Source organism: Edwardsiella piscicida (assembly GCF_001896205.1).
GTDB classification, from domain to species: domain Bacteria; phylum Pseudomonadota; class Gammaproteobacteria; order Enterobacterales; family Enterobacteriaceae; genus Edwardsiella; species Edwardsiella piscicida.
The window spans coordinates 3183992-3241662 of sequence record NZ_MPNU01000001.1 but is presented as its reverse complement, the minus strand read 5'-3'; the positions used below and the strand labels follow the sequence as shown (position 1 = coordinate 3241662).

Here is a 57671-nt window from a genome sequence, read left to right as displayed (position 1 = left end):
CGTCATCGGAAGAAGCTGCGTATCGGTACGCTGCGCGGCAACCAGTTCCGCCTGGTACTGCGCCATATCAGCGATAGCGCCGAGGTCGAAGAGCGCCTGCGCCGGGTGGCGGCACAGGGCGTGCCCAACTATTTCGGCGAGCAGCGCTTTGGCCGCGGCGGCAACAACCTGCAGCAGGCGCGTCGCTGGGCCGCCGATCAGATTCGAGTTAACGAGCGTGCCAAGCGCGGCTTCTATCTCTCCGCGGCGCGCAGCGCGCTGTTTAATCGGCTGGTGAGCGAGCGGCTGGCGGCGGGCTGTTTTTCTCGGGCCCTGGCTGGCGACGCGCTGCAGCTGACCGGGCGCGGCAGTTGGTTTGTCGCCCAAGAGGCGGAGCTGGCGACGCTGCAGCAGCGGCTGGACGCCGGCGAACTGCGCATTACGGCGGCGCTGCCGGGCGACGGTGACGGCGGCGTCGGCGGCGATGCGGCGGAGTTTGAACGTCGAGTGTTGTCTGAGTATGCTGATCTGCAGGCCCTGCTGACGCGTGAGCGGGTAGAGCCGGCGCGCCGGGCGGTGCTGCTGCAGCCGCAGGCGATGGCCTGGAACTGGTGGGATGACGCCACCGTCGAGCTGACCTTCGATCTGCCCGCCGGTAGTTTCGCCACCAGCGTGGTGCGTGAACTGTTCTGTCAGGAAAACCCCGATGCGGATCTTGCTGAGTAATGATGATGGCGTAACGGCTCCCGGTATTCAGACGCTGGCGGAGGCGCTGCGTGAGTTTGCCCAGGTGCAGGTCGTCGCCCCGAACCGCAACCGCAGCGGGGCCTCCAATGCCCTGACGCTGGAGTCGCCGCTGCGCAGCGAAACCTTGGCCAACGGCGACATCAGCGTGATCGACGGCACGCCGACCGACTGCGTCTATCTGGGGGTCAATGCGCTGATGCGCCCGCGCCCGGATATCGTGATCGCCGGCATCAACGCCGGTCCTAACCTGGGCGACGACGTGATCTACTCCGGCACGGTGGCGGCGGCGATGGAGGGGCGTCATCTGGGCTTTCCGGCGCTGGCGGTGTCGCTGGACGGCGAGCGCCACTATGACACGGCGGCGGCGGTGACCTGCCGACTGCTGCGTATGCTCTCCGATGCGCCGCTGCGCAGCGGGCGCATCCTGAACGTGAACGTGCCGGACGTTCCGCTGGCGGCGATCCGCGGCTGGCGCGTGACCCGCTGCGGCAGTCGTCATCCAGCGCAGACGGTGATCCATCAGCAGGATCCGCGCGGTAAGCCGCTGATGTGGATCGGCCCGCCGGGGGCCAAACAGGACGCCGGCGAAGAGACCGATTTCGCCGCCGTGGCGGCGGGCTATATCTCCGTGACGCCGCTGCAGGTGGATCTGACCGCCCACGGCGCGCGTGAGCGGTTGGCGGAGTGGCTGGGCCGGGTGGATAAGGGCGGTGCGGCATGGTAGACGTCGATCGCCGGGTTCTGCTGCTGATCCAGCAGCTGATGCGTCAGGGAATCCGCGATGAGGCGGTGCTGAAGGCTATCGCCTCGGTGCCGCGCGAACGCTTTATCGATGAGGCCATGTCCCATAAGGCCTATGACAACACGGCGCTGCCGATAGGGTTAGGACAGACCATCTCCCAGCCCTATATGGTGGCGCGGATGACCGAGCTGCTGGCGCTGCAGGCAGCCTCGCGGGTGCTGGAGATCGGCACCGGCTCCGGCTATCAGACGGCGGTGCTGGCGCACCTGGTGCCTCATGTCTATTCGGTCGAGCGGATCAAGAGCCTGCAATGGCAGGCTAAACGGCGTCTTAAGCAGCTGGATTTACACAATGTATCGACCCGCCACGGCGATGGTTGGCAGGGCTGGGCGTCGCGCGGCCCCTTCGATGCCATTATCGTGACCGCCGCCGCCCCGGAGATCCCGCCGGCGCTGCTGGCGCAATTGGCCGAGGGGGGACGCCTGGTGCTGCCGGTCGGTGAGCAGTCCCAGCCCCAGTTTTTACGGCGTATCCAGCGGCGCGGCGACGAATACCTGGTCGAATCGATCGAACCGGTGCGCTTTGTCCCGCTGGTGAGCGGCGAGCTGGCTTGACGGGGTAATGGCACGCCTCGCCGTGCAGGGCGGCGCAATTGCCGTTATGCTGAGATACGGATGATCGGCGGCGGAGCGCGCCGTAGACTTTCCCCGCGCGTCCTGCCGAGGCGAATAGGGATAATTCTTACTTAATCCGTATTTGACCTGCGGGCGCTTTTTAGTGTCCAATCCCTGCCTTAGGGTATGAATAAAATAATTGGCTGAGCGATATCAATGCCTTTCGGCCAGCGCAGGCCGATGCTAATCCGGCGTTTTCCGGGTATATCGAATGACTTATTTAAGAGAAGAATGCTGTCATGGGGGAGTCATGAGCATGGGAAGCCCAATGATTAAATGGCGCCGGGTGGCGATGTGTACGCTGGTTACAATGTGGCTGGCGGGGTGTAGCAGTAGTGATAATTCCGCACCGATAAGCTCTGTAAATGGCTCGGGCGGCGGCCGCATGCTCTCTTCCGGCGGTCATGTGCAAACGGATGCCAGCGGGCATATTGTGTATAACCGCAGCTACCAGTCGATTCCCAAGGGGAGCTATAACGGCGAAGCCTATACCGTTAAGCGCGGCGATACGCTGTTTTATATCGCCTGGATCACCGGCAGCGATTTCCGCGATCTGGCCGCACGCAATAATATTCAGGCGCCTTATAGCCTGAATGTCGGGCAGGTTATTCGCATCGGTGGAAACGGTGGCAGCGGCGGCGGTATGTTGGCCTCCAATAATATTGTTCCCGCTCAGCCAAGCAGTGCACAAATTCAGACGACGAATGTTGATTCTACATCAGCCAGCGCGTATTCTGACCCTTCGGGTAAACAGAATGTAGGCAGAATGTTGCCTGCAGCCGGGGCGGCAAGCGCTGCGCCCGCCGTTTCCGCATCGTCATCCAGCTCGGCGCCGGTAGGGACTTGGCGCTGGCCGACTGACGGTAAGATTATCGAAAACTTCTCGTCGGCCGAAGGGGGCAACAAGGGGATCGATATCGCAGGCTCGCGTGGGCAGCCGGTGCTGGCCACCGCCGATGGGCGGGTGGTCTATGCCGGTAATGCGCTGCGCGGCTATGGAAACCTGATCATCATTAAGCATAATGATGATTACCTGAGCGCCTACGCCCATAACGACACCATGCTGGTCCGGGAGCAACAAGAGGTGAAGGCGGGTCAAAAAATTGCCACCATGGGCAGTACCGGTGCCAGCTCAGTTAGATTGCACTTTGAAATTCGTTACAAGGGAAAATCCGTAAACCCGCTGCAATATCTGCCGCAGCGATAGTTTGAGCAGGATCGCTGTATCCTGCTCGCAAATCACGGGTAGGGTACAGCTATGAGTCATACTACGCTGAAAGTTAACGAATTACATGATGAAGTCGAGTTGGAGGATGGCGTTGAGGACGGTTTTGACGAGAAGGCCCTCGTTGAAGAGTCCATGGAAAATGACATTACCGATGATGAATTGCTGTCTCAGTCTGTTTCACAGCGCGTTTTGGACGCCACGCAGCTCTATCTTGGCGAAATCGGCTATGCGCCGCTGCTGACGGCAGAGGAAGAGGTTTTCTTCGCTCGCCGCGCTCTGCGCGGGGATGAGGCATCGCGTAAGCGGATGATCGAAAGCAACCTGCGGCTGGTGGTGAAGATCTCCCGTCGCTACAGCAACCGCGGCCTGGCGCTGCTGGATCTGATCGAAGAGGGTAACCTGGGTCTGATCCGCGCGGTCGAGAAGTTTGACCCGGAGCGCGGCTTCCGCTTTTCGACCTACGCCACCTGGTGGATCCGTCAGACCATTGAACGGGCCATCATGAACCAGACTCGCACCATTCGCCTGCCTATCCATATCGTTAAAGAGCTTAACGTCTATCTGCGTACCGCCCGCGAACTCTCTCATAAGCTGGACCATGAGCCGAGCGCGGAGGAGATCGCCGAGCGGCTGGAGAAGCCGGTGCATGACGTCAGCCGCATGCTGCGCCTTAACGAGCGGATCACCTCGGTGGATACCCCGCTGGGCGGTGATTCGGAGAAGGCGCTGCTGGATATTCTGACCGATGAGAACGAAAGCGGGCCGGAGGATTGCACCCAGAACGACGACATGAAGCAGAGCATCGTCAAGTGGCTGTTTGAGCTGAACGCCAAGCAGCGCGAGGTGCTGGCGCGCCGCTTTGGCCTGCTGGGCTATGAGGCCGCCACGCTGGAGGACGTCGGGCGAGAGATTGGCCTGACCCGTGAGCGGGTGCGTCAAATTCAGGTTGAAGGGCTGCGGCGCCTGCGTGAGATCCTGCAGATGCAGGGGCTGAGTATCGAAGCCCTGTTCCGCTGAGCGATGCGGTCAAAAAAAACGGTGAAGCCTTGCTTCACCGTTTTTTTTATCGCTACAGCATCCCCTTGAGGCGATAGAGCCAGTCCAGCGCCTGGCGCGGCGTCAGCGCATCGGGATCGATCGCCGTCAGCGCCTCCAGCGCCGCCGACGGCTCCGCCTCGACCAGTAGCGGCAGCTGAGCGCTGTCTGCCTGGCTCTGACTGCCGTGCTGCGACAGGGTTTCCAGCTCGCGCAGCTTCTGGCGCGCGCGCTTGATCACCTCGCGCGGCACCCCGGCCAACGCGGCCACCGCCAGCCCGTAGCTCTTACTGGCCGCGCCGTCCTGTACGCTGTGCATAAAGGCGATGGTCTCGCCGTGCTCCAGCGCGTCCAGATGCACGTTGTAGACCCCCTCCAGCTTCTCCGGCAGGGTGGTCAGCTCAAAGTAGTGGGTGGCGAACAGCGTCATCGCCTTGATGCGGCTGGCCAGGCTTTCGGCGCAGGACCAGGCCAGCGACAGGCCGTCGTAGGTGGAGGTGCCGCGGCCAATCTCATCCATCAGCACCAGGCTGTGCTCGGTCGCGTTGTGTAGGATATTGGCCGTTTCGGTCATCTCCACCATAAATGTAGAGCGGCCGGAGGCCAGATCGTCGGCGGCGCCGACGCGGGTAAAGATGCGATCGACCGGGCCGATAACGGCGCGCTGCGCCGGGACAAAGCTGCCGATGTGCGCCATCAGCACGATCAGCGCCGCCTGGCGCATATAGGTACTCTTGCCGCCCATGTTGGGGCCGGTGATCACCAGCATGCGCCGTGCGCTGGACAGGGTCAGCGGGTTGGCGATAAAGGGCTCTTTGAGCACCTGCTCCACTACCGGGTGGCGCCCCTCTTCGATATTGATCCCGGCGCGTTCGCTCAGCTGTGGGCGGACGTAGCCGTAGCGGTCGGCCCGCTCGGCCAGGCCGCTCAGGACGTCCAGCTCGGCCAGCGCCGTCGCGCTCTGCTGCAGCTCCGCCAGGTGCGGCAGCAGCAGGTCGAACAGCTCGTCATACAGCTGCTTCTCCAGCGCCAGCGCCTTGCCCTTCGAGGTCAGTACCTTATCCTCATACTCTTTCAGTTCGGGGATAATGTAGCGCTCGGCGTTTTTCAGCGTCTGGCGGCGAACGTAGTGGATAGGCACCAGGTGACTCTGTCCGCGGCTGACCTGAATATAGTAGCCGTGCACCGCGTTAAAGCCGACCTTCAGGGTATCCAGCCCCAGCTTCTCACGTTCGCGGATCTCCAGCCGATCGAGGTAGTCGCTGGCGCCGTCCGCCAGCGCACGCCATTCGTCGAGCTCGGCGTGATAGCCGCTGGCGATCACGCCGCCGTCGCGCACCAGCACCGGCGGCGTGTCAACCAGCGCCCGCTCCAGCAGTTCGCACAGGGCATCGAAGCGGCCCGCCTGACGCGCCAGCGGCGCCAGCGCCTCACCGCCGCGCTCGCCGAGCAGGGTTTGTAGGGTTGGCAGCTGTTGGAAGGCGACGCGCATGCGCGCCAGATCGCGCGGACGGGCGCTGCGCAGCGCCAGCCGGGCCAGAATGCGCTCCAGATCGCCGACCTGGCGCAGCAGGGGCTGCAGCTCATCAATCAGCGGCAGCAGCGCCTCGATAGCGTCCTGACGCCGCTGCAGCGCCTGGCGATCGCGGATAGGCATATGCAGCCAGCGTTTGAGCATTCGGCTGCCCATCGCGGTGACGCTGGCGTCCAGCACCGCCGCCAGGGTGTTCTCTTGGCCACCGGCCAGATTCTGGGTCAGCTCCAGATTGCGGCGGGTGGCGGCGTCCATAATGATGCCGTCCTGCTGGCGCTCCATGGTGATGGCACGGATATGGGGCAGCATGGTGCGCTGGGTGTCTTTGGCATACTGCAGCAGGCAGCCGGCGGCGCGCAGCGCCAGGGGAGCCTGTTCGACGCCAAAGCCGCTCAGATCGCGGGTGCCGAACTGCAGGTTGAGCTGCTGGCGGGCGGTCTCTAGCTCGAACTCCCACATCGGGCGGCGGCGTAGTCCACGGCGCTGCTCGATCAGCGCCATGGCGGCAAACTCTTCTGGATACAGCAGCTCCGCCGGATTGGTGCGCTGCAGCTCCGCGGCCATGCTATCGGCGTCCTGCGGCTCAGCGGCGCGGAAGCGTCCAGAGCTGATATCCAGCGTGGCGTAGCCAAAGCCGTTGGGCGACTGCCAGATCGCCGCCAGCAGGTTGTCCTGCCGCTCGCTGAGCAGCGCCTCATCGCTGACGGTGCCCGGCGTCACGATCCGCACCACCTTACGCTCTACCGGCCCCTTGCTGGTGGCGGGATCGCCAATCTGTTCGCAGATGGCCACCGACTCCCCCAGCTGCACCAGCTTGGCCAGGTAGTTCTCTACCGCGTGATAAGGCACGCCGGCCATCGGGATCGGCTCCCCGGCGGAGGCACCGCGTTTGGTCAGGGAGATATCCAGCAGCTGTGACGCACGGCGGGCATCGTCATAAAACAGTTCGTAAAAGTCTCCCATCCGGTAAAACAGCAGGATGTCGGGGTGCTGCGCCTTGAGGCGCAGATACTGCTGCATCATCGGGGTGTGAGCGTCAAGATTGTCCGTGGTGGTCATAGGTCTGCGTATCCGTGTGATAGAACCGGCCTGACGGGAGAGCGGCGGACAGGTGTGCCCGCGACCGGGCATGCCCAGGCCAGAAAACCGTTAACTGAGCATGATAACCAACTCTTTCGGGCAGGGGAACCGCGAGCGCGTTTTGCGGGGCGCCCGCGGCGATCAGGCCGGCGGCGTGCGGCGGCGTTTGATGGCAAAGGGCGGCGTACGCAGCAGGGAGGCGGAGAGCTGTAGCCACTCGCGGGTGCGGGTCAGCCCTAGCTTATGCAGCGCGGAGCGGCGCTGACTGTAGAGGCTTTTCACGCTGACGCCGTGCTGTTGGGCCATAGTCGGCAGCGAGGCGCCCTCGGCGCTCCATTTCAGCACCCGCAGCTCCCGTTCGGTGAGATAGGGGCGCACGGCGATCCGCTCCGCCGTGGGGCGGATGTCGAGCCAGTGGGCCAGGTGCAGCAGCCACTGGGTCAGGTTAAGACGGTCATACCAGACGGCGTCGAATCCCATCGCCAGCAGCAGACGCTCCAGGCCGGGATGACGGGCATCCAGTACGGCCAGCAGCTGCAGCCCCGCGGGATGGCGTCGTCGTAGACGGGCGACCAGCTGACTCAGTTCGCTAAGGCGCTGGCTGTTCAGCGCGCCGGTACAGACGATGGCCCTCGTCGGTCCGGCGTCCAGCCGATCGTGGCTTAGCGCCTGTAGGGAGGGGAGCAGGTGCGTTTCCAGATACGGAGCCAGCAGGGCCGCCAGTCCCTGGGCAAAAAAGGGGCAGGGGGCGACGATGTAGACGCGGTGGGGCCGCTCGGGTAACGCCTGTGGGGATATCGTTGGCCGCATGGCGCCTCCGCGCTAGGCTGACTGGGAGCCCATTAAGTGTAGGCACTGCGGGTGGGCTGTCCATTCGGCGTGGGGAGGCGAGGGAGAAACGCGCCCGACTCAGCGGAGCCGGGCGACGGTGGATTAGTGCGCCGCGTTGCCGGCAGGTTTAATCTGACCTTTGATATCCATAACTTTCTTCTGCGGGTGCTGCTTGCAGACTTCCATCACCTGAGGCACGGCGACGGTTTCGACCTCATTCCAGTCGACGTAGTCACCGCCTTTATAATCGGTATCTTTATTGAGCATCCAGAATGCGACCGGCGTCATCGCCTTAGGATTCAGGTTCACAAACTCTTTGCAGGTCATGTTCTGCGGCGTGGTTTCCGTGGCGGCTTGGGCCAGGCTGGCGCAGCCCAGCGTCAGGGTGCCCAGAACCGCGGCGAGTAGCGTCATTTTCATTACTGTCACTGCCTCACTTAATTGATCGATAAATAGAATATGCATTTTGTATTACATATTTTACGCCATCTTGCCAGCAACGCGGGGCCTTTTCAAGGGGAGCCCGAGGCGCGCGCCGAGCTGCCGGAAAACGCGCTATTAGCACTATAGTCGCGAATGGCGTACGGCGGCGCAAAATCTGCCGGGGTATCGGCTCTAGGTCGATCGGGGTATCCATCGCTGTTTACTGCGTCGCGCTCTGAGCAAGAAAACGCCGTTATTTCGCTAGCGCCGGATTGATTCGTCATTGCTATCTCATCGATAGGTAAATAAAGCGGCGAGATGACTGAATTGTTGCTGCATCTGGCCGATATAGCGTAGTTACGGATAACTATTCCAGAGCGATGTCGGTATTGATGCGGTTGGCTACCGGGGTGGCGCTGGGGTTACCCCACGACAGGATAACGATAAAACCTATTTAGCCGATGCGTGGTCGGCATTTTATTTGAGGGAAAGTCATGTTGGCGGCAGTACGCAGTTATTTTCAGCGAGTGACAATTGGGGGGCGGATCGTCATCTGCTTTGGCGTGGTGCTGGTACTGGTGCTGCTGCTGGCGTCGGTCAGCGTGTGGCAGGTCGGTAAGATTAAAAGCTCGCTGGAGCAGATTAACGATGTGAATAACGTGAAGCAGCAGCTGGCGGTGGATCTGCGCGGCAGCGTACACGATCGCGCCATTGCGCTGCGCGACGTCGTGCTGGTCGAGCCGGGCGCACTGGCGCCCATCGTGCGAGATATTAGCCGCCTGGGGGGCGACTATCAGCGGGCCTGGCAGCATCTGGAGCAGCTGCGCAGCGGCAGCGCCGGGTTCAGCGCAGAGGAACAGCGGGTCTATAGCGAACTGGCGGCGACGGAGTCTCAGACCCTGCCGCTGATCGCACAGGTGATCGCCCTGCGCGAGGCGGGGCAGCGCGAGCAGGCGTCTCAGCTACTGCTGCAGCAGGCCGGCCCCCGCTTTGTGACCTGGCTGAAACAGATCAATGCCTTTATCACCATCGAGGATGGCTATAGCAACGCGCAGACCCAGGTTGCGCGCGGGGTCTCCGAACACTTTCGCTTTCTGATGCTGGCGCTGGCCGCGCTGGCGGTCATCACGGTGGTGCTGATCGCTATGTCGATCCGGCGCACCATCAGCGGTACGCTGGGCGCCGAGCCGGTTGCCCTGCGTCGCCTGATTAACGCCATTGCCGCGGGCGATCTGCAGTATCGATTGGCGATAGCGCCGGTGCCGGCGGGCAGTATTCTGGCGGCGACCCAGGAGATGCAGCGGGCGCTGACCGATCTGCTGGGGCAGGTGAAAACGTCGGTACAGCAGGTTTCCGGCGTCAGCCAAGGCTTGACCGGCGGCAGCGGCGATCTGGCCGCCCGCAGCGACAGTCAGTCCTCGTCCATTCAGCAGACGGCGGCGGCGATCGCGCAGTTTGCGGCGGCGGTAAAGCGTAACTCCGAGAACGCCGGTCAGGCGGACAGTCTGGTGGCCGATGCCGGCGAGCAGGTGGCCGAGGGCAGCCGGGTGATCCATGCCGTGGTGGCGGATATGGAGCACATCATCAAGGATTCGGCGGAGATCTCCGATATTACTCGCATCATCGAGTCCATCGCGTTTCAGACCAACATCCTGGCGCTGAACGCGGCGGTTGAAGCGGCGCGGGCCGGCAGTCAGGGGCGTGGCTTTGCCGTGGTGGCCGCAGAGGTTCGCTCTCTGGCCCAGCGTTCGTCGGTCGCCGCCCGCGATATCGGCCAGCTGTTGGCCCGCTCGGTACAGCGGGTGCGCAGCAACGCCCACTCCGTTGACAGCGCCGAGCGCTGTATGACCCAAATTGATGCGTCGATGCAGCAGGTGAAACGCGCGGTGAATCTGATCAGCGCAGACTCCGCCGAGCAGGCCGGAACGGTGGATGGGGTCGTCAGCGCGGTGGCCTTCATGGACAGCGGTATCCGCCAGAACGCGGCCCTTTCAGAGCAGTTGGCGGGCGATGCCCGCGCGCTGGAGGAGCACGCGCGGTCACTGCACGGCACCATCGCTCAGTTCCGTATCTGATTCCTGAACGCCCGTTCGGGTACGATGTCGCCGTCCCGCGTTGCGGGCGGCGAATAATTTTATTCTTCGCTATTGTTTCCTTTCTTATCTATTAGTTAGCGTTATTTTTCTCATCATTATCTTAATCATTCTATAAATAATTAATGTTAATAATTTGCCTGTTTACCTATTTTGGCGATCACTTAAGGAGGAATAGGGAACGGGCGGCGCATAACGACGGCGGCCCTTTTCTCCTGAGTCTGTCTTTTGGTCATCAGCGATTTACCATTTGGGAGAGAGATAATGAAAAAAGGTACTGATACCCGTGGGGGATATTTGGATTCCCGCTTTGGTTCAGAGGCTATTCGCACGGCGGCAGAGGCACACCATTTTCCTCAGGGAGAAATGCGCGAAGACATTGCTTTCCAGGTTATTAACGATGAGCTGTTTTTAGACGGCAATGCCCGGCAAAACCTGGCGACGTTTTGTCAGACCTGGGATGACGACTATGTACACCGCCTGATGGATATTTCGATCAATAAAAACTGGATCGATAAAGAGGAGTATCCGCAGTCGGCGGCGATCGATCTGCGCTGCGTCAATATGGTGGCCGATCTGTGGCATGCGCCGCGCCCGGCGGATGGACAGGCCGTCGGTACCAATACTATCGGCTCCTCCGAGGCCTGCATGCTGGGCGGCATGGCGATGAAGTGGCGCTGGCGCGCCAAGCGTCTGGCGCAGGGAAAATCGGTGGATAAGCCCAACATGGTGTGCGGGCCGGTACAGGTCTGCTGGCATAAGTTTGCCCGCTACTGGGATGTCGAACTGCGCGAGATCCCGATGGCGCCCGGCAAGCTGTTTATGGATCCGGAGCGGATGATCGCCGCCTGCGATGAGAACACCATCGGCGTCGTGCCGACCTTTGGCGTCACCTACACCGGTAACTATGAGATGCCTGACGTGCTGCACAAGGCGCTGGACGATCTGCAGGCGCGTACCGGGCTGGATATCGACATGCACGTCGACGCCGCCAGCGGCGGCTTCCTGGCACCGTTCTGCGCCCCGGATATCGTCTGGGACTTCCGTCTGCCGCGGGTGAAATCCATCAGCGCATCCGGCCATAAGTTCGGCCTGGCGCCGCTCGGCTGCGGCTGGGTGGTGTGGCGTGACGCCGCCTCTTTACCGGACGATCTGATCTTTAAGGTGGACTATCTGGGCGGACAGGTTGGCACCTTTGCCATTAACTTCTCCCGTCCCGCGGGTCAGGTGATCGCGCAGTACTATGAATTCCTGCGTCTGGGACGCGAGGGCTACACCAAGGTGCATACCGCCAGCTATCAGGTGGCGCAGTTCCTGGCGGCGGAGATCGCTAAGCTGGGACCCTATGAGTTTATCTGCAGCGGCGATCCGCAGCAGGGTATTCCGGCGGTGTGCTTCCGCATTCCGGCTGGCAAGGCGCTGGGCTATAGCCTGTACGATCTCTCCGAGCGCCTGCGCCTGCGCGGCTGGCAGGTTCCGGCCTTTGCGTTGAACGGTGAAATGTCCGACGTGGTGGTGATGCGCATCATGTGCCGCCGCGGCTTTGAGATGGATTTTGCCCAGCTGCTGATGGAGGACTTCCGCGCGGCGCTGGCCTATCTTAAGGCCCATCCGGCAGTGGCCAATGTGGCGCATCAGAACAGCTTCAAACATTCCTGAGGCGCCTGTCCACCCTTGACGTAAGGAGTGACTATCATGGCTACAAAATCGACCGCCGCCTCACCCGTGTCGGTGAAGAAACTGAGTATCATGACTCTGGCGATCATGAATATCGTCGCGGTGGTCAGCCTGCGCGGGCTGCCGGCAGAGGCGGAATATGGGCTGAGCTCCATTTTCTACTATCTGTTTGCGGCGATCTTCTTCCTGATCCCGGTCTCGCTGGTCGCGGCCGAGCTGGCGACCGGCTGGCCGGAGAAGGGGGGGATATTCCGCTGGGTTGGCGAGGCTTTCGGACCGCACTGGGCTTTCCTGGCGATGTGCATGCTGTGGATTGAGGTGACGGTATGGTTCCCAACGGCGCTGACCTTTGGCGCCGTCTCCCTGGCGTTTATCGGCCCCGATCAGCGCTGGGATGAGGCCCTCTCCGCCAATCGCTTCTTTATCTTGCCCATTGTGCTGTTCATCTACTGGCTGGCGACCTTTATTGCCTTTAAGGGGGTGAATACCTTTGCCAAGGTCTCCAAATGGGGGGGGATGATAGGCACCATCATTCCGGCGATTATCCTGATCGTGCTGGGATTCTCCTACTTGATAGGCGGCGGTACGCCGCAAATCACCCTCAGCTGGGATCAGGTGGTACCCGACTTCACCAACTTTGACAACGTGGTGCTGGCGGCCAGTATCTTCCTGTTTTACGCCGGGATGGAGATGAACGCCATTCACGTGAAGGATGTGGACAACCCGCAGCGCAATTACCCCATCGCCATCATGCTGGCGGCGCTGGGGACCGTGGTGATCTTCGTCTTCGGGACCCTGGCCATCGCCTTTATCATTCCCCAGTCCGATATCAACCTGACCCAGAGTCTGCTGGTGGCCTTTGACGACATGTTCAAATGGGCGCACGTGGAGTGGCTCGGGCCCGTGATGGCCTGCGCGCTGGCGATTGGCGTACTGGCGGGGGTGGTGACCTGGGTCGGTGGCCCCAGCACCGGTCTGCTGGTCGTGGCGAAGGCGGGTTACCTGCCGCGCTGGTGGCAGCACACCAACCAGAATGGCATGGCGACCCACATCCTGCTGCTGCAGGCGGTGATCGTCACTATCCTGTCGATTCTGTTTGTGATCCTGCCGTCGGTGCAGGCGACGTATCAGATCCTCAGCCAGCTGACGGTGATCCTGTATCTGATCATGTACATCCTGATGTTCTGTGCGGCGATTTATCTGCGCTACAGCCAGCCTAACCGCCCGCGGCCCTATCGGATCCCCGGGGGCGCCATCGGCATGTGGATTATCGGCGGCGCCGGGCTGGTCGGCTCGATCCTCGCCTTTATCCTCAGCTTCGTGCCGCCGAGCCAGATCGCGGTGGGAAGCCCGATGGAGTATGTCGGCATCCTGATCGCCCTGTCGCTGTTCTTCTGCCTGGTGCCGTTCGTTATCTATGCCATCCGTAAACCGCACTGGCGTGATGACAACAGCGACTTTGCGCCGTTCACCTGGCAGGTCGAGGGAGGGCATCCGGGCATTCCGACGGACTCCTCCGCCCACCCCAGCGTGCTGGCGGCCCAGGCACAGCAGACTGCCGCGGCGCCCGGCAATAAACCGCCGACGTCACCGGTCTGATCCCGTCCGTAAGACATTGGGCAGGGCATAGGCCCTGCCTACACTTTAACCCGGAGTGGTATCAGGAGTTATATCATGACGTTAGATGCACAGAGATTGCAGCAGGCCGTCGATGCGGCCCATGCACAGTATGCGACGCAGGCCGGGGGAAAAAACGCGGACTACATCCCCTATCTGGCCAGCGTGCCGAGCCAGCTGGCGGCGGTGGCGGTGGTCACGCGCGACGGCGCGGTGTACTGCGCCGGCGACAGCGACTACCGTTTCGCCCTGGAGTCGATCTCCAAGGTGTGTACCCTGGCGCTGGCGCTGGAGGACGTGGGGCCCGAGGCGGTGCAGGAAAAGATCGGCGCCGACCCGACTGGTCTGCCGTTCAACTCGGTGATGGCGCTGGAGCTACACGGTGGCAAGCCGTTGTCACCGCTGGTCAATGCGGGGGCCATGGCCTCGGCTAGCCTGATTAAGGCCGACAACCGTGAGCAGCGCTGGCAGCGTATTTTGGCCATTCAGCAGCAGCTGGCCGGCGAGACGGTGGCGCTGTCGGACGAGGTGAACCAGTCGGAGCAGACCACCAACTTTCACAACCGCGCCATCGCCTGGCTACTCTATTCGGCCGGCACCATGTACTGCGATCCGATGGAGGCCTGCGACGTGTATACCCGCCAGTGCTCCACGCTCATTGATACCGTTGAGCTGGCGACGCTGGGCGCCACGCTGGCGGCGGGCGGGGTCAATCCGCGCAGCGGGCGGCGGGTGCTGCAGGCCGACAACGTGCCCTACATTCTGGCGGAAATGACCATGGAGGGGCTGTACGGACGATCCGGCGACTGGGCCTACCGCGTCGGTCTGCCGGGCAAGAGCGGGGTCGGCGGTGGGATCCTGGCCGTGGTGCCGGGGGTGATGGGCATCGCGGCCTTTTCTCCGCCGCTGGATGAGGCGGGTAACAGCGTCCGCGGGCAAAAAATGGTGGCGGACGTCGCCGCACGGCTGGGCTATAACCTGTATAAGGCCTAAATACGATGAATGCGGGCGATGGCGACAACGAGAAACCCCTGGGGCTGTGGCATGTGGTCGCCATCGGCATCGGGGCGATGGTCGGTGCGGGGATCTTCGCGCTGCTGGGGCAGGCGGCGCTGCTGATGCGCTCGTCGACCTGGCTGGCCTTTGTCTTTGGCGGCGTGGTGGCGATGTTTTCGGGCTACGCCTACGCCCGCCTGGGGGCCAGCTACCCCAGCAACGGCGGCATTATCGATTTCTTCCGCCGCGGGCTAGGCGACGGGCTGCTGACGCTGTCGCTGTCGCTGCTGTATCTGGTGACGCTGGTGCTGACCATCGCCATGGTGGCGCGAGCGTTTGGCGCCTATGCCGCCGATCTGCTGCATGACGGCAGCCAGGATCAGCGGGTGATCCTGAGCTATGCGTTGGGGGTGATCGCGCTGATGGCGCTGTTCAACGCCCTGAGCAGCCATGCCGTCGGGCGGCTGGAGGTGGTGCTGGTGGCCATTAAGCTGGGGATCCTGCTGGTGCTGATCGCCGCCGGAGTATGGGCACTGCACCCGGCCTCGCTGACGTTGACGTCGTCGCCCGGCGGTGGCGCCTTCTTTTCCGCCATCGGCATTACCTTTCTCGCCTACGCGGGCTTTGGCATGATGGCCAACGCGGCCGATAAGGTGCGCAGCCCGGCCACCACCATGCCGCGGGCTTTCACGCTGGCCATCGGCGTGACGGCGCTGCTGTATGTGACGCTGGCGCTGGTGCTGGTCAGCGATGTGCCGGCGGCGCAGCTGGAGCGCTACGCCGATACGGCGGTGGCGCAGGCCGCCTATCCGCTGCTGGGGCGGGTGGGCTATACCATCGTGGCGATCGGCGCGCTGCTGGCGACGGCCTCGGCGATCAACGCGACGCTGTTTGCAGCCTTTAACATCATGGCCAGCATGGGCAGCGAGGGCGACCTGCCGGGGGCATTCCGCCGCCCGCTGTGGCGCCAGAGCACGCCCGGCAACCTGACGGTGGTGGCGTTGATTATGCTGATAACGCTGCTGCTGGATCTCGGCGCGCTGGCCAACGTCGCCAGCGCAACCTTTCTGTTCTGCTATCTGGCGGTCTTTGTGGTGGCCTGGCGCCTGCGCCGGGAGATCGGCGCCGCCGCGCCGCTGCTGCTGTGCGGGGCGCTGGTGATGCTGCTGGTGATCGTCGGCTTTCTCTTTAGTCTGTGGCAGCAGGGCGGGCCGGCGCTGCTGTGGGTACTGGGCGCGCTGTTGCTGAGCCTGGCGCTGGCGCTGCTTTTCCGACGGGGACGGACGGTATGGAAACATGGCTGATTCATTTTCTGCTCACCTATGTCACCTTCCTGTCGATGTTTTGTCCCCCGGCCACCATCACGGCGGCGACGATCCTGCTGGGCCAGACGCCGCCCCATACGCTGCGCCAGCTGGCCTGGAAGGTGGCGCTCGAATATGTGGCGGTGATGCTGGTCGCTATCTGGATCGGGAACTACCTGCTGATGGCGCTGGGGCTGAACGCCCACGCGCTGACCGCGACCGGTGGCGCGGCGCTGCTGTTTCAGGGCTGGCCGCTGATGACCAAGGGGACCAAGGCGGAGCCGGCGCGGATGGTCGTCACGCCCGATGCCCGCCCCAACGTGCAGGATATGGTGCTGGTGCCGCTGCTGTTTCCGCTGACCATTGGCGGGGGAACCATCGCCGTCGGCATTTCGTTGGCCAGCCATGACGGCTCTCTGGCGGGCCTGCTGCAGCTGTCGGCGGTGATTCTGCTGATGGCGCCGACCATTGCCCTGACGTTTCTGGCGGTCGGCCCGCTGCACGGGCGCCTCTCGAGCGGGGCGATCGATGCCATGGCGCGCATCGCCGGCATCGTTTTGGTGACGCTGTCGCTGCAGCTGCTGGCCTCTGGACTGACGCAGCTGGTGCTGCAGTATGGTCTCGCGAAGTAGCCGATGGCGCTGCACATGGACGGGAGAGGGGGGAGTGCGGGGCGATGGTGGCGAGCGGCCGCGATCCTCAACGCTTGACTGAATACCGGCACGCGCGTGGGGCGCGCGCCGGTGGGATGGGCCGTTAGAAGCGGGCGCCTACGAGAAGGGCCGCGTTGCCGCCGCCGCGCTTATCGCCGACGGTGCCGTCGGCGCGCAGCGCCAGCGACCAGGCGCCGTAGCCGACGCCGAGCTCTGCGCCGCCGCGCAGCTGGTTATCGCCGCGGACGTGGACGATCGGATCCAGCGTCGCGCTGCCCAGCCGCAGATCCGCCCGGCTATTTTTATCGCCCAGACCATAGCGGTATTCGGCGAACAGCCGCGGCGCTATCTGCCAGTCGCCGAGGCTGATGCGATAATCGCTGTCCAGGCGCAGGGCGATATCGTTACGGCTATCGCTGAATTGGGCGACGTCGAGAGCCAGCGTATCGTGTCCCGACTCGCGGAGCGCGTCCTGACGCAGATAGCTGCCCTGCAGCGCCAGCGACGGCGTCAGACGCCATGCCGAGCTCAGATTGGCTTCATAGCCGACCGTCAGCGCATAGCTGTAAAGCCACCCGTCACTGTCTGCCCGCGCCTGTCCCAGGCTTCCCATCTGCCGGCGAGGCTCATACTGACTCCAGCCCAGCCCAGCGCTCAGAGAGACAAAGGGGGTATCGCTCTCCGCCGTCGTCTGCGGGCGGTAGGTGAGGGCGAGCGTCAGACTGTTGACATCCACATCGGCCTCGCTGGCGCCGCTGCTCAGCGTGCCGTAGGTTTTCGCCAGCTGACCGTACAGCGTCAGAGCATCGGCTACGCCGGCGCCCAACCCCAGTGCGATGCCGGAGGTCTGCCCCTTACTGCCCGCGCCGCCGTTGCCGCCGTCATAGGTGCGGTTGTCGGCCAGGTAGTTCAGGTAGACATCCAGGTCGCCCTCCTGCAGACGCACGCTGCGTTCGCGAGCCTGCAGCGTGTCGTTGAGCATCCCCGGGACCTCCAGCAGATAGTTAAAGGCATCGATATGCAGCGCGCTGCCGGGGATATGGCTGACCCGGGTGGCGCTCAGCGCGTTGATGTCGACGCTGGCCTGGATGCCGGCGGGGGTTTTGACCTGCATCTGCGCCCCGTCAATCGCGACCAGCAGCGTATTCTCCGGCGCGGCGCGGTTGGCGATATCCCGTACCAGCAGGGCATCCTGGGTCAGGGTTATCGGTTTGCCGGGATCGAGAATGCGCGGCTCCGTGAAGCGCTCCAGACGGGGAGCGCCGCTGGCGTCAGGGAGCAGGAGATAGGTGGGATCGCTGGGCACCTCGACCCTGCCGGTGACCAGCGCGGGCAGTGGGGTACCGGCGCTGACCAGCAGGCCGTCGCCGCGCAGTCGGTAGCCCTGCGGGGTGACGACGGCGTTTGGCGTCAGGCGCCAGTCGCCGACCTGCATCTCGGCCCCGCGCAGGGTAACGCTATCCCTATTCTGCACCGGCAGGGCGAAGTCTGCCTGATAGCCGTTGGCGAAGGTATAGCGGTAGGCTTGGATCAGCGGGCGCAGCGGCGGCGGAACATCGCGACTCAGCAGCGCGACGTCGGAGACGCTGCCGTCCGCCATGACCTGATAGACATTGAACGGGTTCACCGCGCCGTAGTGGACGTTCGCGATGGTGTGTGGGGTCCCGTTGGTGGGGGCGGCGCTGACAACCTTGAAGCTGCCTTCATCCTGGATGAGCTGCAGACAGTGGCTGTCGCGACAGGAGGGGGTGTAGATGTATAGGCTGTCGGTAAACCGATAGTCTGGCGTTATCTGCCCGCGCAGGGTGACGTCGCGGCTGTTTTCGTCCAGCACGAAGATATCGTTGCCGTTGCTCAGGGCGATGTCGCCGTACAGCGCGCTATTGAAGCTGAGCAGGAAGTCGTCTCCCGCGGTCTGGGTGATATTACCCCCCACCAGGCTGTTGTTGAGGATCAGCGTCGGCACGTTGGTAAAGGCGCTGGTCAGGGTGGAGAAGACCCCGTCGCTGAGACGGGCGGCCAGGTTAGCCGCATGGTCCAGGATCACCGCGCTTTGGCTAAACGCCTGACGCTGCCCGCTGTCGTAGCCCGCGTCGGTCAGCAGGTTATAGGCATTATTGTTGCCATGGTAGATCCCGTGGGCGCTGACGCCGTCGCCGAGCGCGAGGTTCAGCGAATTCTGCAGCAGTAGCAGGTTGTCCTGACTGCTGGCGTTTTGGAATACCCCATAGGCGGCCAGGGCGTCGCTGTAGGCCAGATTGATGCTGTTGTTTAGGCGCAGCGAGTTATGGTCGGCGGAGGCATCCAGCCAGATCCCGGCGGCGTAGACATTGGCGCTCTGCGCTGGGGCCGCGCTGCGGCGGTAGATGCCGCCGTTGACGACGTTCTCCAGCGTCACGGCGTTGTCTTCTTTGGTGATAAACAGCCCCGGGTTCATGCTGCGCGCCGGCTGGCGCGTTTTCAGATCGGCATCCACATCGTCGTCGCCGTGCGCCGGTTGGTTCACGGCCAGATTCACCCGGTCGCTCAGGGCCAGCGTACTGCCTTTATGGGCCGCCATCCGCGCGCTTAGCGCTTTCTCTGTGAGGTAGTAGCGGTCGATATGGGGCGGATTCTGCGCCTGTCGCCAGCGGGCGGTCACCAGCCCGATGCGCGCCTGTTGGCGCAGCGCGTCGCGATCGGGAGGGGTATTGTCCAGCGCCTCGATATCCCACGTCAGGTGGAAACCGGTCAGATAGGCGCTGCCGTCGCGGTCGGCATAGACATACTCATCCTGATTATCGCGCAGGTAGCCCGGCGCGTCGGAGGCGATAATCGCGCCGGAGCGCTGCGGTCCGGCGGTTTCGGCCTTGACTACTTCGCCCTCGTTGCGCGGCAGCGTGACCGGCAGTGCGCCCACCGGGTTGACGTTGCCGGCGATGACGTCCACCACCGCCTCGGAGAGGGTGGCGAAGCTGGCGGTCAGGGCGGCGGCGCCCGGCTCCAGGTTCTCCAGCAGCCACGGCTGAGCGAGATTGAGGTTGACGATGGTCGGCACCTTGGCCTGGATCAGGTTGATTCGGTCGATGTCGATGCCGTTATGGTCGTCGATCTGCAGGTTATAGACGAACTCGGCGCTCTGTTCGAACAGCCCAACGCCATCCGACGGCTTGACGAACAGCAGGGCGTACTCGGCGCTGTCGATATCAAAGGTGACGTTAAGCCAGGGCGCCTGGCGTTTTATGGCCTGGTACAGCGTCAGGGTGTCCGTCGCCCGCTGCGCCTCGGCGTCGCGCGAGAAGAACTCGATGTAGACCGGCGCATCGCCGATCTTTGCTTCGGTCAACGGCAGCAGATTGCCGCTGTTCTTCAGCACCACGACCGACTTCTGATGGGCCTGATAGGCGGCCTGCTGGCGCTCGCGCTCATTGAAGATCGCCACGGCGCGCTGCGGATCGCGGTAGGGATCCTCAAACAGCCCCAGATGGAACATCTCCGTCAGCAGCCGTCCGGCGGCCTGATCCAGTACCCCCTGGCGGAAGGCATCTTCCGTGGCAAAGGCGTCCCGGAACAGGAATACGTCGGAGAGATCGCTGAACACGTCCACGCCGTTGGCGGCGCCGAGGGCGACGCGCTGGGCCAGCGTGGCCGCCTCTAGCCCCCAGGCCATGCCGGTCAGAATACCGGAATCGCTGTTGATATAGCCGGTAAAGCCGAGCTGATCGCGCAGCAGACGGTCGATCAGCTTGTGGCTATAGGCAAAGCCCAGCTCTTCGCTAAACCCGTTCTCCAGGAATTTCTCCGGGCTCTTCTTGGCCAGATACAGCGGATCATAGATACGGTTGCCGAAGCGGTCGCGGGTAAACAGAGTCGAGCCGTCGCCGGCGTCATTGACGATCTTCTCCGCCTCGGGAATATCGCTGAGATACAGCTGCGGCAGGCTCATGGCGTCGCTGGGACGCGCATAGTAGGGCATGATCGACGAGGTGCCGGCATCGACGGCGGCGATAAAGCCGGGCAGATGGTAGCGGTACAGGCTGTCTTTGGTCGGGTAGGGGGAGTATTGACCGTAGACATAGTGGGGATCGGTGCCGCGATCGCGGGCGCCGCCGCCGGGGAAATGTTTGGTGGTCATGGCGATGCCATGGTTGCCTAGCGTATCCCCCTGGAAGCCGGTGACGATCTGACGTGTGGCCTCGGCGACGATCTCCGGGCTATCGCCAAAGGTGTCGGCCAGCCGAAACCAGCGCGGATCGGTGGCGGTATCCGCCATGTAGCCATACATTTTGCGGATTCCGGTGGCGTCCCACTCCTGCGCTGCCTGACGCGCGAAGGTCAGCAGCATATCGCTGGGGGCGTTGAGGGTCTCCATTTCGCCGATAAAGGCGGCGCCCATGCCGAGGGTGCTAGGCCACAGGGAGAAGGTTCCAGAGGACTCCTGCAGGCCAAAGCCGACGTTGTCGGTATTGTGGTTGCGCGGGTTCGAGGTGACCACGACGGGGATCCCGAGCGTGGAGCCCTCCGCCACCTGCTGCAGGGCGTTGGTCCAGATAGCCAGCGTCAGCGGATCGGCGTTGCTGCGATCGATCATAAAGCGCACTTTCCAGTCGAGGATCCCTTCGGTCGCCGGCGCGCTGCGTTCAATGACCGGCTTTTCAAAGAACTCAAAGCTGTCGCCCGGGGCGCTGAATACGTTGCTGGTGGCTTCCCGATAGCTTTCACACAGAATACCGTTGGCGTTGGCCGTGCTACAGTTACCCGCCGAGCCTAAATACTGTGAGCCGATGACCATCAGTCCCAGCTTATCCTCATTACGCATTTGACTCAGCAGATCGACGGCGCGCAGCGCGACGGGCCTGCGCCAGTCTTCATAGATATCCAGCGTGCCGTTTTTATTGGCGTCTTTAAAATAATAGGTATTAGTTGCATCATTAAGCGTAATAATAGGTGTCGTACGGGTGGAGAGGCGGGGCTGATCGGCGGCGGCCCAGCGGGGCGATATGACGCTGATGCCGAGCAGCAGCGCGATAGAGAGTGCGAGCGTAGACCGGCGGAAAGCCATATTCCGTTTTTTCTTCATAGCGGTGTCCTTGCGTTAATGTGGAATAAAACGCGACACACATAGGCTCGGCCCGACGGTAGGGGCGTCAGCGGCTTTATGGTTATGGTATTTCTTTGACTTCTTCTTCGAGATTAATGTTGTGTCAACCGCTAATTAACATGTTTTCGCTGCGTCGTTTTTAAATTTGACGTTATTGTGTGAGCAACCTAACGGGAATATAGAGATTATTTTTTGAGGGTATTTCTAATATTTGCACATTGCCTTGCGGAATATAATATCTATATATTCTATTGAGCTTATTTATTTACTTTCACTATTTTAACGCGCTCCTCGCCGTCGGGGTCTCCCGCGGCAGAACGTGCTACTATGCCGTCAGCCCCGCTATGAACCAAGGAGTCGCTATGGAACAATCGCTCACGACGTTAAGCCGAGAGGTGGGCGAACGTCTGCGCGCGCGCGGGGAGCAGGTCACCTGTGCCGAATCCTGCACCGGGGGGCTGATCGCCAAGCTGTTGACCGATATCGCCGGCAGCTCGTGCTATTTTGAGCGCGGCTTTGTCACGTACAGCAACCGGGCTAAAGAGGAGATGCTGGGGGTGGCAGGCGGCGTGCTGGCGCAGCATGGCGCGGTCAGCGAGCCCGTGGCGGCGGCGATGGCCGTCGGCGCGCTGCGCGCAGCGCGGGCCGATCTGGCCGTGGCGGTGAGCGGTATTGCCGGGCCCGACGGCGGCAGCGCGCAGAAACCGGTCGGCACCGTCTGGTTTGGCTTTGCCGCCCGCGGCGGAGAGCCCCTGTGCCTGTGCCGGCATTTTACCGGCGATCGGGATGCCGTACGGCGGCAGGCGGCGCAGTTTGCGCTGCGGACGCTGCTGGAAAAATTTCTTACGTGAGTCTTGATACTGTATGAGCATACAGTATAATCAAGGTCAATTTCAGATTTGCTATGCGTGGAGTAAACGGATGGACGAGAACAAACAACGTGCCCTGGCTGCGGCGTTAGGCCAGATTGAAAAGCAGTTTGGTAAAGGTTCTATCATGCGTCTGGGGGATACCCAAACGCTGGACATTGAGTCCATTTCAACCGGTTCTCTGAGTCTGGACGTGGCGCTGGGCATCGGCGGTCTGCCGATGGGGCGCGTCGTTGAGATCTTCGGGCCGGAGTCCTCCGGTAAAACCACGCTGACCCTGTCTGTCATCGCGCGCGCTCAGGCGGCGGGGAAGACCTGCGCCTTTATTGACGCGGAACACGCGCTGGATCCGATCTATGCCGCCAAGCTGGGGGTCAACGTCGATGATCTGCTGGTGTCGCAGCCGGATACCGGTGAGCAGGCGCTGGAGATCTGCGATGCGCTGGTGCGCTCTGGCGCCGTCGATGTGATCATCGTGGACTCCGTGGCCGCCCTGACGCCGAAGGCGGAGATCGAGGGCGAAATGGGGGACTCTCACGTAGGCCTGCAGGCGCGTCTGATGTCGCAGGCGCTGCGTAAGCTGACCGCCAATATCAAAAACGCCAACTGTCTGGTGGTCTTTATCAACCAGATCCGCATGAAGATCGGGGTGATGTTCGGTAACCCTGAGACCACCACCGGCGGTAACGCGCTGAAGTTTTACTCCTCCGTGCGTCTGGATATCCGTCGCATCGGCGCCATCAAAGAGGGCGATGAGGTGGTCGGCAACGAGACCCGCGTCAAGGTGGTCAAGAACAAGGTGGCCCCGCCGTTCCGCCAGGCTGAGTTCCAGATCCTGTACGGCGCCGGTATCTCCAAGGAGAGCGAGCTGATCGATCTGGGCGTTAAGCACAAGCTGCTGGATAAGTCCGGAGCTTGGTACAGCTACAATGGCGACAAGATCGGTCAGGGTAAAGCGAACTCCATGAAGTTCCTGCAGGAGAATACGACGATCTCGGCTGAGCTGGAGGGCAAGCTGCGTGAGCTGCTGCTGAGCCACGCCGCGGCGACCGACGCCGAGCGCGCGGGTGCTGAGCGCGAAGATGACGCGGCGACGGATGATGAAAACTTCTAATCCCGCCGGTCACGGGCGCGGCGCGGCGAGGTCTGCGTGAGCGACGCGCTTAACCGGGCCATGCGTCTGCTGGCCCAGCGTGATCACAGCGAGAATGAGCTGCGCCGCAAACTTGCGGCGCAGGGCGTTTCTGAGGCGGATATCGCGTTGACTATCGCCCACTGTCAGCGCTATCAGTGGCTGGACGATGCCCGCTTTGCCCAGCGCTATATTGACTCCCGCAGCCGTAAAGGCTATGGCGCGCAGCGCATTCGTCAGGAGCTGGGGGTGCGCGGCGTGGCGCGCGATCTCATCCAGCAGGCGCTGGCCGAGTGTGAGATCGACTGGAGCGCACAGGCGCGCCGTGCGCTGGAGCGCCACTTTTCCCTACCGCTCTCTCCCGATTGGGCCGCTCGGGCCAAAGTGCAGCGCTATCTGCTGTATCGCGGCTTCTTTTCGGAGGAGATCCAGGATGCCCTGCGCGATTTAACTTCGTGAACGCACGCGGCGTTTTACTTCGGTGAGAAGAAATTTTATCTTAGTGTCACTTTGTGTTCGTGAGCGGGCGTCGGCAGCGGAATGCGGGCTGTTTTGTTCACGGACTGTTCTTCTAGCCAGACTCCGGGACATTTATGAGCAAGAGTACCGCTGAGATCCGTCAAGCGTTTCTCGATTTTTATCACAGTAAGGGCCACCAGGTGGTGGACAGCAGCTCCCTGGTGCCGAACAACGATCCGACACTGTTGTTTACCAACGCCGGGATGAACCAGTTTAAAGATGTTTTCCTTGGCATCGATAAGCGCAGCTATAGCCGTGCCACCACGGCACAGCGCTGCGTACGCGCCGGTGGTAAACATAATGACCTGGAGAACGTCGGTTATACCGCTCGCCATCACACCTTCTTTGAAATGCTGGGCAACTTTAGCTTTGGCGACTACTTCAAGCATGACGCCATCAATTTTGCCTGGGAACTGCTGACCGGCGCGCAGTGGTTTAACCTACCGAAAGAGAAGCTGTGGGTGACGGTGTACGAAAGCGACGACGAGGCTTACGACATCTGGGCTAACGAGGTCGGCGTACCGCGCGAGCGCATTATTCGCATCGGCGACAATAAAGGTGCGGCCTACGCCTCCGATAACTTCTGGCAGATGGGCGATACCGGCCCGTGCGGCCCGTGCACCGAGATCTTCTATGACCACGGTGCCCACATTGCCGGGGGGCCTCCGGGCAGCCCGGACGAAGACGGCGATCGCTATATCGAGATCTGGAACATCGTCTTCATGCAGTTCAACCGCCAGAGCGACGGCACGCTGCTGCCGCTGCCGAAGCCTTCCGTGGATACCGGGATGGGGCTGGAACGCATTGCGGCGGTGCTGCAGCACGTTAACTCCAACTATGATATCGATCTGTTCCGCACCCTGATCGCAGAGACCGCGCGGGTGATCGGCGTCAGCGATCTGAGCAGCAAATCGCTGCGGGTGATCGCCGACCATATCCGCTCCTGCGCATTCTTGGTTTCCGACGGCGTGCTGCCCTCCAACGAGGGCCGCGGCTACGTGCTGCGCCGTATCATCCGTCGCGCCGTGCGCCACGGACATATGCTGGGCGCCAAAGAGGCATTCTTCTATAAGCTGGTGAAGCCGCTGATCGCCGTGATGGGGTCAGCTGCCGATGCGCTGGCACAGCAGCAGGCGATGGTGGAGCAGGTGCTGAAAACGGAAGAAGAGCAGTTTGCGCGCACGCTGGAGCGTGGGCTGACGCTGCTGGACGACGAGCTGTCTACGCTGGACGGGGATACCCTGGACGGTGAGACCGCATTCCGCCTGTACGATACCTATGGCTTCCCGCTGGATCTGACCGCCGACGTGTGCCGCGAGCGCGGTCTGAAGGTGGATGAAGAGGGCTTCGAGCGGGCGATGGAGGCTCAGCGCCGTCGTGCGCGCGAGTCCAGCGGCTTCGGCGCCGACTACAACAGTATGATCCGCGTTGACGGCAGCACGGACTTTACCGGTTATCACCTGCAGCAGCAGGATGCCCTGGTGACGGCCCTGTTTCACAACGGGCAGGCGGTTGATGCCCTGCAGGCCGGAGAGGAAGGGGTTGTCGTGCTGGCGCAGACGCCGTTCTACGCCGAGTCTGGTGGCCAGGTGGGTGACCGCGGCGAGCTGACGGCGCAGGGCTGCCGTTTTGTGGTTGAGGATACCCAGAAGTACGGCCAGGCTATCGGTCATCTCGGTAAGGTGGCCCAGGGCAGTCTGCGGGTCGGAGAGCGGGTGCAGGCCAGCATCGACGGCGCGCGCCGCGAGCGTATCCGCCAGAGCCACTCGGCGACGCACCTGATGCATGCCGCCCTGCGCAGCGTGCTGGGTGAGCATGTCGCGCAGAAAGGCTCGCTGGTGAGCGATGGCGCCCTGCGCTTTGACTTCTCGCACGCAGAGGCGATGAAGCCGCAGCAGATCCGTCAGGTTGAGGATATCGTTAACGCCCAGATCCGTCGCAACCTGCCTATCGATACGCAGGAGATGGGGCTGGAAGAGGCCAAGGCCAAAGGGGCCATGGCGCTGTTCGGCGAGAAGTACGATGCCCAGGTTCGCGTGCTGAGCATGGGTGACTTCTCCACCGAGCTGTGCGGCGGTACGCACGCAGAGCGCACCGGCGATATCGGTCTGTTCCGCATTGTCAGCGAGAGCGGCACCGCGGCCGGCGTGCGTCGCATTGAGGCGGTGACCGGTGAACAGGCCCTGCTGGCGATGCACCAGGAGAGCGATATGCTGCGTGAGGCGGCATCCCTGGTTAAGGGGGATGCCCAAAGCGTTGCAGAGAAGATCCGCGCCGTGATGGAAAAGAGCCGCCAGCTGGAGAAAGCGCTGCAGCAGCTCAAGGATCAGCAGGCTGCACAGGAGAGCGCCTCGCTGAGCGGGAAAGCCGTTGAGGTTAACGGGGTGAAGCTGCTGGTGAGTCAGCTGGACGGCGTGGAGCCGAAAATGCTGCGTACCATGGTGGATGACCTGAAAAACCAGATGGGCTCCTGCATCGTGGTGCTGGCGACGGCAGAGGCGGGTAAAGTCAGCCTGATCGCCGGCGTGACCAAGGATCTGACCGCCAAGGTGAAGGCCGGTGAGCTGATCGGTATGGTCGCGCAGCAGGTCGGTGGTAAAGGCGGCGGACGTCCCGATATGGCGCAGGCCGGGGGAACCGATGCCGCAGCTCTGCCGCAGGCGCTGGCCAGCGTGACGGATTGGGTTGCCGCTAAGCTGTAATCCACGCTAGCACGGTGAAAACGCCGTATCCATTTGTTGGATACGGCGTTTTTTTGTTTTTTTGCCCGCTTGGTGTTATAAATTTTGCAATGGTGTGTGTAGTTTGAGCTAAACTTGTACTGAGAATGTAGTAGGCGGGAATCTGCTTACACATTATAGAGTTGTTGCTGTTTACGTTTTTACTACAGATGATGGATAATGGCGGGGAAAAACTGAGAGACCCGACTCTAATTAATCTTTCAAGGAGCAAAGAATGCTTATTCTGACTCGTCGAGTGGGTGAGACCCTCATGATTGGCGATGAAGTAACGGTCACCGTGTTGGGGGTGAAGGGAAACCAGGTACGTATCGGTGTGAATGCTCCGAAAGAGGTTTCTGTGCACCGTGAAGAGATCTATCAGCGTATTCAGGCGGAAAAGTCCCAACCGACGACGTATTGATTTCGGTATAGCGTCTCGCATCGCAGCGGGGCGCTTACGCGGTGCTTGCTACGGCCTCTTGTCTCCCTCGTTTCCTCCTTCTCCCTTTGTTTTCTCCTTTTACGCTTCTCTGTTAGGTTTCTCTGCCGACGTTATCTCTGCCTGCATCGTGGATTGGTGCTCTGAGAACGCCCCTGCGGGGAGGCGGCGGGTGTTTTTTATTCAAACGGTTCAGCAATGCGCTATCAGTCGACATGGCGCGTGCTCGCCATGTCGCATAAAACAGGGGTTTTTGCGGTTCATAAAAACAGCAGGTTGGCGCTATTCACAGCGGTTTGCCTGTGAATTGTGCAAACGAATCAGATTGCGTGAAAACTCAGGAAAAATTGTTTGACTTATCAGCCCGTGAAAGTAATATGTGCGCCACGCAGTGCCGATGAGACAACGAAACGTTGAGTGGGCACAACTCGCAAGAGTCGCGTGTGGTGAGGTGGCCGAGAGGCTGAAGGCGCTCCCCTGCTAAGGGAGTATGCGGTCAAAAGCTGCATCGGGGGTTCGAATCCCCCCTCACCGCCATTTGCATCCGTAGCTCAGCTGGATAGAGTACTCGGCTACGAACCGAGCGGTCGGAGGTTCGAATCCTCCCGGATGCACCATCTTTCAGGTTTATGGCCTCGCGGCGGTAAATCGGATGCGGGAATCAGAACGGCCCGTATCATCAAGTAAGTTCTCTGTGCATCCGTAGCTCAGCTGGATAGAGTACTCGGCTACGAACCGAGCGGTCGGAGGTTCGAATCCTCCCGGATGCACCATCTTTTCGATTCATGGTGATTAGCGGTGAATCAGACAGTAGGGTGACCCTTCTGTCAATGTTGTTATTCTGTGCATCCGTAGCTCAGCTGGATAGAGTACTCGGCTACGAACCGAGCGGTCGGAGGTTCGAATCCTCCCGGATGCACCATCTTTCAGGTTTATGGCCTCGCGGCGGTAAATCGGATGCGGGAATCAGAACGGCCCGTATCATCAAGTAAGTTCTCTGTGCATCCGTAGCTCAGCTGGATAGAGTACTCGGCTACGAACCGAGCGGTCGGAGGTTCGAATCCTCCCGGATGCACCATCTTTCGCAGGGCGTGATGCTAACATCATGCTTCGCCTACGGCAAAGATTGCATAGGCTTGCACACGAGGCAGGTCAACGTTGCGTAGCAACGGCGCCTACGGTGAGACGCACAGCGTCAAATTATCCGCCTAGATGCTTTCTCGCTTTATAAAAAGCCCGCTTTTGCGGGCTTTTTTGCATTCTGCCGCCCGCGTCTTCCCTCCGTTTCACTTTTCCTACCCAGGCCTTCCGCACGTATCACGACGATGCGCTGACGGCCCGCGACAGCCCGCCTGTTTTTACGCTAAAGTATCTCTCTTTTCCCCGTTTCAGAGGATGAGCATGACGATGTATGACCGTTATGACGGGCTGATTTTCGATATGGATGGTACCCTGCTCGACAGCGAGCCGACGCATCGGCGGGCGTGGGATGCGGTGTTGGGTCGTTACGGTATGGATTATGACCTAACGACGGTGATCGCACTCAATGGCTCTCCCACATGGCGTATTGCTCAGGCTATCATTGAACACAATCAGTCCGATCTCGATCCTCATGCGTTGGCCGCGGAAAAAACGAGGACGGTAGAGAGTATGCTGTTGGACTGCGTACGTCCGCTGCCGCTGGCGGAGGTTGCCTTGGCCTATAAGGGGCGTCGTCCCATGGCCGTCGGCACCGGCAGCGAGCATCGCCTGGCCGACGCCCTGCTGTGTCATCTGGGGCTGCGTGACTGTTTTCAGGCGATCGTGGCCGCCGATGATGTGCAGCGCCATAAGCCGGATCCGCAAACCTTTTTACGCTGTGCCGCGCTGCTCGGCGTTGCACCGCCCCGCTGCGTGGTGTTTGAAGATGCGGATTTTGGTATTCAGGCCGCCCAGCGAGCGGGCATGGACTGGATCGACGTGCGCGACCTGTAATGAGTGAATTTTGGGCTATCACTGGCATGTTTGTCAGCAGTTTTACCAGCGCGACGCTGTTGCCGGGTAATTCGGAGGTGGTGCTGAGCGGGCTGCTGATTGCGGCGCAGGCGCCGCTGCTCTGGCTGCTGACGGCGGCGATCGTGGGCAACGTACTGGGGGGACTGACCAATGTGATCATTGGTCGTGCGCTGCCCCAGGTGACGCCGCAGCGTGGGCTGGCGATGGCGCTGGGCTGGATGCAGCGCTACGGCGCCGCGGCGCTGTTGCTTAGCTGGCTGCCGCTGATCGGCGATCTGCTGTGCCTCTTGGCCGGGTGGCTGAGGATGCCGTGGGGAAAGGTCGCACTGTATCTGACCCTGGGCAAGGCCGCACGCTATGCGGTGCTGGCATGGCTGACGCTGTACGGCATGTCGTGGTGGCATTAGGCGTCCATTGCGGTAAGACGCGGTGGGTGCGATTAACTCTTCTTATTAGCGGGAGGTCAATTTGATCCCGGACGTATCTCAGGCCCTTAGCTGGCTAGAATCTCATCCGCATGCCCTGGACGGCATCCGGCGCGGTATCGAGCGCGAAACGCTGCGCGTCACTCCCGATGGTCATTTGGCCGCAACGCCGCACCCGGCGGTGTTGGGTAAGGCGTTGACCCACCCCTGGATCACCACTGACTTCGCCGAAAGCCTGCTGGAGTTCATCACGCCCGTCGATGGTAGCATCGACCATATGCTGGACTTCCTCAGTGATATTCACCGCTATGTGGCGCGCCATCTCGGCGATGAGCGCATGTGGCCCCTGAGCATGCCCTGTTTTATCGGGAGCGAGCAGGATATCACCCTGGCCCAGTACGGCAGCAGTAACCTAGGGCGCTTTAAAACGCTCTACCGCGAGGGGTTGAAGAACCGTTATGGGGCGCTGATGCAGACCATCTCCGGCGTGCACTATAACTTCTCCCTGCCGCTGTCGTTTTGGCAGGCGCGCGCCGGCGTGCAGGATGCGGATAGCGGTAAGGCCGCCATTTCCGACGGCTATTTCCGCCTGATTCGGAACTACTATCGCTTTGGCTGGGTGATCCCCTATCTGTTTGGCGCGTCACCGGCCATCTGTGGCTCCTTCCTGAACGGGCGGGAGAGCGCGCTGCCGTTTGAGCGCCGCGGCGGAACGCTGTTCCTGCCCTATGCCACCTCGCTGCGCCTGAGCGATCTGGGATACACCAATAAGTCGCAGAGCAATCTCGGGATCACGTTTAACCACCTTGACCAGTATGTCGAAGGGCTGAAGCGCGCCATCCATACCCCCTCCGCGGAGTTTGCTCGCCTGGGCGTGGAGGAAGACGGCCGCTATCGCCAGCTGAATGCCAATATTCTGCAGATCGAAAATGAGCTCTATGCGCCGATCCGGCCCAAGCGCGTGACGCGCGACGGTGAGTCGCCGTCCGATGCGCTGCTGCGCGGCGGCGTAGAGTACATTGAGGTTCGCTCTCTGGACATTAACCCGTTCACTCCCATCGGCGTCGATGCCGATCAGGCCCGCTTCCTCGATCTGTTCCTGATCTGGTGCGTGCTGGCCGATGCGCCGGAGATGAGCAGCGACGAGCTGCTGTGTACGCGCCAAAACTGGAACCGGGTGATCCTTGAGGGGCGCAAGCCGGGGCAGACCATCGGCATTGGCTGTCATGATGCCCGTCAGCCGCTGGCGTACGTGGGACAGTCACTTTTTGCCGACCTGCATCGGGTCGCCGAGGTGCTGGATGGCATTAACGGTGATGCGCGCTACCAGCAGGTCTGCGCTCGTCTGGTGGCAGCCTTTGAGGATGTTTCTCTGACCTACTCGGCACGGGTCATGGCCCAGATGGGGGATCGGGGGATCGGCAGCTATGGCCTGGCGCTGGCGCAGCGTTACCGCGATCGGCTGTGCAGCGAGCCGCTGACGCTGTTGGATGAGGCGACGCTGACGGCGCAGGCGCAGGGCTCGGTTACCCGCCAAGCGGCGCTGGAGTCCCAGGACAGCGAGTCCTTTGCAGACTATCTTCGGCAGCACGCCGGACGCTAGAAAAGAAAAAGGCCACAATTCCTGTGGCCAAAATAAACATCTCTGAGGACAGGGATGATGATGATAACAAATGCGCGTCTTTCATATACTGAGAGTCGCAGTATGGGAAAAGGTTTCCTAACAAAGGAAAAAAATATTTTTTTATTGAGGAGGTGACGAAATGCCGTTACTGGATAGCTTCACTGTCGACCATACTCGCATGGCCGCACCTGCCGTTCGCGTAGCAAAAAATATGACCACCCCGCACGGCGATCAGATCACCGTATTCGATCTGCGCTTCTGCCGCCCCAACCATGCCATCCTGCCGGAGCGCGGTATTCATACCCTTGAGCACCTATTCGCCGGTTTTATGCGTGACCATCTGAACGGCGACGGCGTTGAGATTATTGATATTTCACCGATGGGCTGCCGCACGGGCTTCTATATGAGCCTGATCGGAACGCCGGACGAAGCGCGAGTTGCCGCGGCGTGGAAGGCGGCGATGGAGGACGTGCTGCGGGTCAGCGATCAGCGGAGCATCCCAGAGCTGAATGAGTTTCAGTGTGGTACCTACAGCATGCACTCGTTGGCCGAGGCGCACCAGATTGCCCGCCAGATCCTGGCGGCCGGGATCGGTATCAACCATAACGATGCGCTGGCGCTCTCTGCCGACCAACTGGCCCGTCTGCACCCCTAGGCTTCACCGATAGAAAAGCCCCCACAGAGGCAATCTGCGGGGGCTTTTTTACGCCGGTGAGGCGGGGGAGACGCGTAGATTAGGCGCCGTCGCCCGGCAGGTGCGAACGCAGCAGAGAGACTCTCACCCGCTTGATCATGTTGTCCTGCACATCGAGAATTTCGATGAAGTAGTTACCGATGGTGACCTGGGTGCCCGGCAGCGGGATCTCCTCCAGAGTTTCCAGCAGCACTCCGTTGATGGTGCGCGCGCCTTCCGCAGGTAGGGTCCAGTTAAAGGCCTTGTTCAGCTCGCGGATATTGGCGCTGCCGTCGATCAGTACGCTGCCGTCGCTCTGCGGCAGCACCTCTTCGGCCAGCGAGGGGGACATGGAGGTGGTAAAGTCGCCGACGATCTCCTCAAGGATATCTTCGACGGAGATAAGCCCCTTGATATCGCCGTATTCATCTACCACGATGCCGACCTTTTCCTTATTGCGCTGGAACTTCAGCAGCTGCACGTTGAGGTGGGTCCCCTCCGGGATGTAGTAGATCTCGTCGGCGGCGCGCAGCAGGTTTTCTTTGTTGAACTCCTGCTTTTCAATCATCTGGCGGTAGGCTTCGCGCACGCGCAGCATACCGATGGCGTCGTCCAGGGTATCGCGGAACAGCACGATGCGCCCGTGGGGAGAGTGGGTCAGCTGGCGCAGGATCGATTTCCAATCGTCGTTGACGTCGATGCCGACGATCTCGGTGCGCGGCACCATGATGTCCTCGACCGACACCTTATCCAGATCCAGTACCGAGATCAGCATGTCCTGGTTGCGCCGCGAAATCTGAGCGCGCGACTCGTTCACGATGGTGCGCAGCTCCTCTTTGCTTACCGCATCGCTGGGGCCCGCGTGCGGCTGAACGCCGCACAGCCGCAGCAGCAGGCGGGTGATGCCGTTCAGCAGCCAGACCAGCGGCATCATGACTTTCTGCAGCGGGCCCAGCAGCAGGCTGCTGGGGAATGCCACCTTTTCTGGGTACAGCGCCGCAAAGGTTTTTGGCATGACCTCGGCAAAAATCAGAATGACAAAGGTCAGGATACCGGTGGCGATGGCCACGCCGCTGTCGCCATACAGACGCATACCGACGATGGTCGCCAGCGCTGAGGCCAGTATATTGACCAGGTTATTGCCAATCAGCACCAGGCTTATCAGGCGATCCGGGTGACGCAGCAGGCGCTCGACGCGCCGGGCGGGCCGCAGTCCCTGCTTGGCCAGGTGGCGCAGGCGATAGCGGTTGAGGGTCATCATCCCGGTTTCCGAGGCGGAGAAGTAAGCGGAGACGATCACCATCAGCACTAGAATGGCGATCAGCGTACCGGTCGAGACGTGCTCCAAACGGGTATTCCTTATGGTGGTTAACGATTAGCCCCGCACGGCGGCGGGGCGCGAAAATCGGTGCGAGGGCGTAGGATTACTGCGCCAGATCCAGAATGATCCGACTGCCGAAGTAGGCGAGCGTCAGCAGCGCCGCGCCGGCCAGGTTACACCACACGACCGGACGTCCCCGCCATCCCCGGCGATAGTGCCCCCACAGCAATATGATATACACGCACCAGGCCAATAGCGACAGCAGCGCCTTGTGCATATTTTCGGGGCTGAACAGCTGCTCCATATACAGACTGCCGCTGATCAGCGTCAGGGTCAGCAGCACCACGCCCACCTGGGTAATGTGGAACATCTTGCGCTCAATGCTCATTAACGGCGGCATGTCGGCGCGCAGGCTCAGCTTTTTATTCTTAAGCAGGTGATCCATCCACGCCACTTGAAAGGCATACAGCGCGGCGATGATCAGCGTGGCGTAAGAGAACAGCGCCAGCCCGATATGGAACAGCAAAGAGGGGCTGGCCTCCAGATGGGTAATAAACTCCCCGGGAACAAAGCTGGCCAGACCGAGGTTGATCAGGGCAAAGCTGTAGACGATCGGCAGCAGAAACCAGCCGCGATCGCGTGAGGCGACCACGGTCATGACCAGGCAGATCAGCAGGCTGACCGATGATCCCATATTCAGCAGGCTGAGGTTCTGGCCTGCGCTGACGTCAAAGATGCGCTGGTAGAGGGCGATGGCATGGCACAGCAGCGCCGCGGCGGCGAAGATCAGCGCCAGACGCCGGTATGCGCGATTATTGCGCGCCAGACCGGGAACAATCAGTCCCAGGCTGAGCAGATAGGCAATCATAGCCGTGATGGCAAATACGGGCATAGCGAGTTCATTGATGGCTGAGTGAATGAGGCGTTCAGTATAGCCGCAGCGGCGCTACGCTCCAACCGCTGGCGCCGACCAATGCGCGCCGTGGGGGAGAGAATCGCGGGGCTTCGTGTTATACTCGCCGCCATCTTTAGCGATGTCGTCGCCTGACGGCCCGTTTTGCATTGGTACTACGTTGAGCATAAACCATGTTTGAAAATCTAAGCGATCGATTGTCGCGCACGCTGCGCAACATCAGTGGCCGCGGGCGACTGACCGAAGATAATATCAAGGATACCCTGCGCGAGGTGCGCATGGCGCTGCTGGAAGCCGACGTGGCGCTGCCGGTGGTGCGCGAGTTCATCAGTCGGGTGAAAGAGAGCGCGCTGGGTCAGGAGGTAAACAAGAGCCTGACGCCGGGACAGGAGTTCGTCAAAATCGTTCAGGATGAGCTGACCCGCGCAATGGGGGAGGCCAACACCGAGCTGAATCTGGCGGCGCAGCCGCCGGCCGTGGTGCTGATGGCCGGCCTGCAGGGCGCCGGTAAGACGACCAGCGTGGGTAAGCTTGGTAAATTCCTGAAGGAAAAACAGAAGAAGAAGGTGCTGGTCGTCTCCGCCGACGTGTATCGCCCCGCGGCGATCAAACAGCTGGAGACGTTGGCACAGGGCGTCGGCGTCGATTTCTTCCCTTCCGACGTCCAGGAGCGCCCGCTGGATATCGTGCAGCGCGCGCTGACCCACGCCAAGCAGAAGTTTTATGATGTGCTGATCGTCGATACCGCAGGTCGCCTGCACGTCGACGAAGCGATGATGGATGAGATCAAGCAGATCCACGCGGCGATCAATCCGGTGGAAACGCTGTTTGTGGTCGATGCGATGACCGGCCAGGATGCGGCCAATACCGCCAGCGCCTTTAATCAGGCGCTGCCGCTGACCGGCGTGGTGCTGACCAAGGTGGACGGCGACGCCCGCGGCGGTGCGGCGCTGTCGATCCGCCACATCACGGGAAAACCGATCAAGTTCCTCGGCGTCGGGGAGAAGACCGAGGCGCTGGAGCCGTTTTATCCGGATCGCGTGGCCTCGCGTATCCTGGGCATGGGCGACGTGCTGTCGCTGATCGAAGAGCTGGAGAGCAAGGTTGACCGCGCGCAGGCCGAGAAGCTGGCGACCAAGCTGAAGAAGGGTGACGGCTTCGATCTCAACGACTTTATGGATCAGCTCAAACAGATGCGCAACATGGGAGGGATGACCTCCATGCTGGCCAAGCTGCCGGGTGTCGGTCAGCTGCCGGACAACGTGAAGGCGCAGATGGATGACAAGGTGCTGGTGCGGATGGAGGCGATCATCAGCTCGATGACGCTGAAAGAGCGCAGCAATCCAGAGATCATCAAAGGCTCGCGCAAGCGCCGTATCGCTCAGGGTTCCGGCATGCAGGTGCAGGACGTGAACCGTCTGCTGAAGCAGTTTGACGAAATGCAGCGCATGATGAAAAAGATGAAGAAAGGCGGAATGGCGAAAATGATGCGCGGCATGCGCGGCATGATGCCACCGGGGTTCCCGGGGCGTTAATCGCCGTCGTCGGTGCGAAAGCGTATAGCGGTAGTTGCTTTTCGCGCCAAAATGAGTAAAATTTTCGGGCTTTTATGTTCGTATGAACAAGGACACCGGGCTCCGTTCCTCGATGGGGTCTGGTGTTTTATTTACTAATGAGGATGTTATGGTAACCATTCGTTTAGCACGTGGCGGCGCGAAAAAGCGTCCGTTTTATCAAGTAGTAGTGACCGACAGCCGTAATGCCCGTGACGGTCGTTTCATCGAGCGCGTAGGTTTCTTCAACCCGATCGCGACCGGTAGCGCCGAAGGCCTGCGTCTGGATCTGGATCGCGTAAGCCACTGGGTTTCCCAGGGCGCAACCGTTTCTGATCGCGTAGCTGCGCTGATCAAAGAAGCTCAGAAAGCAGCTTAATCCGTTGCGGTGGTCACGATGAGCACAGAGAATACGCCGGCGGTGAGCAATGCAGTTGTTCTGGGGAAACTCGGTTCTGCGTATGGCATCCGCGGCTGGCTCAGAGTGTTTTCCTCCACCGAGGATGCTGAAAGCATTTTTGATTACCAGCCCTGGTTTATCCAGCAGGCGGGTAAGTGGGTTGCGATCGAGCTGGAAAGCTGGCGCAGCCACAATCAGGATTGGGTCGTCAAAATTAAAGGTATTGACGATCGTGATGCGGCCAATGCCATGGTTAATCGAGAGATTATCGTGGATGAGTCGCAGATGCCGTCGCTGGATGAGGGCGACTACTACTGGAAAGACCTGATGGGTTGCCAGGTAGTCACCGTGTCCGGCTATGCGCTGGGTAAAGTCACTGCGATGATGGAAACCGGCTCCAACGACGTATTGGTCGTGAAGGCGAACCTGAAAGATGCATTCGGTATGAAGGAGCGGTTGATTCCGTTCCTCGACGGACAGGTGATCAAGAAAGTCGATCTCACTGCTAAATCTATTGAAGTAGATTGGGATCCTGGTTTTTGACCTCCGATATTAACGGTAGAACTGAGTGGAACGCCACAATGTGGATTGGGGTAATTAGTCTGTTTCCCGAGATGTTCCGCGCAATCACCGATTACGGGGTAACTGGCCGGGCTGTAAAAAAAGGCCTGCTTAGCGTGCAGTGCTGGAATCCGCGCGATTTCACGCACGATCGGCATCGAACCGTGGACGATCGCCCCTATGGCGGCGGACCGGGAATGTTGATGATGGTTCAACCCCTGCGGGATGCCATCCATGCGGCAAAGGCAGCGGCAGGCGAAGGGGCGAAGGTGATTTATCTTTCGCCACAGGGGCGCAAACTGGACCAGCAGGGCGTTTGCGAACTCTCCGTCAGCCAGAAGTTAATTCTGGTCTGCGGGCGTTATGAGGGTATTGATGAGCGCGTGATCCAAACCGAAATCGATGAAGAGTGGTCGATCGGCGATTACGTTCTCAGCGGCGGCGAACTGCCGGCCATGACCCTGATTGATTCGATCTCCCGGTTTGTGCCGGGGGTGTTGGGCGATCAGGCCTCGGCTGAGGAGGATTCGTTTGTCGACGGTCTGCTGGACTGTCCACACTATACCCGCCCTGAGGTGTTACAGGATATGGAGGTACCGGCGGTGCTGCTGTCGGGAAACCATGCCGAGATACGTCGCTGGCGCTTAAAGCAGTCGCTGGGCCGAACCTGGCTTAGAAGACCTGAACTTCTAGAAAGCCTAGCTCTGACTGACGAGCAAGCAAAGCTGCTGGCGCAGTTCCGCAAGGAGCATGCCGCGCAGCAGGATCATGAAGGCTGCGACTAAAACGTCGGGCCGATATATCAGTTTACCTAGGGTAAGAGATTATTATGAGCAATATCATTAAACAGATTGAACAAGAGCAGATGAAGCAAGACGTACCTGCGTTCCGTCCGGGTGACTCCGTGGAAGTGAAGGTATGGGTCGTTGAAGGTTCTAAAAAGCGTCTGCAGGCATTCGAGGGCGTGGTTATCGCTATCCGTAACCGCGGTCTGCACTCTGCATTCACTGTTCGCAAAATTTCTAACGGCGAAGGTGTTGAGCGTGTATTCCAGACTCACTCACCGGTTATCGACAGCATCGCTGTGAAACGTCGTGGTGCCGTTCGTAAAGCTAAACTGTACTACCTGCGTGAGCGTACTGGTAAGGCTGCCCGTATTAAAGAGCGCCTGAACTAAGACTACGCTTTCGCTACATCCGAAAGTAGTTAAATGATAAGGGGTTGGCCATATGGCCAACCCCTTTTTTTGTCGGTTGAAGACCCCTGACCTAGCCGGGGGTTGTCGTATCCATGCACTGCGACGTGCGGGTTAGCGCGCTCGGCATAGGTAGACAAAGGCGGGGGGGAGATTGCGCCATACCAGGGTACGCTGCCAGAGAAAGTGGGCAGAAAGGCCCTCTTCCAGCAGTGGGCTGTATTGGAACTGAATAAACACCCCATCGGGCGTCAGGGCGCGGGCGGCCTGCGCCAGGATCGTTTGGCGCAGCGCCTGGGGGAATGCCAGCAGCGGCAGCCCGGAGAAGATCGCATCGTATTTTTGCGTGATCGCCGCCGCCGAGGCGCAGTGCACCGTCGCGCGCCGATCGGCAATATTGCGTAGGGTCTGGCAAAAATGCGGGTTGGTCTCAAAGATATCCAGCCTGGCATCCGTCCGCATCTGACGCTGAATATGATGCGTCAGAACCCCGGTGCCTGCGCCGAACTCCGCAACGCGACGGCTATAGGCCCAGTCAACGGAGCGTACCATCTGGCGGCACAGATAGGGGGTGGAGGGGGTGATAGCGCCAACCGTGCGGGGTGAGCGGACGAACTGAGTAATGAAGTCTGCCGTCGTTTTTAGTGATTCGGTCAATAGCATGATACCGCTTCCTCTCGCTTCTCTTATCGTTGTTTCCATTAGAGCGAGAAATGCTTAAGGGGATATTAAGCTACGGCGTAAAGAAAGAATAAGAAGGGTAAGGTCGTGTCAGGCGCGCCACGACTGAGCCATGGCGCAGGTACCCTCCCGAGGGGGAGGGCGGCCGTTACAGGTTGTACTGTAGGGTGATCGCGCTGGTGCGGTCGGTGTGCTTGGGAGCACTGGCCGGCGGTTCGCTGTTGTAGGTCACGTTATAGGAGAGACGCAGCGAGAAGGCATCGTTAATGCTGACGTTGAGCGCCGTTTCCGAGTTGAGAGAGGTATCTTCGTTAGAGAGCGCAGAGACCCCCTGGGTAAACTGGGTGTTCTTGGTGAGCTGATAGGTATAGTTCGCGGCACCGTAGGCCAGCGCGCGGGTGGAGCGCCCCCCTTCCCGATACTCGTCATGGCGGATGCCTGGACCGAATTCGACGCGCAGATCCTGCGACGGCGAGGAGAAGATCTGACGACCATAGCCTGCGGTACCGGTGGTGCGGGAGGCGTAGCCGGCAAAGCGATCGTTCAGCCAGTTAACCTGGCCGAACATATAGTTATCGGTCGTGACGTTATAGCGGGTACGGGCGCCGGCCTGGTATTTTTCGGCGGAGCGGGTGCCGTTAGACTCGGCGTTATTCGCCGTTCCCCACAGGCTATAGGCGGTGGCGGCATCCCGGTTAAACCAGGTCATGGTGGTATCGGCCAGCAGGCTGGAGTTATTGCTGTTTCCTGACTGTGAGTTATAACCGGCCTGTATGTTTCCGGTAAAAGGCTGTTTCGCCGTTGACGGATCGTCTAACGCGGTAAACAGGGTGCTATCGGCACAGGCATTGACGCCGTACAGCGCAGCGGTAATGCCAATGAGGATCGGCAGTGAACGGGTGACGCATAAGCGGAGCATGATGTTTCCAGTAAAAATAGGGATGTTGCCAAAGTTGATAGGCGTCACATTATAGCGGGTGATATTGTGGCCAAAAATGGTAATGATTAGCTTATTTTTGCAAGGTTGACGGGAACGTTATACGCTTTTTTTATATCGGCCTCCCGTAGGAGGCCGGGGAAGAGGTTTCTTAATAGAATGCGGCAACCAGCAGATAGCCTACCGTACACGAGGTGATGACACCGATAAAACCGGGCAGGATAAAGCTGTGGTTAATAATAAATTTCCCGATGCGGGTGGTTCCTGAGCGGTCAAAGCCGATACAGGCCAGATCGCTGGGGTAGGTCGGCAGAACGAAGTAGCCATAGGCCGCCGGAAAGAACGCCAGCAGCATTTTGGGCTCAACGCCCAGCGATAGCCCCATCGGTGCGATGGCGGTCAGCGCGGCCGCCTGGCTGTTCACCAGCTTGGAGACCAAAAACAGCACCAGCGCATAGGTCCAGGGGTGGCTCTTCACGACATCTTCCAGCACCAGGCGCAGATCCTGCATATGCGCCTGGAAGAAGGTATCACTCATCCAGGCGACGCCAAAGACGGAAAAGATAGCGACCATACCGGCTTTAAAGACGGCGCCGCTGGAGATTTCGCCCGGCTTGACCTTACAGGACATCAGGATGATGGCGCCGGCGATCAGCATCATCATCTGGATGACCAGGTTCATCGAGAGGGGTTTCATCACCCCTTTCACCTCAAAGGCCGGCCGCAGATCGGCGAAGGCGCCCAGGATGACGACGACGGCGATAGCGGTAAAAAAGATCCAGGTAGCCCAGTAGGCCTGTTTGGGGAACGTCTGGTTCAGCAGCGTTTGGCTATCGCCATAGATGTAGGCGCGCTGCTCCGGATCTTTGATTTTCTCCTGGAATACCGGATCTTTATCCAGATCTTTACCGCGGCGCAGGCTCCACAGCGCGGCGACCAGCACCCCGCACAGCGAGGCTGGCACCGATACGGCCAGAATATCCAGAATCGTGAAGGCTTGGCCAATGCCGTGCGCGGCGCCGAGGATTGAGACCAGTGAAACCACGGCGACGGAGACCGGCGATGCGGTGATGGCCATCTGTGACGCGACGGAGGCGACCGCCATCGGGCGCTCTGGGCGGATACCTTTCTTCAGCGCGATATCGGCGATGATGGGGAACATGGTATAGACCACGTGTCCGGTGCCGCAGAGGAACGTCAGCATCCAGGTGGTCAACGGCGCCAGGATGGTGATGTGCTGCGGGTGACGACGCAGCAGGCGTTCGGCAAACTGCATCATCACATTGAGGCCGCCGGCGGTTTGTAGCACGGCGGCGCAGCCGATGACGGCCAGAATGGTCAGGATGACCTCGACCGGCGGCTTGCCGGGCACCAGATCGAAGATAAAGGTCAGGATGAAGAGACCAATACCACTGATAAGCCCCAGCCCCATCCCGCCATAGCGTGTCCCTAGCAATAGACAGATTATTATAACGGCAAATTGTAGTGTGACCATATATTCCCTTTGTTTTTATTCTCCCGCGCCGTGATTCATGTTATGAGAGCGTCGGGCATTCATGACAGCGAAATTCGTATACAGCGTAATGCTACGTAATAATCTTTTGGGTCTGCATATGATTCTGAGAGATTGCTCTCCCTTTATAAAAATACAGAATATAAATTAAATGAAAATTGATCTGAATAAAGTATTGTGGAAAAAATGAAAACGGAAAAGAGCCCGCTGGGCATCCAAAATAGGAATAGTGTCATAAGATAAATCTGTTCGTTATCATGCAGCAAGCGTATAGAGCAGCCAGTTACTTATCCTGCTTATAGTGTATCGCGGACGCGGCGTAGGCGGCGCTATCTCATTAGATAGCCTTATCATTCTGCTCTTTCTCTGATTATCTCTATACCTGAATGCGCGGTTTCGTGACGCTTCACGGTGCGGCGAGCGTCGGTGTTTTCATGCTTTCAGTAAAATTATGATATCGCCGACCGCCTCCGCTGCACGTTGTATTTTGGTGTTATTTGTGTGATGAGATTACGCGCTCATGTTAATAAAAAATAATTATATCTTGCACGTTATATCATAAATTGCGCATTTTGGATGCGTGTGACGCAATTGACAAATAATATACGCAAAAATTGTTACTGATAATTCGTATTGTTGTTTTCCTTATGCCTTTGGGAGGCTGGATGGTATCACTGTGTCTAACGGATGCGCTGCAGCGTAATATGAGGAAAAGTCTGCGCACTAGGCGGAAGCGAGTTATTTTTCCACTTTATCTATTTTTTACTTTTGCTTTATCTGTCAGTATCGCCAGCGCAGCATCTGAAAAAACGATGGATAGGCCTGGTAATCTTATAAAAGAAAATCAACAACGCGCCGCTTCGGATGAGGCTGGTCGCCTTTTCCGCATGCCCGTAACGCCGGATGGAACGGCTGTTTTGAGTGGTGAAATAGGTCAGCAGCCTATCGCTATACATAATGTTGAAGACGCCAATGCGGGGGAGTTAGTTGATTCACCAATAAACGATGCCATTGCCATAAATATAAACAGGGCCTCGCAGAATAATAAAAACAACGCAGGCGCTGGGTCATTGACGAAGGAGCAAGACCCTATGGATTCGCTGTCCATTCGCGGCGTGGGGAGCGCGTTGGCTGCATCGGGGCGAGTGGATGCATTACATCATATGGCGCGTACCATGGCGACGTCGGCGGTAAACGATCAGATAGGACAATGGCTCAATCGCTATGGGACCGCGCGGATCCAGCTGAATACCGATCGGGATTTTTCATTGGCAGAGAGCGCTCTGGACTGGCTGCTGCCGCTGTATGATTCGCAGACGTTGACCCTGTTTACGCAGCAGGGCTTCAGAAATAAGGATCGGCGTAATATTGCGAATATTGGCATCGGCACCCGGTTCATTCACCATGAGTGGATGATGGGGGGGAATGCTTTTTACGATAATGATTTTACAGGGGATAATAAAAGGGTTGGACTCGGTGCCGAGCTCTGGACAGACTCTTTTCAACTGTCCGCCAACGGTTACTTCAGGCTGACGGCGTGGCATCAGTCGCGCGATCGCAGCGACTATAATGAGCGGCCTGCCAACGGTGTCGATCTCCGCGCCAATGGTTGGCTTCCGGCGCAGCCCCACCTGGGAGGATCGCTGATATATGAGCACTATTTTGGTGATAACGTTGCGCTTTTCGGTAAAGATCACCTGCAGCGTAATCCCTATGCCATCACGCTAGGGGGGAGCTACACGCCGTTCTCTCTGCTGACGCTGGAGGTAAAGCAGCGCCTAGGTAAACAGGGAAATCAGGATACTCAGCTGGGGCTACACATAAATTATCGCCTGGGTGCTGACTTGCCGGCTCAGCTTGATCCCGCCGCGCTGGTCGCCGCAAGGACAATAGCAAAAACCCGCTATGACCTAGTGGAGCGGAATCATAATATTGTCCTGCAGTACCAAGAGCAGCAGAGGTTAAAAATCAAAAGCACTGAATATCTTGAGGGGTATCCCGGCAATAGCAGTGAAATCTATGCCGAGGTGGTCAGTAAATATGGCGTGCGCAATCTCCAGTGGATGAACGTTGCGGCGTTTGTTGCTGCCGGAGGGCAGATAATGGAGCTGCCAAACAATCGGTTAAAAATCACCTATCCCCCGTATAATGACAATGGGGACAATCGCTATCATATCGACGTGATGGCCTATGATACTCGGGGACAGAGCTCGAATATCAGTACGACGCAGATCTCGGTATTAAAGCCTGAGATGGATAATGACGCGTGGATTCTGAACGGTAACCTCACGCTGATTCGGGACAACGCGAAGGCCGACGGCGTTGATAAAAATCAGGTGCGCGCGCGGGTAACGAACGCCGCGGGGACACCGCTGAGCCATCAGCGCGTCGTTTTCTCGGCGGACAACGGCGCCACGCTGACGGCGGTGCAGGTGACCACCGGCGAGGATGGGGTGGCCGAGACCTCGTTGAGCAGTACGACGGTTGGCGTCAGCAACGTGAGCGCTACGCTGAGCAATAATCGGCAGTCTGCGCTAGATACCCACTTCGTGCCGAACGATCGGTTTACCGCGGTGCTTGTTAACGGCGCCCGCTTTGACGCGAGCGCCGGTTTTCCGACGACGGGTTTTGCCAATGCTAAGTTTTTATTGGAAATTAACGGCGACAGCGCGCAAAACGCCGACTATGAGTGGCGCAGCAGTGCACCGGCGTGGGTCACGGTAGACAGCGGCGGCAATGTGCAGTTTCAGGCCGAACCGACGGCGCGTCAGACCGTCACGATCACGGCGCGGTCTAAGCGCTATGGTCACGAGGTGTCCTATCCCTTTACCGTATCGCGCTGGTTTATCAGCAACGGCATTAATCATATTTCCAGCGCGGATGCCGATGCCTATTGTGCCGGGAACAGCGGTTACGAGGTGCCCAGCTATCGCTGGGTGACCAATGCGGTTAATGATGGTGATAAGGGCGTGCGTGCGGTCGGCTCGCTGTGGTCGGAGTGGGGAAATATTGCCAACTTAAATCTCATGTTTGGCGTCGATCAGAGCTGGAGCGCGGAATATACCGATGAGACTCGCACTGTCCGCTATACCGCGGGCCTATCGACGGGGCATCTTACCGCAGACCCGATCGTTAATAATGGGTGGCCGGTGCTGAGAATGGCGAATTGTGTAAAAACGCTTTAGCCACCGCTTCCGAACTCCGCCCTTCGCGCCGGACTATTGTGACCGTGGAGGGCGTCACTGGATATATAGATCGATCTTCATCAATAGATTATTGAAAACATGAGGCTGCATATTTTGACGCAGGTTGCGCCTATTGCCGGCACGATGAAGTTTGCCTGTGTACAATTTTTCTTATTTTAAGGGTGTGTATCTATGGCGGATATTATTACACGCACATTCTTTGCGTACGGTATTGAACACTTTTCTGCATGGGGAGACTTTTTCCAGCAGCAGGCACACTGCGGCAAGATAAAAATCAATGTGCATAATGATGATTTTTTTGGTGAGAGTGAGATCCATCATCTGCCCGGCGGTGAAATGGTGATCGCGATCCGCACCACGCCCGGCGTTATCGAGAAGTGCGAGCATTCCGCGGCGGTATTCGGCATCGTGTATTCGGATGCGCCGCTGCGGTGTACGCTGGACGGGCGAGAGATCGCCGTGCGCAGTAAAGAGTGTGTGCTGATAAACGGCGGACTGCCGTTTATCCTGGACTCCGCGGTCCCCCGGGCGACCGTCTCGGTATTGCTCCCGGTCGCCAGCTTTGGTTCGCATGCGCAGGCGGTGACGCCGATGTTTGACGGGCGCCTGGCCTCGACGCTGCCCTTTGGCAAGCTGATCAATAAGCTGGCCGCAGAATGCCATTGCGTGGCAGCGCTGCAGGAGAAGGTGGCGGCGTTGGTTAATCTGTTGATTATCTCCTGCGGGATGTCGCTGGGGCGTACGCTGAATAAATTTGCCTATCTCAGCAGTCTGATCGACGAACACTGTACAGGGTGCGACTTTTCCTTAGAGGGGCTGGTCAGCGTCAGCGGTATGTCAAAGCGTTCGATTCAGTATGTGTTTGCGCAGCAGAATACGCGTTTTCAGGATGTCCTGATCCAGGCTCGTCTGGATCGTCTGCTGAGAGAGATGCAGCATAACCCCTCGCGCTCCCTATCGGATCTGGTCAGCGGCTGCGGCTATCGTTCGCTGCTGACCGCCTCGCGGAACTTCAGACGCTATTACCGCGAGTCGCTGGAGGGGTATTACATAAAATACTGCCTATAAACGGGGGCGGCTATTGGCCCTCGGCGCTGATATAATCGGTGATTGACTGATTGAATTTACGCTTAAAATGCCTGGCTGCCGTTGAAAACGAGTTATAGCCGCTGAGAAAGACGATTTCATTGATTCTTTTGTTCTTCATCTTATGAATATTTTCGCATAGCAGCTTGAGTCGGATATCGGCGCTCAGGCGGTTAAACGAGGTGCCGTGCGACGCCAGGATATACTGAATGGTTCGGGCTGACATGGCGCACAGCTGCGCCAGCTTGGGCAGCGTGAGAGACTCATCGTAAATATTCATGGTGATTTTTTTAACGATGCGATCGTACTTGCCGTTGCTGTCCGGTGTTTCATTGTAAGTGATCACCTTAATCAGGTTGGTCACGATATCCAGGCGTTCGGCAAGCCCCGGCGCATGGTAGGTGGTCGATAGGATTTTGTTGATCTCATCGCCATACTTGATCGTCGAGAGTTTCCTTCCGGTTAATCCATTGATCACTTGCTCCAGTCGATCGCCCAGCAGAGAAAACGGGATGCCGAAAGAGCGCGTTTTTTGATATCCCGGTGAGGCGATACGGAAGCTTTTGGTACTGTCGATCAGGAAAGAGTCCCGGTAGGGGAGGGTGCAGCTGAGCCCCTCTTCACCCCACTGCATTTTGTGATCGGAGTAGATAAGATATAGCCGCCGATTTTGCAGGTCGCAGGCAATATGATGTTCAATACGGTAGCCGCAGGCGTTCATGGTCATGAAGTGGGCGCCGTTCTCCAGCGAGGTGATCGTGGTCTGTGCATAGAAATCATCGGCGGTCATTTCGATACTCAGCTCTCCACACTGTAGATTCCGCTGCATAAAGGTTAATAGCGCGGGAATATCCTCATAGCCTTTGGCTTCAAATGAGACAGTTGTATTCATCATATTTAATCAATGTCGCTGGCGCAGGGCAGAGGGCTCGCGCTGCCGATAGGTAAGCATAAAATAATATGCGCTAACTTCTATGCTGTTTATTTTATGCAAAACAGATGCGAAAGTGCACAAAATATTTTATTTCCGCGCTCGATTTTGTTCGTTCGTTAACCTGTCGTTTACGGCGCTAACGTCGGGTTATGTCAGCGTTATCGTACCGGCAGGATCGGGTAATAACCCATAGGGAGTATTCATCGTTGAATGGTAGGTTATTTCGCAGTAATTAAGCGGAAATATAAGGTTTGTTGAGCTGAGCTTATAAACTAGAGGTGCGTGAAATAGCGAGCGGATGAGGGGGATGTGCCATCGTATGATGAGTCTATGAAACATAATTAAATTTGAGGGGCGCGGTGGCTCGGCTATTTTTAGTTACGGCTATCGGACGGGGACAGCATGATATTTTATCAGACGAACTAATGAGTTCATTCACGGGGGGCGTTAGGCGATCCCCAGATGTTCTTTTAAATTTTTCAGGTAGCGGCGGCTGACCGGAATGCGTCTTCCACTGTGGGTCAATACCTCAGCGGCGCCGTTATCCAGCAGCTGGATTTCGCTCAGGCGATCGACGTTCACCATGTACTGCCGATGACAGCGAACGAAAGGGGTTTTCTCCTCTAGCGTTTTGAGGGTCAGCTGGGTATAGCCGCTTTGCTGAGCGCCGACGACGTGAATCCCGCTTAATTCTGACGACAGATACTCGATCTCATCCAGCTTGAGCAAAAAGATGCGATTGAGTCCGTGGCAGGGAATATGCCGCAGCTGCGGCTCCTGCAAAGGCTGTAGATTTTGCCGCACCGCGCACCCGCGTAGCAGGCGAACCAGGGTTTTTTGCAGTCTGGCGCAGTCGATCGGTTTGAGCAGATAGTCAAAGGCGTGCTGTTCAAACGCCTGAATGGCGTATTCGTCGAATGCGGTAATGAAGACGATATAGGGTTGGCTGTCCGGATCCAGCATGTTAACCATCTCTAACCCGCTGATGCGCGGCATCTGGATATCGAGAAACAGCACGTCGGGGCGCAGGCGATGAATGGTGGGGATCGCCTCCAGGGCATTGGCACAGCTGGCGACCAGCGTTATTTCAGGATAGCGTTGCAGCTGCGTCGTCAGCTCGTCACGGGCCGGCTGTTCATCGTCGACAATGATAGCGGTTAACATCGTATCTCCCCAGAGCGAACAGGATCGGACGGCAGGCCGCTGGCCCTCGGGCGTCGCGGACGGTTAGCGGGCACAGCCTAACATGTGTCTTTAACTTCGCGGTGTAATCGACAATGAAACTGCGTGATGCTTCAAATTTTGCTACTCAATAACGTGTAAAGATGAATGTACGATATTGTTTACATATATGGATTGAAAAGTTTACTGTGCATGTTAATGTAACCTGAATAGAGGCACGGCGGCCGCGCCGAGATAACCACTCCCAGATAGGCAGGTATTGTAATGATGATGCAAAAAGACGCGGTGAATAACGTTCATATCAGCGATGAGCAGATTTTGATTACGCCGGAGGAGCTAAAGGCCCGTTTCCCGCTGAGCGAGGCCCAGCAGGCGCACATCGCCACCTCCCGCCGCGAGATAGCCGATATTCTGGCTGGGCGCGACGGGCGTCTGCTGGTGATCTGCGGCCCCTGCTCGATCCATGATGTTGATGCCGCCCTTGAGTATGGCCGTCGCCTGCGAGCGCTGGCGCAGAGCGTGGGCGATCGGCTCTACGTTGTCATGCGGGTCTATTTTGAGAAGCCGCGTACCACGGTGGGCTGGAAAGGGCTGATTAACGATCCCTATATGGACGGCTCTTTCGACGTTGAGGCCGGGCTGCACATCGCCCGCCGCCTGCTGCTGCAGCTGGTCGATATGGGGTTGCCGCTGGCGACCGAGGCGCTGGACCCCAATTCGCCGCAGTATCTGGGCGATCTGTTCAGCTGGTCGGCCATCGGCGCGCGGACCACCGAGTCGCAGACCCACCGCGAGATGGCCTCCGGCCTGTCGATGCCGGTCGGCTTTAAAAACGGCACCGACGGTAGCCTAGAGACCGCGATTAATGCGATGAAGGCGGCGGCGATGCCGCATCGCTTCGTCGGTATCAATCAGGCGGGGCAGGTCTGCCTGCTGCAGACGCAGGGCAACCCCGATGGTCATGTTATTCTGCGCGGAGGGCGGGCGCCAAACTACAGCGCGCAGGATGTCGCGCAGTGTGAGGCCCTGATGGTGCGGGCCGGTCTGCGCCCGCTGCTGATGGTTGACTGCAGCCACGGCAATTCCAACAAGGACTACCGACGTCAGCCGCAGGTCGCGCAGTCGGTCATTGCGCAGATCGCGGGGGGGAACCGCGCCATTATCGGCGTGATGCTGGAGAGCAACCTGGAGGCCGGTAATCAGAGCTCAGAGCAGCCGCGCAGCGCTATGCGCTATGGCGTATCCGTGACGGATGGCTGCATTGACTGGACGACAACGGAAACGTTGCTGCGCGATATACAGCGTCAATTGGCGCCGCAGCGACGCGATCGGGAGGCATGATAGACGATGGTGGCGGAACTGAGCGCACTGCGCGATAGCATTGACGAGGTCGATAAGGCGCTGCTGGGGCTGTTGGCGCGCCGTTTACAGTTGGTCGCCCAGGTGGGGGAGGTCAAAAGCCGCTATGGTCTGCCGGTCTATGTGCCGGAGCGAGAGGCGGCGATGCTGGCGTCGCGCCGCGCGGAGGCGCAGCAGCTTGGTGTCTCGCCGGATCTGATTGAGGACGTGCTGCGTCGGGTGATGCGGGAGTCCTACGTCAGTGAAAATGACAAGGGGTTTAAGGCGCTGAATCCAACGCTGCGCCCGGTGGTGATCGTCGGCGGCGCGGGGCAGATGGGGCGGCTGTTTGCCCGGATGCTGCGCCTGTCGGGCTACTCGGTGCGTATACTGGAGCCGCAGGATTGGCCGCAGGCCGAGACGCTTTGCGCCGATGCCGGTATGGTGATGATCAGCGTACCGATCCATTTGACCGAGGCCGCGATAGCCCGCCTGCCGCCGCTGCCGTCGGATTGCCTGCTGGTCGATCTGGCGTCGGTTAAGGGAGGACCGATGCAGGCGATGCTGGCGGCGCATCGCGGGCCCGTCGTCGGGCTACATCCCATGTTTGGCCCGGACGTCGGCAGCTTTGCCAAGCAGGTGATCGTCTACTGCGACGGTCGACAGCCGCAGGCTTACCAGTGGCTGCTAGAGCAGCTGCAGGTTTGGGGCGCTCGCCTGCATCGCATCAGCGCGGTGCAGCACGATCAGAATATGGCGTTTATTCAGGCGCTGCGTCACTTTGCCACCTTTGCCTATGGGCTGCATCTGGCCGAAGAGAATGTCAGCATGGAACAGCTGCTGGCGCTCTCCTCGCCGATTTATCGTCTGGAGCTGATGATGGTCGGACGCCTGTTTGCGCAAGATGCGCAGCTGTATGCCGATATCATCATGGCATCGCCGGATAATCTGGCGCTGATCACGCGCTACTATCAGCGCTTCGGCGACGCGATCAGACTGCTGGACGGGCAGAATAAAGAGGCGTTTATCGAGACGTTTCAGCGTATCGCTCGCTGGTTCGGCGACGATGCGCAGCGTTTTCAGGATGAGAGCCGGGCGCTGCTGAGTCAGGCGCACGATCGCCGCGGTTGATGCCGCGGCGGTATCAGGATGATGATTACGCGGTCGGTGCGACCGGCACCACGTTTTCACTCGGGTAGCAGCCCAAGACTTTCTGCGATCGGGTGAGCGCCCGCAGGTCATGCAGCGCCCGCTGCATGGCTGGGTCGTTCAGATTCGCCTGAACATCCAGGTAGAACATCTCCTCCCACGGATTGCCGTTGATCGGCCGCGACTCCAGCTTGGTGATGACGATATGCTGCTCGCGGAAGGCCAGCAGCGCATCGACCAGCGCCCCGGGCTGTTGGCCCGTCGCCATGATCAGCGTGGTTTTGGCGGCGATGTGGGGATTGACCTCGATCGCTTTGCGCGCCAGGACAATGAACCGGGTCATGTTCTGGGCCTGGTTGGCCAGATCGTGCGCCAGCGGCTGCAGGCCATATAGATTACCGCCGTCGGCGCTGCCCAGGGCTGCCGCCTGGGGAGAGCGCAGCGCGGCGACCTTCTCCATCGCGGCGGCGGTGCTTTCACAGTATTCGATATGCCACTGTGGGTAGCGGCTGAGGAACTGGCTGCACTGCTGAAACGGCTGGGGGTGACTGTAGACGGTGGTCAGCGCGCTGATGTCGCCCTCTCCGGCGATCAGCAGGCAGTGCTCGATAGGCAGCGTTAGCTCTCCGACGAGGGAGAGGCTGGTGTGCTGCAGCAGATCGTAGACGTCGTTAATGGCGCCGGATGAGGTGTTTTCTATCGGCAGTACGCCATAGTCGGCCTGGCCGCTTTCGACCTGGGCGACGACGTCTTGAAAACGCTGGCATCCGCACTCCAGCACCCGATCAAAATGGCGCGCGGCATAGCGGCGAGCGGCCAGATGGGAATAGGAGCCTTTGGGACCGAGAAAGGCGATGCGTGCGGCGGCGTCGACGGCCAGGTGTGACTGCTGTAGCAGCGCCTGCTGGGTCAGCACCGAGTCTTCGATAATCAGTTGAAACAGGCGAGTAATAAAATGTGCGTCAAGCTGCAGCGGTTTGCCCTGCTCAATCAGGCTGTGCAGCAGATCGCGCTCTCTGGCCCGGTCGCGAACCGGGTGATGCAGCGCCTGTTTGGTGCGGGCGACCTGCTCGGCCAGGCAGCGGCGTTCGCCCAGCAGCGCCAGCAGCTGGCTGTCGACGGCGCTAATCTGCTCGCGCAGCGTCAATAATGGATTGGGTGTGCTCATCAGGGGCCCTTAATCAGCGTGGTGCAGTGGTGGCGCGCATAAAAAAAGCCTCCCGGGGGAGGCCTTACATCGTTCTTTCGCTGCTTTCTTAGCGTAGAGCGACGCCTCCCGGGCGCAGCGTCGGAAAAAAGCAGCGAAAGAACAACGAGCGATGGGACATAACGCAGCTCCACGGTGAGTCATACCCTACGTTAACCGTGATACTTTTTTCCTGTCAATGTTTTTTATTGATACAAAAAACGCGCCCGTGGGGCGCGTTATCTCTAAATAAAAGGGCTCGTTTTAGGTTATTCGCTGGCAGTGGCCTGCAGATTAGCGTCTTTTACGCTGGTATGGGCGCGGCGAGCTTCGCCCTTATGCTGGACTTTGTTTAGCTGACGCTCCAGCTTGTTCAGCAGCTCGTTGATGGCGGCATACATGTCTTCATGCTTGGCGCTGGCGACCAGCTGGCCATTGGGCGTGTTAATCGTGGCGTCAACCACAAACCCCTGCGGCTCCTTAGACAGAATGATATGCGGGTTAATCAGGTGCGTTTGCCATTTGTCCAGTTTGCTGAGACGGTCTTCGACATGTTCACGGATGGCAGCAGTGATTTCCATTTGTTTGCTGGTAATGCTGATAGTCATACAGATACCTCTCTGTCTTTTCCGTCTTGGTGATTTCAGCATAACGCGCCGCGGAGCAAAGTGTGAGAGGAAAATCACGGATTTTTGTCACTTTTTGCAAAGTTAAGTGGTTTTGTGATTCTGGTGAAAAGTGCTGAAAATAGCGCTTGAGTCAGCGGAAATTTATGCGCATGATGGAAAAGTTAAGGCAGAAAAATTGGCGCGGCCTAGGATCGATCATGGCCGAAATCTCCCCCACGGGGCGGGACGCTCTTCCCGGCCTCATCCGCGCGGATCAAACAAAAGGCAGCCGATGGGCTGCCTTCGCTGTTTATCCGTCTCTGCGTCGGCGCTATGCTTTGTCGCCGTTGAACGCGATGATTTTTTGTACCTTGTCGGCTTCGCCGTTCAGGCCCATCTGACGGTAGGCGTTCTCCATCAGCGGCAGCGCGTCACGGGTCGCCTGGGTATCCGGATAGTTGCGCAGCATCTGCTCTACGCGGTTTACCACGGCAACATAGGCCCCGCGCTTGGTGTAGAAGCGGGCGACGGCCAGTTCGTGTTTGGCAAGCCGGTTTTTCAAGAAGAGCAGACGCTTGGTGGCATCGGTCGTGTAGGCGCTGTTCGGGTAACGCTGTACCAGCTGGCTGAAGTCACGGAAAGCCTGGCGGGCATGTTCGGGGTCACGGTCAGAGCGGTCGATGCCGAAGAAGCCCTGCAGCGCGCTGTCGTCCATGGCCATATCCGTCAAACCACGCATGTACAGTACGTAGGGCATGTTTTGGCTGGTCGGATTGAGACGGATGAAGCGATCGATGGTAGCCTGTGCCATCGGCAGGTCTGCCGACTTGTAGTAGGCGTAGATCAGATCCAGCTGCACCTGCTGAGAGTAAGGGCCAAATGGATAACGATTATCCAGCGCTTCCAGTTGCGTAATCGCCGCTTTAAAGTTACCGTCCTGCAGTTTTTGCTGTGCGGTGGCGTAGATTTCTGCAGGCGGATTGTCGGGCACCGCCTCTTTGGAGCTGGAGCAACCAACCAGCGCCAGGCTCAACGTGGTGGCAGCCACCAGATATTTGATACGCGTCATGACGTTTTGCTTACCCTTTTTTGTGTTGTTCCGGGTGACTCTCCGTTAAGCTCCCGGCAAAGACCAGCTACAATAGCACATTATTTTAAACGGCAACGCCGAGAAAACCCAACGTTAACGAAAGAAACTCACTATGGCACAACAAGTACAGCTCACCGCGACGGTGACGGAATCCCAGCTCGGTCAACGCTTAGATCAGGCGTTGGCGGAATTGTTCCCTGATTATTCACGTTCACGCATAAAAGAGTGGATCCTAGAGGGTCGCGCCAGCGTGAACGGGGTCATCATCAATAAGCCGAAAGAGAAGGTTTTGGGCGGTGAGCATATTGCCATTGATGCCCTGATTGAGGAAGAGAACCGTTGGGAAGCGCAGGATATCGCGCTGGATATCGTCTACGAGGACGAAGATATCCTGGTGATCAATAAGCCGCGCGATTTGGTCGTGCACCCCGGCGCCGGTAACCCGGACGGTACGGTGCTCAACGCGCTGCTGCATTACTATCCGCAGATCGCCGACGTTCCGCGCGCCGGGATCGTGCACCGACTGGATAAAGACACCACCGGTCTGATGGTGGTTGCGAAGACGGTACCGGCCCAGACTCGCCTGGTCGAATCGCTGCAGCTGCGTGAAATCACCCGTGAGTATGAGGCGGTGGCCATCGGGACCATGACCGCCGGCGGCACCGTACGGGAGCCCATCGCGCGCCATCCGACCAAGCGAACCCACATGTCGGTACACCCGATGGGTAAACCGGCGGTGACGCACTACCGCATCATGGAGCACTTCCGCGCCCATACGCGCCTGCGCCTGCGCCTGGAGACCGGGCGTACTCACCAGATCCGTGTGCATATGGCACACATTAACCATCCGCTGGTGGGCGATCCGCTGTACGGTGGCCGTCCGCGCCCACCGCGCGATGCGTCGCCGGAGTTTATCCGCGTCCTGCGCGAGTTTGATCGCCAGGCGCTGCACGCGACCATGCTGCGCCTGTATCACCCGATCAGCGGTATCGAAATGGAGTGGCATGCACCGATCCCGGAAGATATGCAGCGCCTGATTGCGGTGATGCAAGAGGACGCCGAAATCTTTAAGGATGAGATGGACTGGCTATGAAACCGATCGTGCCGCGCTGGTCGGCGCCGTCGCGGGTCTTTGCCTATGGGACCACTCGCGACGGCGGCGTTAGTCTGCCGCCCTATGACGCGTTAAATTTGGGCGCGCACGTTGGCGACGAGCCTGCACGGGTTGCGGCCAACCGTGCGCGGCTGTGTCAGGCGTTGGCGCTGCCGACGCCGCCGGTGTGGCTGGATCAGGTACACGGTACGCGGGTGCTGACGCTGGCGGCCGGGAATACCGACGACGATGTGCGTGCCGATGCAGCCTATACCCGAACGCCGGGGCAGGTGTGCGCGGTGATGACGGCTGACTGTCTGCCCGTGCTGTTTACCTGTGATGAGGGTAACGAAGTGGCGGCGGCGCATGCCGGTTGGCGTGGGTTGTGCAATGGGGTTCTGGAGCAGACCCTGCGCTGTTTTAATGCGGCGCCCGGTGCGGTGATGGCTTGGCTCGGCCCGGCCATTGGCCCCGAGGCTTTTGAAGTGGGCGCCGAGGTGCGCGCGCAGTTTATGCAGCACGATCGGGCCAGCGCCAGCGCGTTCCGGCCCACGGCGGGCGATAAATACCTGGCCGATATCTATGCCCTGGCGCGCCAGCGTCTGCAGGCCGCGGGCGTTACCCGCATCAGCGGCGGCGAGTTCTGTACGCTGAGCGACGCATCGCGCTTCTTCTCCTACCGTCGTGCGGCGCAGACCGGTCGCATGGCCTCGCTGATCTGGTTCTCCTAACGTATCTCTCCCAAGGCCAGCGTCCTGCGGCCTTGGGACGCTGTACGCCTCACGTGCCACCCCAAATTGAACAAAAAATAATTAAATAATTGTCACGGTTTGGTTGAAAAGTGCAGTCTAGACCACACTTATTCTCCAGAAGCAATTTGCATACGTCTCGGAGGAAACATGCGTCTGGATCGCTTAACCAACAAGTTCCAGTTAGCCCTCGCTGACGCCCAGTCTTTGGCACTCGGGCGCGATAACCAATTTATTGAACCGATACATCTGATGAGCGCGATGCTCGGTCAGGATGGGGGCACGGTTCGTCCTTTGCTGGTATCTGCAGGCGTCGATATCAGCGCGTTTCAGCAGTCCCTTGAGCAGGCTATTGCCCGTCTACCGCAGGTGGAGGGGACCGGTGGCGACGTGCAGCCATCCAATGAGCTGATTCGGGTTTTGAACCTGTGTGACAAATTAGCGCAAAAGCACAGTGACACCTACATATCGTCAGAGCTGTTTATTCTGGCCGCGATGGAAGAGCGTGGCAAACTGGCCGATATGTTGAAGGCCGCCGGCGCGTCTGCGCAAAAACTCAACGCTGCCGTTGAGCAGCTGCGCGGAGGAGAGAAAGTGGACGATCAGAATGCGGAAGATCAGCGTCAGGCGCTGAAGAAGTACACCATCGATCTGACCGAGCGTGCCGAGCAGGGTAAGCTGGATCCGGTGATTGGGCGTGACGAAGAGATCCGCCGCACCATTCAGGTACTGCAGCGCCGCACCAAGAATAACCCGGTGCTGATCGGGGAGCCCGGGGTCGGTAAAACGGCCATCGTTGAAGGGCTGGCCCAGCGCATCATCAACGGTGAGGTCCCGGAGGGGCTGAAGCACAAGCGCGTGCTCTCCCTGGATATGGGGGCGTTAATCGCCGGTGCGAAATTCCGCGGTGAGTTTGAAGAGCGTTTGAAGGCGGTGCTGAACGACCTGGCCAAACAGGAGGGCAGCGTCATTCTGTTTATCGATGAGCTGCACACCATGGTGGGGGCCGGTAAGGCCGACGGCGCTATGGACGCGGGGAATATGCTGAAGCCGGCGCTGGCGCGCGGCGAGCTGCACTGCGTCGGTGCGACGACCCTGGATGAGTACCGTCAGTATATTGAGAAGGATGCCGCGCTGGAGCGCCGTTTCCAGAAGGTCTATGTAGCGCAGCCGTCCGTCGAGGATACCATTGCCATTCTGCGCGGGCTGAAGGAGCGCTATGAGCTGCACCACCACGTGCAGATCACCGATCCGGCCATCGTGGCGGCCGCCACGCTGTCTCACCGCTATATCGCCGATCGCCAGCTGCCGGATAAAGCCATCGACCTGATCGATGAGGCGGCATCCAGCATTCGTATGCAGATCGACTCCAAGCCGGAGGCGCTGGATCGTCTGGAACGGCGCATCATTCAGCTGAAGCTGGAGCAGCAGGCGCTGAAGAAAGAGTCTGACGAGGCCAGTAAGAAGCGTCTGGAGATCCTGAACACCGAGCTGGAGGAGAAAGAGCGCGACTATGCCTCGCTGGAAGAGGAGTGGAAGGCAGAAAAGGCCGCGCTGACCGGTACCCAGAATATCAAGGCCGAGATCGAACAGGCCAAGATCGCGCTGGAGCAGGCGCGCCGCAGCGGTGACCTTGCGCAGATGTCTGAGATCCAGTACGGCAAACTGCCGGATCTGGAAAAGCAGCTGCAGGCCGCAACGCAGGCCGAAGGCAAGAGCATGAAGCTACTGCGCAATAAGGTCACCGATGTCGAAATCGCCGAGGTGCTGGCGCGCTGGACCGGTATTCCGGTATCACGCATGCTGGAGGGCGAGCGTGAAAAACTGCTGCGCATGGAGGATGAGCTGCATCGGCGCGTCATCGGGCAGAATGAGGCGGTTGAAGCCGTTTCCAACGCCATTCGCCGTAGCCGCGCCGGGTTGTCCGATCCGAACCGTCCCATCGGCTCATTCCTGTTCCTCGGCCCGACCGGGGTGGGTAAAACCGAACTGTGCAAGGCGTTGGCTAACTTCTTATTCGACAGCGATGACGCCATGGTGCGTATCGATATGTCCGAGTTTATGGAGAAGCACTCTGTTTCCCGTTTGGTCGGGGCACCTCCGGGATACGTCGGGTATGAAGAGGGCGGCTATTTGACGGAGGCGGTACGCCGTCGTCCGTACTCGGTCATCCTGCTCGACGAGGTCGAGAAGGCGCATCCGGATGTCTTTAACATCCTGCTGCAGGTGTTGGACGATGGACGCCTGACCGATGGTCAGGGACGCACCGTCGATTTCCGTAATACGGTGGTCATTATGACCTCTAACCTGGGCTCTGACCTGATCCAGGATCGCTTCGGCGACCTGAGCTATGGTGAAATGAAAGAGCTGGTGATGAGCGTAGTCACTCATCATTTCAGACCGGAGTTCATTAACCGTATTGATGAGACGGTAGTATTCCATCCGCTGGGTCAGGAGAACATCAAGGCGATTGCCCGTATCCAGCTGCAGCGTCTGTACCAGCGTCTGGAAGAGAAAGGCTACAGCATTAGCATGAGTGATGCGGCGTTGGAGCAGCTGTCTCAGGCCGGCTTCGATCCGGTATACGGCGCGCGTCCGCTGAAACGCGCCATCCAGCAGGAGATCGAAAACCCGCTGGCGCAGCAAATCCTTTCAGGATCGCTGCTGCCGGGTAAGCCGATCGTCCTGGAGCTGGATGGGCAGCAGATCGTCGCGCGGCAATAATCCGTCGCTCGTGATAAGAGGATAAAGGGCAGCCGTTAGGCTGCCCTTTTTGCGCTCAGGGGGCGGTTCAGTAAGTGAAAATGCTGCAAAACAGAGCGCTCTGTATGCAAAACAAACGAACGGTAAAAAAGTTGAATTTAGGACTTGTCAGCCGACGTAAACT

46 protein-coding genes, 5 tRNA genes and 1 other annotated feature (1 of these 52 cut by a window edge) are annotated in these 57671 nt (G+C 59.5%); of the genes, 37 read left to right on the top strand and 14 right to left on the bottom strand.

All coding sequences use genetic code 11. The features are described from left to right. The 5 genes from truD to rpoS all read left to right on the top strand — a co-directional run. Positions 1 to 705, top strand: partial view of a tRNA pseudouridine(13) synthase TruD gene (gene truD / locus BRD58_RS14995; RefSeq protein WP_012849700.1) — the 3' portion only. Its footprint begins 342 nt before the window's first position; 705 of the gene's 1047 nt are visible here — the last part of the coding sequence; its start codon lies off the left edge, out of view; it ends in the stop codon at positions 703 to 705. Further along, on the top strand, positions 686 to 1450 hold the full coding sequence (surE, locus tag BRD58_RS14990) for a 5'/3'-nucleotidase SurE (protein WP_015462245.1): 765 nt from the start codon (positions 686 to 688) through the stop codon (positions 1448 to 1450). The genes truD and surE overlap by 20 nt, the downstream gene beginning before the upstream one ends. Then, entirely contained in the window at positions 1444 to 2082 is a 639-nt protein-coding gene (locus tag BRD58_RS14985) for a protein-L-isoaspartate(D-aspartate) O-methyltransferase (RefSeq protein ID WP_012849698.1), read from the top strand. The genes surE and BRD58_RS14985 overlap by 7 nt, the downstream gene beginning before the upstream one ends. Before the next feature lie 328 nt (positions 2083 to 2410). Then, positions 2411 to 3349 carry a murein hydrolase activator NlpD gene (gene nlpD, locus BRD58_RS14980; RefSeq protein WP_078057757.1) on the top strand — a complete coding sequence of 313 codons (939 nt, stop codon included), beginning with the start codon at positions 2411 to 2413 and terminating at the stop codon, positions 3347 to 3349. A gap of 51 nt (positions 3350 to 3400) precedes the next feature. Next, complete coding sequence (gene rpoS / locus BRD58_RS14975) at positions 3401 to 4387, top strand: RNA polymerase sigma factor RpoS (RefSeq protein ID WP_012849696.1); 987 nt, start codon at positions 3401 to 3403, stop codon at positions 4385 to 4387. A 52-nt stretch (positions 4388 to 4439) separates the two neighbouring features. Here the strand turns inward: rpoS and mutS are convergent, their stop codons facing one another. From mutS to hdeB, 3 genes are all read right to left on the bottom strand, one after another. Then, positions 4440 to 6998: a DNA mismatch repair protein MutS gene (mutS, locus tag BRD58_RS14970; protein WP_073383499.1), complete on the bottom strand. Its 2559-nt coding sequence runs from the start codon at positions 6996 to 6998 to the stop codon at positions 4440 to 4442. A gap of 162 nt (positions 6999 to 7160) precedes the next feature. Next, a complete protein-coding gene (locus BRD58_RS14965; RefSeq protein WP_073383494.1) occupies positions 7161 to 7829 on the bottom strand; it encodes a helix-turn-helix transcriptional regulator in 669 nt (222 codons plus the stop codon). Between the two features lie 123 nt (positions 7830 to 7952). After that, on the bottom strand, positions 7953 to 8270 hold the full coding sequence (hdeB, locus tag BRD58_RS14960) for an acid-activated periplasmic chaperone HdeB (protein WP_015462241.1): 318 nt from the start codon (positions 8268 to 8270) through the stop codon (positions 7953 to 7955). A gap of 497 nt (positions 8271 to 8767) precedes the next feature. On the opposite strand from hdeB, the gene BRD58_RS14955 reads away from it, so the two are divergent. The 6 genes from BRD58_RS14955 (at position 8768) to BRD58_RS14930 (ending at position 16592) form a co-directional block, all read left to right on the top strand. Then, positions 8768 to 10348, top strand: coding sequence for a methyl-accepting chemotaxis protein (locus BRD58_RS14955; RefSeq protein ID WP_069579272.1), 1581 nt, complete (start codon positions 8768 to 8770; stop codon positions 10346 to 10348). 282 nt (positions 10349 to 10630) lie between these two features. Continuing rightward, on the top strand, positions 10631 to 12025 hold the full coding sequence (locus BRD58_RS14950; protein ID WP_012849691.1) for a glutamate decarboxylase: 1395 nt from the start codon (positions 10631 to 10633) through the stop codon (positions 12023 to 12025). Between the two features lie 36 nt (positions 12026 to 12061). After that, entirely contained in the window at positions 12062 to 13642 is a 1581-nt protein-coding gene (gene gadC, locus BRD58_RS14945) for a putative glutamine/gamma-aminobutyrate antiporter GadC (protein ID WP_012849690.1), read from the top strand. Positions 13643 to 13717: 75 nt separating this feature from the next. Beyond that, a complete protein-coding gene (gene glsA, locus BRD58_RS14940) occupies positions 13718 to 14653 on the top strand; it encodes a glutaminase A (protein ID WP_073383490.1) in 936 nt (311 codons plus the stop codon). Between the two features lie 5 nt (positions 14654 to 14658). After that, on the top strand, positions 14659 to 15960 hold the full coding sequence (locus BRD58_RS14935; protein WP_073383486.1) for an APC family permease: 1302 nt from the start codon (positions 14659 to 14661) through the stop codon (positions 15958 to 15960). Further along, positions 15945 to 16592: a MarC family protein gene (locus tag BRD58_RS14930; protein WP_012849687.1), complete on the top strand. Its 648-nt coding sequence runs from the start codon at positions 15945 to 15947 to the stop codon at positions 16590 to 16592. The genes BRD58_RS14935 and BRD58_RS14930 overlap by 16 nt, the downstream gene beginning before the upstream one ends. A gap of 124 nt (positions 16593 to 16716) precedes the next feature. Here the strand turns inward: BRD58_RS14930 and BRD58_RS14925 are convergent, their stop codons facing one another. Beyond that, positions 16717 to 21672, bottom strand: a complete 4956-nt coding sequence (locus BRD58_RS14925) for an autotransporter domain-containing protein (RefSeq protein ID WP_073383481.1) — start codon at positions 21670 to 21672, stop codon at positions 16717 to 16719. A gap of 383 nt (positions 21673 to 22055) precedes the next feature. On the opposite strand from BRD58_RS14925, the gene pncC reads away from it, so the two are divergent. From pncC to luxS, 14 genes are all read left to right on the top strand, one after another. After that, complete coding sequence (pncC, locus tag BRD58_RS14920; protein WP_012849685.1) at positions 22056 to 22544, top strand: nicotinamide-nucleotide amidase; 489 nt, start codon at positions 22056 to 22058, stop codon at positions 22542 to 22544. A gap of 70 nt (positions 22545 to 22614) precedes the next feature. After that, positions 22615 to 23676, top strand: coding sequence for a recombinase RecA (recA, locus tag BRD58_RS14915; RefSeq protein ID WP_012849684.1), 1062 nt, complete (start codon positions 22615 to 22617; stop codon positions 23674 to 23676). A 36-nt stretch (positions 23677 to 23712) separates the two neighbouring features. Continuing rightward, a complete protein-coding gene (gene recX / locus BRD58_RS14910) occupies positions 23713 to 24153 on the top strand; it encodes a recombination regulator RecX (protein ID WP_012849683.1) in 441 nt (146 codons plus the stop codon). A gap of 134 nt (positions 24154 to 24287) precedes the next feature. After that, entirely contained in the window at positions 24288 to 26915 is a 2628-nt protein-coding gene (gene alaS / locus BRD58_RS14905) for an alanine--tRNA ligase (RefSeq protein ID WP_012849682.1), read from the top strand. A 253-nt stretch (positions 26916 to 27168) separates the two neighbouring features. After that, positions 27169 to 27354 (top strand): carbon storage regulator CsrA, encoded by a 186-nt coding sequence (gene csrA, locus BRD58_RS14900; RefSeq protein ID WP_002209449.1) that lies wholly within the window; start codon positions 27169 to 27171, stop codon positions 27352 to 27354. 463 nt (positions 27355 to 27817) lie between these two features. After that, a tRNA-Ser gene (locus BRD58_RS14895) sits at positions 27818 to 27909 on the top strand. 3 nt (positions 27910 to 27912) lie between these two features. Continuing rightward, positions 27913 to 27989 (top strand) — tRNA-Arg (locus BRD58_RS14890). 79 nt (positions 27990 to 28068) lie between these two features. Then, positions 28069 to 28145 (top strand) — tRNA-Arg (locus BRD58_RS14885). 72 nt (positions 28146 to 28217) lie between these two features. Then, positions 28218 to 28294: transfer RNA gene (locus BRD58_RS14880), tRNA-Arg, on the top strand. A gap of 79 nt (positions 28295 to 28373) precedes the next feature. Further along, positions 28374 to 28450: transfer RNA gene (locus BRD58_RS14875), tRNA-Arg, on the top strand. 329 nt (positions 28451 to 28779) lie between these two features. Continuing rightward, positions 28780 to 29346 (top strand): fructose-1-phosphate/6-phosphogluconate phosphatase, encoded by a 567-nt coding sequence (yqaB, locus tag BRD58_RS14870; protein WP_069579265.1) that lies wholly within the window; start codon positions 28780 to 28782, stop codon positions 29344 to 29346. Then, complete coding sequence (locus BRD58_RS14865; protein WP_015462234.1) at positions 29346 to 29774, top strand: YqaA family protein; 429 nt, start codon at positions 29346 to 29348, stop codon at positions 29772 to 29774. Before yqaB ends, BRD58_RS14865 begins: the two co-directional genes overlap by 1 nt. A 61-nt stretch (positions 29775 to 29835) precedes the next feature. Beyond that, positions 29836 to 31395 (top strand): glutamate--cysteine ligase, encoded by a 1560-nt coding sequence (gene gshA, locus BRD58_RS14860; protein WP_069579263.1) that lies wholly within the window; start codon positions 29836 to 29838, stop codon positions 31393 to 31395. Positions 31396 to 31555: 160 nt separating this feature from the next. Next, positions 31556 to 32071 carry an S-ribosylhomocysteine lyase gene (gene luxS, locus BRD58_RS14855; RefSeq protein ID WP_012849678.1) on the top strand — a complete coding sequence of 172 codons (516 nt, stop codon included), beginning with the start codon at positions 31556 to 31558 and terminating at the stop codon, positions 32069 to 32071. A gap of 79 nt (positions 32072 to 32150) precedes the next feature. On the opposite strand, the gene BRD58_RS14850 is transcribed toward luxS, so the two are convergent. Together BRD58_RS14850 and BRD58_RS14845 are read right to left on the bottom strand one after the other, a co-directional pair. Then, positions 32151 to 33437, bottom strand: a complete 1287-nt coding sequence (locus BRD58_RS14850) for an HlyC/CorC family transporter (RefSeq protein ID WP_015462231.1) — start codon at positions 33435 to 33437, stop codon at positions 32151 to 32153. A gap of 76 nt (positions 33438 to 33513) precedes the next feature. Continuing rightward, the gene (locus BRD58_RS14845) at positions 33514 to 34302 is read right to left on the bottom strand and encodes a cytochrome C assembly family protein (protein WP_012849676.1); all 789 of its coding nucleotides are present in this window, start codon (positions 34300 to 34302) and stop codon (positions 33514 to 33516) included. A gap of 194 nt (positions 34303 to 34496) precedes the next feature. On the opposite strand from BRD58_RS14845, the gene ffh reads away from it, so the two are divergent. The 5 genes from ffh (at position 34497) to rplS (ending at position 38014) form a co-directional block, all read left to right on the top strand. Further along, a complete protein-coding gene (gene ffh, locus BRD58_RS14840; RefSeq protein ID WP_012849675.1) occupies positions 34497 to 35858 on the top strand; it encodes a signal recognition particle protein in 1362 nt (453 codons plus the stop codon). 148 nt (positions 35859 to 36006) lie between these two features. After that, on the top strand, positions 36007 to 36255 hold the full coding sequence (gene rpsP / locus BRD58_RS14835; RefSeq protein ID WP_015462230.1) for a 30S ribosomal protein S16: 249 nt from the start codon (positions 36007 to 36009) through the stop codon (positions 36253 to 36255). An 18-nt stretch (positions 36256 to 36273) separates the two neighbouring features. Further along, the gene (gene rimM / locus BRD58_RS14830) at positions 36274 to 36819 is read left to right on the top strand and encodes a ribosome maturation factor RimM (protein ID WP_012849673.1); all 546 of its coding nucleotides are present in this window, start codon (positions 36274 to 36276) and stop codon (positions 36817 to 36819) included. Positions 36820 to 36857: 38 nt separating this feature from the next. Continuing rightward, positions 36858 to 37622, top strand: coding sequence for a tRNA (guanosine(37)-N1)-methyltransferase TrmD (gene trmD / locus BRD58_RS14825; protein WP_012849672.1), 765 nt, complete (start codon positions 36858 to 36860; stop codon positions 37620 to 37622). Between the two features lie 44 nt (positions 37623 to 37666). After that, positions 37667 to 38014 carry a 50S ribosomal protein L19 gene (gene rplS / locus BRD58_RS14820; RefSeq protein ID WP_012849671.1) on the top strand — a complete coding sequence of 116 codons (348 nt, stop codon included), beginning with the start codon at positions 37667 to 37669 and terminating at the stop codon, positions 38012 to 38014. Between the two features lie 132 nt (positions 38015 to 38146). Here the strand turns inward: rplS and BRD58_RS14815 are convergent, their stop codons facing one another. From BRD58_RS14815 to BRD58_RS14805, 3 genes are all read right to left on the bottom strand, one after another. Then, the gene (locus tag BRD58_RS14815; protein WP_069579260.1) at positions 38147 to 38695 is read right to left on the bottom strand and encodes a class I SAM-dependent methyltransferase; all 549 of its coding nucleotides are present in this window, start codon (positions 38693 to 38695) and stop codon (positions 38147 to 38149) included. Positions 38696 to 38861: 166 nt separating this feature from the next. Continuing rightward, a complete protein-coding gene (locus BRD58_RS14810; protein ID WP_073383476.1) occupies positions 38862 to 39632 on the bottom strand; it encodes a DUF481 domain-containing protein in 771 nt (256 codons plus the stop codon). Between the two features lie 169 nt (positions 39633 to 39801). Next, a complete protein-coding gene (locus BRD58_RS14805) occupies positions 39802 to 41145 on the bottom strand; it encodes an anaerobic C4-dicarboxylate transporter (protein WP_015462227.1) in 1344 nt (447 codons plus the stop codon). 683 nt (positions 41146 to 41828) lie between these two features. Here BRD58_RS14805 and BRD58_RS14800 point away from each other — a divergent pair. After that, on the top strand, positions 41829 to 44348 hold the full coding sequence (locus tag BRD58_RS14800) for an inverse autotransporter beta domain-containing protein (protein WP_069579258.1): 2520 nt from the start codon (positions 41829 to 41831) through the stop codon (positions 44346 to 44348). 192 nt (positions 44349 to 44540) lie between these two features. Continuing rightward, positions 44541 to 45437, top strand: coding sequence for a helix-turn-helix domain-containing protein (locus tag BRD58_RS14795; RefSeq protein WP_012849665.1), 897 nt, complete (start codon positions 44541 to 44543; stop codon positions 45435 to 45437). A 10-nt stretch (positions 45438 to 45447) separates the two neighbouring features. Here the strand turns inward: BRD58_RS14795 and BRD58_RS14790 are convergent, their stop codons facing one another. Next, on the bottom strand, positions 45448 to 46350 hold the full coding sequence (locus BRD58_RS14790; protein WP_012849664.1) for a helix-turn-helix domain-containing protein: 903 nt from the start codon (positions 46348 to 46350) through the stop codon (positions 45448 to 45450). A gap of 486 nt (positions 46351 to 46836) precedes the next feature. After that, positions 46837 to 47553, bottom strand: coding sequence for a two-component system response regulator BtsR (gene btsR / locus BRD58_RS14785; RefSeq protein ID WP_012849662.1), 717 nt, complete (start codon positions 47551 to 47553; stop codon positions 46837 to 46839). A gap of 288 nt (positions 47554 to 47841) precedes the next feature. Here btsR and BRD58_RS14780 point away from each other — a divergent pair, with 288 nt between their 5' ends. Together BRD58_RS14780 and tyrA are read left to right on the top strand one after the other, a co-directional pair. Beyond that, the gene (locus BRD58_RS14780) at positions 47842 to 48912 is read left to right on the top strand and encodes a 3-deoxy-7-phosphoheptulonate synthase (RefSeq protein ID WP_073383963.1); all 1071 of its coding nucleotides are present in this window, start codon (positions 47842 to 47844) and stop codon (positions 48910 to 48912) included. A gap of 6 nt (positions 48913 to 48918) precedes the next feature. After that, on the top strand, positions 48919 to 50040 hold the full coding sequence (tyrA, locus tag BRD58_RS14775) for a bifunctional chorismate mutase/prephenate dehydrogenase (RefSeq protein ID WP_015462223.1): 1122 nt from the start codon (positions 48919 to 48921) through the stop codon (positions 50038 to 50040). 25 nt (positions 50041 to 50065) lie between these two features. On the opposite strand, the gene pheA is transcribed toward tyrA, so the two are convergent. The 3 genes from pheA to bamD form a co-directional block, all read right to left on the bottom strand. Then, entirely contained in the window at positions 50066 to 51226 is a 1161-nt protein-coding gene (pheA, locus tag BRD58_RS14770; protein ID WP_012849659.1) for a bifunctional chorismate mutase/prephenate dehydratase, read from the bottom strand. Between the two features lie 38 nt (positions 51227 to 51264). Continuing rightward, positions 51265 to 51387, bottom strand: a sequence feature (Phe leader region). Positions 51388 to 51513: 126 nt separating this feature from the next. Next, positions 51514 to 51852 carry a ribosome-associated translation inhibitor RaiA gene (gene raiA / locus BRD58_RS14765; protein WP_012849658.1) on the bottom strand — a complete coding sequence of 113 codons (339 nt, stop codon included), beginning with the start codon at positions 51850 to 51852 and terminating at the stop codon, positions 51514 to 51516. A gap of 331 nt (positions 51853 to 52183) precedes the next feature. Continuing rightward, positions 52184 to 52921, bottom strand: a complete 738-nt coding sequence (gene bamD / locus BRD58_RS14760) for an outer membrane protein assembly factor BamD (protein WP_012849656.1) — start codon at positions 52919 to 52921, stop codon at positions 52184 to 52186. A gap of 133 nt (positions 52922 to 53054) precedes the next feature. Here bamD and rluD point away from each other — a divergent pair, with 133 nt between their 5' ends. The 3 genes from rluD to clpB all read left to right on the top strand — a co-directional run bounded on the left by rluD (position 53055) and on the right by clpB (position 57508). Further along, on the top strand, positions 53055 to 54035 hold the full coding sequence (gene rluD, locus BRD58_RS14750; protein ID WP_015462222.1) for a 23S rRNA pseudouridine(1911/1915/1917) synthase RluD: 981 nt from the start codon (positions 53055 to 53057) through the stop codon (positions 54033 to 54035). Next, entirely contained in the window at positions 54032 to 54766 is a 735-nt protein-coding gene (gene yfiH / locus BRD58_RS14745) for a purine nucleoside phosphorylase YfiH (protein ID WP_012849654.1), read from the top strand. Before rluD ends, yfiH begins: the two co-directional genes overlap by 4 nt. Before the next feature lie 168 nt (positions 54767 to 54934). Continuing rightward, a complete protein-coding gene (clpB, locus tag BRD58_RS14740; protein WP_012849653.1) occupies positions 54935 to 57508 on the top strand; it encodes an ATP-dependent chaperone ClpB in 2574 nt (857 codons plus the stop codon). The last annotated feature ends 163 nt before the right edge of the window (positions 57509 to 57671 follow it).

Excerpts from the sequence above, each read along its gene's own strand:
- BRD58_RS14965 (WP_073383494.1), bottom strand. The coding sequence starts at position 7,829 with ATGCGGCCAACGATATCCCCACAGGCGTTACCCGAGCGGCCCCACCGC.
- mutS (WP_073383499.1), bottom strand. The coding sequence starts at position 6,998 with ATGACCACCACGGACAATCTTGACGCTCACACCCCGATGATGCAGCAG.
- rplS (WP_012849671.1), top strand. The coding sequence starts at position 37,667 with ATGAGCAATATCATTAAACAGATTGAACAAGAGCAGATGAAGCAAGAC.
- raiA (WP_012849658.1), bottom strand. The coding sequence starts at position 51,852 with ATGACTATCAGCATTACCAGCAAACAAATGGAAATCACTGCTGCCATC.
- pncC (WP_012849685.1), top strand. The coding sequence starts at position 22,056 with ATGGAACAATCGCTCACGACGTTAAGCCGAGAGGTGGGCGAACGTCTG.
- yqaB (WP_069579265.1), top strand. The coding sequence starts at position 28,780 with ATGTATGACCGTTATGACGGGCTGATTTTCGATATGGATGGTACCCTG.
- rpsP (WP_015462230.1), top strand. The coding sequence starts at position 36,007 with ATGGTAACCATTCGTTTAGCACGTGGCGGCGCGAAAAAGCGTCCGTTT.
- clpB (WP_012849653.1), top strand. The coding sequence starts at position 54,935 with ATGCGTCTGGATCGCTTAACCAACAAGTTCCAGTTAGCCCTCGCTGAC.
- BRD58_RS14955 (WP_069579272.1), top strand. The coding sequence starts at position 8,768 with ATGTTGGCGGCAGTACGCAGTTATTTTCAGCGAGTGACAATTGGGGGG.
- surE (WP_015462245.1), top strand. The coding sequence starts at position 686 with ATGCGGATCTTGCTGAGTAATGATGATGGCGTAACGGCTCCCGGTATT.
- BRD58_RS14935 (WP_073383486.1), top strand. The coding sequence starts at position 14,659 with ATGAATGCGGGCGATGGCGACAACGAGAAACCCCTGGGGCTGTGGCAT.
- BRD58_RS14780 (WP_073383963.1), top strand. The coding sequence starts at position 47,842 with ATGCAAAAAGACGCGGTGAATAACGTTCATATCAGCGATGAGCAGATT.
- BRD58_RS14930 (WP_012849687.1), top strand. The coding sequence starts at position 15,945 with ATGGAAACATGGCTGATTCATTTTCTGCTCACCTATGTCACCTTCCTG.
- tyrA (WP_015462223.1), top strand. The coding sequence starts at position 48,919 with ATGGTGGCGGAACTGAGCGCACTGCGCGATAGCATTGACGAGGTCGAT.
- gadC (WP_012849690.1), top strand. The coding sequence starts at position 12,062 with ATGGCTACAAAATCGACCGCCGCCTCACCCGTGTCGGTGAAGAAACTG.
- hdeB (WP_015462241.1), bottom strand. The coding sequence starts at position 8,270 with ATGAAAATGACGCTACTCGCCGCGGTTCTGGGCACCCTGACGCTGGGC.
- BRD58_RS14810 (WP_073383476.1), bottom strand. The coding sequence starts at position 39,632 with ATGCTCCGCTTATGCGTCACCCGTTCACTGCCGATCCTCATTGGCATT.
- trmD (WP_012849672.1), top strand. The coding sequence starts at position 36,858 with ATGTGGATTGGGGTAATTAGTCTGTTTCCCGAGATGTTCCGCGCAATC.
- BRD58_RS14815 (WP_069579260.1), bottom strand. The coding sequence starts at position 38,695 with ATGCTATTGACCGAATCACTAAAAACGACGGCAGACTTCATTACTCAG.
- BRD58_RS14800 (WP_069579258.1), top strand. The coding sequence starts at position 41,829 with ATGGTATCACTGTGTCTAACGGATGCGCTGCAGCGTAATATGAGGAAA.
- rimM (WP_012849673.1), top strand. The coding sequence starts at position 36,274 with ATGAGCACAGAGAATACGCCGGCGGTGAGCAATGCAGTTGTTCTGGGG.
- BRD58_RS14925 (WP_073383481.1), bottom strand. The coding sequence starts at position 21,672 with ATGAAGAAAAAACGGAATATGGCTTTCCGCCGGTCTACGCTCGCACTC.
- BRD58_RS14790 (WP_012849664.1), bottom strand. The coding sequence starts at position 46,350 with ATGATGAATACAACTGTCTCATTTGAAGCCAAAGGCTATGAGGATATT.
- bamD (WP_012849656.1), bottom strand. The coding sequence starts at position 52,921 with ATGACGCGTATCAAATATCTGGTGGCTGCCACCACGTTGAGCCTGGCG.
- recA (WP_012849684.1), top strand. The coding sequence starts at position 22,615 with ATGGACGAGAACAAACAACGTGCCCTGGCTGCGGCGTTAGGCCAGATT.
- btsR (WP_012849662.1), bottom strand. The coding sequence starts at position 47,553 with ATGTTAACCGCTATCATTGTCGACGATGAACAGCCGGCCCGTGACGAG.
- BRD58_RS14795 (WP_012849665.1), top strand. The coding sequence starts at position 44,541 with ATGGCGGATATTATTACACGCACATTCTTTGCGTACGGTATTGAACAC.
- pheA (WP_012849659.1), bottom strand. The coding sequence starts at position 51,226 with ATGAGCACACCCAATCCATTATTGACGCTGCGCGAGCAGATTAGCGCC.
- alaS (WP_012849682.1), top strand. The coding sequence starts at position 24,288 with ATGAGCAAGAGTACCGCTGAGATCCGTCAAGCGTTTCTCGATTTTTAT.
- csrA (WP_002209449.1), top strand. The coding sequence starts at position 27,169 with ATGCTTATTCTGACTCGTCGAGTGGGTGAGACCCTCATGATTGGCGAT.
- BRD58_RS14845 (WP_012849676.1), bottom strand. The coding sequence starts at position 34,302 with ATGCCCGTATTTGCCATCACGGCTATGATTGCCTATCTGCTCAGCCTG.
- BRD58_RS14865 (WP_015462234.1), top strand. The coding sequence starts at position 29,346 with ATGAGTGAATTTTGGGCTATCACTGGCATGTTTGTCAGCAGTTTTACC.
- BRD58_RS14805 (WP_015462227.1), bottom strand. The coding sequence starts at position 41,145 with ATGGTCACACTACAATTTGCCGTTATAATAATCTGTCTATTGCTAGGG.
- rpoS (WP_012849696.1), top strand. The coding sequence starts at position 3,401 with ATGAGTCATACTACGCTGAAAGTTAACGAATTACATGATGAAGTCGAG.
- luxS (WP_012849678.1), top strand. The coding sequence starts at position 31,556 with ATGCCGTTACTGGATAGCTTCACTGTCGACCATACTCGCATGGCCGCA.
- rluD (WP_015462222.1), top strand. The coding sequence starts at position 53,055 with ATGGCACAACAAGTACAGCTCACCGCGACGGTGACGGAATCCCAGCTC.
- ffh (WP_012849675.1), top strand. The coding sequence starts at position 34,497 with ATGTTTGAAAATCTAAGCGATCGATTGTCGCGCACGCTGCGCAACATC.
- nlpD (WP_078057757.1), top strand. The coding sequence starts at position 2,411 with ATGATTAAATGGCGCCGGGTGGCGATGTGTACGCTGGTTACAATGTGG.
- BRD58_RS14950 (WP_012849691.1), top strand. The coding sequence starts at position 10,631 with ATGAAAAAAGGTACTGATACCCGTGGGGGATATTTGGATTCCCGCTTT.
- yfiH (WP_012849654.1), top strand. The coding sequence starts at position 54,032 with ATGAAACCGATCGTGCCGCGCTGGTCGGCGCCGTCGCGGGTCTTTGCC.
- BRD58_RS14985 (WP_012849698.1), top strand. The coding sequence starts at position 1,444 with ATGGTAGACGTCGATCGCCGGGTTCTGCTGCTGATCCAGCAGCTGATG.
- glsA (WP_073383490.1), top strand. The coding sequence starts at position 13,718 with ATGACGTTAGATGCACAGAGATTGCAGCAGGCCGTCGATGCGGCCCAT.